This is a genomic window from Sphingomonas sp. (assembly GCF_041661885.1).
In the GTDB taxonomy this organism is placed as follows: domain Bacteria; phylum Pseudomonadota; class Alphaproteobacteria; order Sphingomonadales; family Sphingomonadaceae; genus Sphingomonas.
Genome location: NZ_JBAZTL010000002.1, coordinates 397,228 through 452,409, shown reverse-complemented (window position 1 = coordinate 452,409; position 55,182 = coordinate 397,228). Strand labels below are relative to the sequence as shown.

At 65.2% G+C, this 55,182-nt stretch carries 56 protein-coding genes and 2 tRNA genes (1 of these 58 only partly in view); 24 read left to right on the top strand and 34 right to left on the bottom strand.

The window, feature by feature from the left end; translation table 11 throughout:
- Positions 1–74: 74 nt before the first annotated feature.
- Positions 75–815: a head GIN domain-containing protein gene (locus WC704_RS06215; RefSeq protein ID WP_372889036.1), complete on the top strand. Its 741-nt coding sequence runs from the start codon at positions 75–77 to the stop codon at positions 813–815.
- A 47-nt stretch (positions 816–862) separates the two neighbouring features.
- On the opposite strand, the gene WC704_RS06210 is transcribed toward WC704_RS06215, so the two are convergent.
- Positions 863–1,282, bottom strand: a complete 420-nt coding sequence (locus WC704_RS06210; RefSeq protein ID WP_372889035.1) for a DUF1489 family protein — start codon at positions 1,280–1,282, stop codon at positions 863–865.
- A gap of 24 nt (positions 1,283–1,306) precedes the next feature.
- Positions 1,307–2,707: a magnesium transporter gene (gene mgtE / locus WC704_RS06205; protein WP_372889034.1), complete on the bottom strand. Its 1,401-nt coding sequence runs from the start codon at positions 2,705–2,707 to the stop codon at positions 1,307–1,309.
- 139 nt (positions 2,708–2,846) lie between these two features.
- On the opposite strand from mgtE, the gene WC704_RS06200 reads away from it, so the two are divergent.
- Positions 2,847–3,317 (top strand): peptidylprolyl isomerase, encoded by a 471-nt coding sequence (locus WC704_RS06200; RefSeq protein ID WP_372889033.1) that lies wholly within the window; start codon positions 2,847–2,849, stop codon positions 3,315–3,317.
- A 37-nt stretch (positions 3,318–3,354) separates the two neighbouring features.
- Here the strand turns inward: WC704_RS06200 and WC704_RS06195 are convergent, their stop codons facing one another.
- On the bottom strand, positions 3,355–4,245 hold the full coding sequence (locus tag WC704_RS06195; protein WP_372889032.1) for a LysR substrate-binding domain-containing protein: 891 nt from the start codon (positions 4,243–4,245) through the stop codon (positions 3,355–3,357).
- A 370-nt stretch (positions 4,246–4,615) separates the two neighbouring features.
- On the opposite strand from WC704_RS06195, the gene WC704_RS06190 reads away from it, so the two are divergent.
- Positions 4,616–6,904 carry a CDC48 family AAA ATPase gene (locus WC704_RS06190; protein ID WP_372889031.1) on the top strand — a complete coding sequence of 763 codons (2,289 nt, stop codon included), beginning with the start codon at positions 4,616–4,618 and terminating at the stop codon, positions 6,902–6,904.
- Here the strand turns inward: WC704_RS06190 and WC704_RS06185 are convergent.
- Positions 6,866–8,188 (bottom strand): MFS transporter, encoded by a 1,323-nt coding sequence (locus tag WC704_RS06185; RefSeq protein ID WP_372889030.1) that lies wholly within the window; start codon positions 8,186–8,188, stop codon positions 6,866–6,868. The two genes, WC704_RS06190 and WC704_RS06185, sit on opposite strands and share 39 nt — an antisense overlap.
- Positions 8,185–9,369, bottom strand: coding sequence for a phosphatidylserine/phosphatidylglycerophosphate/cardiolipin synthase family protein (locus tag WC704_RS06180; RefSeq protein WP_372889112.1), 1,185 nt, complete (start codon positions 9,367–9,369; stop codon positions 8,185–8,187). The genes WC704_RS06185 and WC704_RS06180 overlap by 4 nt, the downstream gene beginning before the upstream one ends.
- Before the next feature lie 96 nt (positions 9,370–9,465).
- Here WC704_RS06180 and WC704_RS06175 point away from each other — a divergent pair, with 96 nt between their 5' ends.
- Positions 9,466–9,960, top strand: a complete 495-nt coding sequence (locus WC704_RS06175) for a hypothetical protein (protein ID WP_372889029.1) — start codon at positions 9,466–9,468, stop codon at positions 9,958–9,960.
- A 67-nt stretch (positions 9,961–10,027) separates the two neighbouring features.
- Positions 10,028–10,372: a DNA-directed RNA polymerase subunit omega gene (gene rpoZ, locus WC704_RS06170; RefSeq protein ID WP_372889028.1), complete on the top strand. Its 345-nt coding sequence runs from the start codon at positions 10,028–10,030 to the stop codon at positions 10,370–10,372.
- 117 nt (positions 10,373–10,489) lie between these two features.
- Here the strand turns inward: rpoZ and WC704_RS06165 are convergent, their stop codons facing one another.
- Both WC704_RS06165 and WC704_RS06160 read right to left on the bottom strand, forming a co-directional pair.
- Complete coding sequence (locus WC704_RS06165; protein ID WP_372889027.1) at positions 10,490–11,182, bottom strand: RlmE family RNA methyltransferase; 693 nt, start codon at positions 11,180–11,182, stop codon at positions 10,490–10,492.
- Positions 11,179–12,237 (bottom strand): Ppx/GppA phosphatase family protein, encoded by a 1,059-nt coding sequence (locus WC704_RS06160; RefSeq protein ID WP_372889026.1) that lies wholly within the window; start codon positions 12,235–12,237, stop codon positions 11,179–11,181. Before WC704_RS06160 ends, WC704_RS06165 begins: the two co-directional genes overlap by 4 nt.
- A 173-nt stretch (positions 12,238–12,410) precedes the next feature.
- Here WC704_RS06160 and WC704_RS06155 point away from each other — a divergent pair.
- Positions 12,411–12,484 (top strand) — tRNA-Gln (locus WC704_RS06155).
- Between the two features lie 72 nt (positions 12,485–12,556).
- On the opposite strand, the gene WC704_RS06150 is transcribed toward WC704_RS06155, so the two are convergent.
- Positions 12,557–13,087 carry an N-acetyltransferase family protein gene (locus WC704_RS06150; RefSeq protein WP_372889025.1) on the bottom strand — a complete coding sequence of 177 codons (531 nt, stop codon included), beginning with the start codon at positions 13,085–13,087 and terminating at the stop codon, positions 12,557–12,559.
- Between the two features lie 305 nt (positions 13,088–13,392).
- Between WC704_RS06150 and WC704_RS06145 the strand changes: the two genes are divergently transcribed.
- From WC704_RS06145 to WC704_RS06135, 3 genes are read left to right on the top strand one after another with little or no spacing between them, the layout of a single operon-like run.
- A complete protein-coding gene (locus WC704_RS06145) occupies positions 13,393–16,548 on the top strand; it encodes a YdbH domain-containing protein (RefSeq protein WP_372889024.1) in 3,156 nt (1,051 codons plus the stop codon).
- The gene (locus tag WC704_RS06140) at positions 16,545–16,778 is read left to right on the top strand and encodes a YnbE family lipoprotein (protein ID WP_372889023.1); all 234 of its coding nucleotides are present in this window, start codon (positions 16,545–16,547) and stop codon (positions 16,776–16,778) included. Before WC704_RS06145 ends, WC704_RS06140 begins: the two co-directional genes overlap by 4 nt.
- Positions 16,778–17,155 (top strand): YdbL family protein, encoded by a 378-nt coding sequence (locus WC704_RS06135; protein WP_372889022.1) that lies wholly within the window; start codon positions 16,778–16,780, stop codon positions 17,153–17,155. Before WC704_RS06140 ends, WC704_RS06135 begins: the two co-directional genes overlap by 1 nt.
- Positions 17,156–17,178: 23 nt before the next feature.
- On the opposite strand, the gene WC704_RS06130 is transcribed toward WC704_RS06135, so the two are convergent.
- On the bottom strand, positions 17,179–17,742 hold the full coding sequence (locus tag WC704_RS06130) for a TlpA family protein disulfide reductase (RefSeq protein WP_372889021.1): 564 nt from the start codon (positions 17,740–17,742) through the stop codon (positions 17,179–17,181).
- A gap of 19 nt (positions 17,743–17,761) precedes the next feature.
- Between WC704_RS06130 and argH the strand changes: the two genes are divergently transcribed.
- From argH to WC704_RS06105, 5 genes are read left to right on the top strand one after another with little or no spacing between them, the layout of a single operon-like run.
- Positions 17,762–19,132: an argininosuccinate lyase gene (gene argH, locus WC704_RS06125; protein WP_372889020.1), complete on the top strand. Its 1,371-nt coding sequence runs from the start codon at positions 17,762–17,764 to the stop codon at positions 19,130–19,132.
- Complete coding sequence (locus WC704_RS06120) at positions 19,129–19,383, top strand: hypothetical protein (protein WP_372889019.1); 255 nt, start codon at positions 19,129–19,131, stop codon at positions 19,381–19,383. The genes argH and WC704_RS06120 overlap by 4 nt, the downstream gene beginning before the upstream one ends.
- A 14-nt stretch (positions 19,384–19,397) precedes the next feature.
- A complete protein-coding gene (gene lysA / locus WC704_RS06115) occupies positions 19,398–20,666 on the top strand; it encodes a diaminopimelate decarboxylase (protein ID WP_372889018.1) in 1,269 nt (422 codons plus the stop codon).
- 10 nt (positions 20,667–20,676) lie between these two features.
- Positions 20,677–21,438: a bifunctional precorrin-2 dehydrogenase/sirohydrochlorin ferrochelatase gene (locus tag WC704_RS06110; RefSeq protein WP_372889111.1), complete on the top strand. Its 762-nt coding sequence runs from the start codon at positions 20,677–20,679 to the stop codon at positions 21,436–21,438.
- A complete protein-coding gene (locus WC704_RS06105; RefSeq protein WP_372889017.1) occupies positions 21,435–22,385 on the top strand; it encodes a zinc transporter ZntB in 951 nt (316 codons plus the stop codon). Before WC704_RS06110 ends, WC704_RS06105 begins: the two co-directional genes overlap by 4 nt.
- Here the strand turns inward: WC704_RS06105 and WC704_RS06100 are convergent.
- From WC704_RS06100 to WC704_RS06010, 19 genes are all read right to left on the bottom strand, one after another.
- Entirely contained in the window at positions 22,360–22,959 is a 600-nt protein-coding gene (locus tag WC704_RS06100; RefSeq protein WP_372889016.1) for a response regulator, read from the bottom strand. The two genes, WC704_RS06105 and WC704_RS06100, sit on opposite strands and share 26 nt — an antisense overlap.
- Positions 22,960–23,039: 80 nt before the next feature.
- The gene (locus WC704_RS06095) at positions 23,040–23,444 is read right to left on the bottom strand and encodes a flagellar protein FliS (protein WP_372889015.1); all 405 of its coding nucleotides are present in this window, start codon (positions 23,442–23,444) and stop codon (positions 23,040–23,042) included.
- On the bottom strand, positions 23,441–24,907 hold the full coding sequence (gene fliD, locus WC704_RS06090) for a flagellar filament capping protein FliD (RefSeq protein WP_372889014.1): 1,467 nt from the start codon (positions 24,905–24,907) through the stop codon (positions 23,441–23,443). Before fliD ends, WC704_RS06095 begins: the two co-directional genes overlap by 4 nt.
- 55 nt (positions 24,908–24,962) lie before the next feature.
- Complete coding sequence (gene flhB / locus WC704_RS06085; protein WP_372889013.1) at positions 24,963–26,090, bottom strand: flagellar type III secretion system protein FlhB; 1,128 nt, start codon at positions 26,088–26,090, stop codon at positions 24,963–24,965.
- Positions 26,090–26,869 (bottom strand): flagellar biosynthetic protein FliR, encoded by a 780-nt coding sequence (gene fliR / locus WC704_RS06080; RefSeq protein WP_372889012.1) that lies wholly within the window; start codon positions 26,867–26,869, stop codon positions 26,090–26,092. The genes flhB and fliR overlap by 1 nt, the downstream gene beginning before the upstream one ends.
- A 28-nt stretch (positions 26,870–26,897) precedes the next feature.
- On the bottom strand, positions 26,898–27,167 hold the full coding sequence (gene fliQ, locus WC704_RS06075) for a flagellar biosynthesis protein FliQ (protein ID WP_372889011.1): 270 nt from the start codon (positions 27,165–27,167) through the stop codon (positions 26,898–26,900).
- A 4-nt stretch (positions 27,168–27,171) separates the two neighbouring features.
- Positions 27,172–28,026 (bottom strand): flagellar type III secretion system pore protein FliP, encoded by an 855-nt coding sequence (fliP, locus tag WC704_RS06070; RefSeq protein WP_372889010.1) that lies wholly within the window; start codon positions 28,024–28,026, stop codon positions 27,172–27,174.
- A complete protein-coding gene (locus WC704_RS06065) occupies positions 28,023–28,283 on the bottom strand; it encodes a flagellar biosynthetic protein FliO (protein ID WP_372889009.1) in 261 nt (86 codons plus the stop codon). Before WC704_RS06065 ends, fliP begins: the two co-directional genes overlap by 4 nt.
- Positions 28,284–28,289: 6 nt before the next feature.
- Positions 28,290–28,580, bottom strand: coding sequence for a flagellar motor switch protein FliN (gene fliN / locus WC704_RS06060; protein ID WP_372889008.1), 291 nt, complete (start codon positions 28,578–28,580; stop codon positions 28,290–28,292).
- Positions 28,577–29,545: a flagellar motor switch protein FliM gene (locus tag WC704_RS06055; RefSeq protein WP_372889007.1), complete on the bottom strand. Its 969-nt coding sequence runs from the start codon at positions 29,543–29,545 to the stop codon at positions 28,577–28,579. The genes fliN and WC704_RS06055 overlap by 4 nt, the downstream gene beginning before the upstream one ends.
- A 3-nt stretch (positions 29,546–29,548) precedes the next feature.
- Complete coding sequence (locus tag WC704_RS06050; protein WP_372889006.1) at positions 29,549–30,139, bottom strand: flagellar basal body-associated FliL family protein; 591 nt, start codon at positions 30,137–30,139, stop codon at positions 29,549–29,551.
- 17 nt (positions 30,140–30,156) lie between these two features.
- Positions 30,157–31,785 carry a flagellar hook-length control protein FliK gene (locus WC704_RS06045; protein ID WP_372889005.1) on the bottom strand — a complete coding sequence of 543 codons (1,629 nt, stop codon included), beginning with the start codon at positions 31,783–31,785 and terminating at the stop codon, positions 30,157–30,159.
- A gap of 58 nt (positions 31,786–31,843) precedes the next feature.
- Positions 31,844–32,263: a hypothetical protein gene (locus WC704_RS06040; protein ID WP_372889004.1), complete on the bottom strand. Its 420-nt coding sequence runs from the start codon at positions 32,261–32,263 to the stop codon at positions 31,844–31,846.
- Entirely contained in the window at positions 32,256–33,584 is a 1,329-nt protein-coding gene (locus WC704_RS06035) for a FliI/YscN family ATPase (protein WP_372889003.1), read from the bottom strand. Before WC704_RS06035 ends, WC704_RS06040 begins: the two co-directional genes overlap by 8 nt.
- Positions 33,585–33,702: 118 nt before the next feature.
- The gene (locus tag WC704_RS06030) at positions 33,703–34,458 is read right to left on the bottom strand and encodes a FliH/SctL family protein (protein ID WP_372889002.1); all 756 of its coding nucleotides are present in this window, start codon (positions 34,456–34,458) and stop codon (positions 33,703–33,705) included.
- Positions 34,451–35,458: a flagellar motor switch protein FliG gene (gene fliG / locus WC704_RS06025; protein ID WP_372889001.1), complete on the bottom strand. Its 1,008-nt coding sequence runs from the start codon at positions 35,456–35,458 to the stop codon at positions 34,451–34,453. The genes WC704_RS06030 and fliG overlap by 8 nt, the downstream gene beginning before the upstream one ends.
- Entirely contained in the window at positions 35,455–37,191 is a 1,737-nt protein-coding gene (fliF, locus tag WC704_RS06020) for a flagellar basal-body MS-ring/collar protein FliF (protein WP_372889000.1), read from the bottom strand. Before fliF ends, fliG begins: the two co-directional genes overlap by 4 nt.
- 5 nt (positions 37,192–37,196) lie before the next feature.
- Complete coding sequence (gene fliE, locus WC704_RS06015; RefSeq protein WP_372888999.1) at positions 37,197–37,559, bottom strand: flagellar hook-basal body complex protein FliE; 363 nt, start codon at positions 37,557–37,559, stop codon at positions 37,197–37,199.
- Complete coding sequence (locus tag WC704_RS06010; RefSeq protein WP_372888998.1) at positions 37,556–38,824, bottom strand: sigma-54 interaction domain-containing protein; 1,269 nt, start codon at positions 38,822–38,824, stop codon at positions 37,556–37,558. Before WC704_RS06010 ends, fliE begins: the two co-directional genes overlap by 4 nt.
- Positions 38,825–39,082: 258 nt before the next feature.
- Here WC704_RS06010 and WC704_RS06005 point away from each other — a divergent pair, with 258 nt between their 5' ends.
- On the top strand, positions 39,083–39,892 hold the full coding sequence (locus WC704_RS06005; protein ID WP_372888997.1) for a flagellin: 810 nt from the start codon (positions 39,083–39,085) through the stop codon (positions 39,890–39,892).
- Positions 39,893–40,040: 148 nt separating this feature from the next.
- Here WC704_RS06005 and WC704_RS06000 read toward each other — a convergent pair.
- A tRNA-Thr gene (locus WC704_RS06000) sits at positions 40,041–40,115 on the bottom strand.
- A gap of 82 nt (positions 40,116–40,197) precedes the next feature.
- On the opposite strand from WC704_RS06000, the gene WC704_RS05995 reads away from it, so the two are divergent.
- Positions 40,198–40,332, top strand: a complete 135-nt coding sequence (locus tag WC704_RS05995) for a hypothetical protein (RefSeq protein ID WP_372888996.1) — start codon at positions 40,198–40,200, stop codon at positions 40,330–40,332.
- Here WC704_RS05995 and WC704_RS05990 read toward each other — a convergent pair.
- Complete coding sequence (locus tag WC704_RS05990; RefSeq protein WP_372888995.1) at positions 40,322–42,115, bottom strand: aminopeptidase P family protein; 1,794 nt, start codon at positions 42,113–42,115, stop codon at positions 40,322–40,324. The two genes, WC704_RS05995 and WC704_RS05990, sit on opposite strands and share 11 nt — an antisense overlap.
- A gap of 176 nt (positions 42,116–42,291) precedes the next feature.
- Between WC704_RS05990 and WC704_RS05985 the strand changes: the two genes are divergently transcribed.
- From WC704_RS05985 to WC704_RS05975, 3 genes are all read left to right on the top strand, one after another.
- Positions 42,292–44,133, top strand: coding sequence for a methyl-accepting chemotaxis protein (locus WC704_RS05985; RefSeq protein WP_372888994.1), 1,842 nt, complete (start codon positions 42,292–42,294; stop codon positions 44,131–44,133).
- Positions 44,134–44,178: 45 nt separating this feature from the next.
- A complete protein-coding gene (locus WC704_RS05980) occupies positions 44,179–46,254 on the top strand; it encodes a S9 family peptidase (protein ID WP_372888993.1) in 2,076 nt (691 codons plus the stop codon).
- 147 nt (positions 46,255–46,401) lie between these two features.
- Positions 46,402–46,983, top strand: coding sequence for a YbhB/YbcL family Raf kinase inhibitor-like protein (locus tag WC704_RS05975; RefSeq protein ID WP_372888992.1), 582 nt, complete (start codon positions 46,402–46,404; stop codon positions 46,981–46,983).
- 16 nt (positions 46,984–46,999) lie between these two features.
- On the opposite strand, the gene ppc is transcribed toward WC704_RS05975, so the two are convergent.
- The 4 genes from ppc to WC704_RS05955 all read right to left on the bottom strand — a co-directional run bounded on the left by ppc (position 47,000) and on the right by WC704_RS05955 (position 51,832).
- Positions 47,000–49,699 (bottom strand): phosphoenolpyruvate carboxylase, encoded by a 2,700-nt coding sequence (ppc, locus tag WC704_RS05970; protein WP_372888991.1) that lies wholly within the window; start codon positions 49,697–49,699, stop codon positions 47,000–47,002.
- Between the two features lie 56 nt (positions 49,700–49,755).
- Positions 49,756–50,592 carry a hypothetical protein gene (locus tag WC704_RS05965; protein WP_372888990.1) on the bottom strand — a complete coding sequence of 279 codons (837 nt, stop codon included), beginning with the start codon at positions 50,590–50,592 and terminating at the stop codon, positions 49,756–49,758.
- A gap of 21 nt (positions 50,593–50,613) precedes the next feature.
- Positions 50,614–51,150, bottom strand: a complete 537-nt coding sequence (locus WC704_RS05960; RefSeq protein ID WP_372888989.1) for a hypothetical protein — start codon at positions 51,148–51,150, stop codon at positions 50,614–50,616.
- A 115-nt stretch (positions 51,151–51,265) separates the two neighbouring features.
- The gene (locus tag WC704_RS05955) at positions 51,266–51,832 is read right to left on the bottom strand and encodes an HNH endonuclease (RefSeq protein ID WP_033966190.1); all 567 of its coding nucleotides are present in this window, start codon (positions 51,830–51,832) and stop codon (positions 51,266–51,268) included.
- 135 nt (positions 51,833–51,967) lie between these two features.
- Here WC704_RS05955 and gluQRS point away from each other — a divergent pair, with 135 nt between their 5' ends.
- The 5 genes in view from gluQRS to egtD are tightly spaced (at most 38 nt apart) and all read left to right on the top strand, a layout consistent with a single transcriptional unit that may run on beyond the window.
- Entirely contained in the window at positions 51,968–52,840 is an 873-nt protein-coding gene (gene gluQRS, locus WC704_RS05950) for a tRNA glutamyl-Q(34) synthetase GluQRS (RefSeq protein WP_372888988.1), read from the top strand.
- A gap of 9 nt (positions 52,841–52,849) precedes the next feature.
- A complete protein-coding gene (locus tag WC704_RS05945) occupies positions 52,850–53,092 on the top strand; it encodes a twin transmembrane helix small protein (RefSeq protein ID WP_372888987.1) in 243 nt (80 codons plus the stop codon).
- 38 nt (positions 53,093–53,130) lie between these two features.
- Entirely contained in the window at positions 53,131–53,730 is a 600-nt protein-coding gene (locus WC704_RS05940) for a cob(I)yrinic acid a,c-diamide adenosyltransferase (RefSeq protein WP_372888986.1), read from the top strand.
- Between the two features lie 35 nt (positions 53,731–53,765).
- Positions 53,766–55,025, top strand: coding sequence for an ergothioneine biosynthesis protein EgtB (gene egtB / locus WC704_RS05935; protein ID WP_372888985.1), 1,260 nt, complete (start codon positions 53,766–53,768; stop codon positions 55,023–55,025).
- Between the two features lies 1 nt (position 55,026).
- On the top strand, positions 55,027–55,182 hold the start of the coding sequence (egtD, locus tag WC704_RS05930; protein WP_372888984.1) for an L-histidine N(alpha)-methyltransferase. 822 nt of this gene lie beyond the right edge of the window; 156 of the gene's 978 nt are visible here — the first part of the coding sequence; its start codon is at positions 55,027–55,029; its stop codon lies beyond the right edge, outside the window.

Here is a 55,182-nt window from a genome sequence, read left to right as displayed (position 1 = left end):
GCGACAGCCGCCCTTTTTTTGTTGCGCGGACGACCGGCAGGTGTATTGTCAAAGCAATACACAGGAGGCTCTCGATGCGCGCTATCTTTTTGTTCCCCGCTTTGTTGTTGACCGCCGCTCCGTTGGTGGCCTGTTCGATCCATGACGAGGATGGCGGCCCCGGCGCCCCCGCTGCGGGAACCGGCCCGGCACGGACCTTCGCCATCGCCGATTTTACCGGCGTCGCGCTGCGCGGCTCGGACAATGTCGATGTACGCGTGGGGCCAGCCTTTTCGGTCCGCGCCGAGGGGCCGAGCGCCGAGCTCGACAAGCTCAAGATCGAGCGCGTCGGCGATACGCTCCGCGTCGGGCGCAAGAACCATCTGGGGATCAGTTGGGGCGATCGCGCCTCGGTGAAGGTGTTCGTGACGATGCCACGCATTGCTGCCGCGCAGATCGCCGGATCGGGCAATCTCGCGATCGATCGTGTCGCCGGCGGGGATTTTGCCGGCGACACTGCGGGCTCGGGCAATCTCAGCATTGCGGCGCTGACAGTGCCGCACGCAAAATTATCGGTCGCCGGGTCGGGTGGTATCGTCGCCAAGGGCACGGTGGATCGGCTGACCGTTGACGTCGCCGGATCGGGCGATGTCGCAGCAGGCGGGCTGAAGGCGCGCGGCGCGAATGTGTCGGTTGCGGGCTCCGGCAATGTCCGCGCCGATGTCGATGGCAGCGCGTCGGTGTCGGTGGTCGGATCGGGCGATGTCGATCTTGGCCGCAGTGCCAAATGCGCGACCACCAAGATCGGCTCGGGTGAGGTGCATTGCGGCGGCTGATCGCGCTTGCGTGTGGTGGAACGGTAGCGGGGCAATAACGAGGCGGCTTACAGCAGCCCCAAGGCCGACAATTTTCCGAGCAACGCCGCCGGAATCGCGTCGCTCGCTACCACACCCGCGCCGAGATCGGCGGGTGCATCGGCGGCCTCAAGATAGCGCCAGCCCTGATGCGCGCGCTTGGGGCGGCCTTCGGTCAGCACCAGTTCGGGGTCGATATGGATCGCAACGCGCCCGCCCTCGGCCTCGCCGAAGCGCAGGATCGGGGAGCGCGCCACCAGCGTGTGCTTGATGATCCAGAACAGCGAGCCGCCTTCCCCTGCACCGGGCCCGGCAATTTCCTCATGCCGTTTAGGCAAATAGCGCGTGGTGAGGAACACTGGCCCTTCGGCACCGCGTTGGCGCAGACGTTCGGCGAGATGGTCGAGGCTGGTCGCGCCGAAGGCGACCTTGGTCAGATGCAGTGGCATTTACGCCAAATGGGGCGGGGCGCGCTAACCGCCAAGCCCGAACAGCGTGGCGAGCCCGAGAAACGAGAAAAACCCCATCACATCGGTCATCATCGTCACGAACACTGCCGACGACACCGCAGGATCGATGTCGAACCGGTCGAGCGTCACCGGGATCAGCACACCCGACAGGCCCGCGATCAGATTGTTGATGACCATCGCCATCGCGATCACGATCGCCAGATTGACGTTGCCGAAGATCAGCAAGGTGCCAAGCCCGATCAGCGCGCCCAGCATCACGCCATTGGCGGCGGCGATGCGGAATTCGCGGAAGATCATGCGGCCCGTATTGGAACTGGTAAGCTGGTTGGTGGCGATGGCGCGCACCATCACCGCCAGCGTTTGCGTGCCGGCATTGCCGCCCATGCCCGACACGATCGGCATCAGCACCGCGAGCAAGGCGAAGCGCCCGATCTCGCCCTGGAACAACCCAACCACCGACGCCGCCAGCATCGCCGTGCCAAGATTGACCACCAGCCAGGTGATCCGCGTGCGCACCGTCAAATGGATCGGTTCGTTGATGTCGCCGTCGCCCGCGCCCGACAGGCGCAAAATGTCTTCGCCGGCCTCTTCGGAAATGATGTGGACGACATCATCGACCGTAATCATGCCGACCAGCCGCCCGGCGGTATCGACGACGGCCGCTGAGATCAGCGCATATTTCTGGAAGCGCAAAGCGACTTCTTCCTGGTCCATATCGACCGGAATCAGCGTTTGTTCGCGCTGCATCACATCGCTGATGGCAATGCCGTGCGGGGTGCGCAGGATCCAGGAGAGGGCGACGGTGCCGACCGGCTTGTGGCCGGGATCGACCACGAAGATTTCCCAGAAATCGGTGGTCAGTTCCTCATGTCCGCGCAGATATTCCAGCACGTCGCCGACCGTCCAATGTTCGGGCACGGCGATCAGCTCGCGCTGCATCAAGCGCCCGGCGGATTCCTCGGGGTAGCGCAGGGCTTCCTCGATCGCGGCGCGATCGTCGGGGTCGAGCGCGCGGAGCACCTCGCGCTGGTCGGCGGGCTCCATGTCCTCGATGATCGCGACGGCGTCGTCGGTGTCGAGTTCGGAGGCGATGTCGGCGACTTGCGTGGCCGAGAGCGCGTCGATCAAATCCTCGCGGACATAATCGTTCATCTCGGCGAACACGTCGCCGTCGAGCAGATTTTCGAGCGCGGTGGCGAGCGCCGCGCGCAGTTCGTGCGGGGTCAGTTCAAACAGATCGGCGATGTCGGCGGGGTGGAGCGGCTCGACCAGCGTGCGCGCGCCCTCGGCATCGCCATCCTCAACCGCGTCGAGCACCGAGCGGACGAATTCAGGCTTGAGCCGGTCGTCTTCGTCGAGCTGCGCGGTGTCGATTTCGGTCTCGGGCAGGTCGGTCTCGTTCATGTCAGACCTCCTCAGCCACGCGACGATCGCGGTGTAGCGTCGCCCGGCTGCAAAGCCAAGCAAGCGATAGCCCTCGGGATTTGCCAGCCGTGCACGGCGACGCTAGGGCGAACCATCCCCCCTTTTGAGGAGTGCCATGATGGCCGATCTTCCCGAAACCCTGACGTTGACGCTCGACACCGGAAATGGCGACGGCGGCGATGTTGTTATCAAGCTGCGCGGCGATCTCGCCCCCAACCATGTCGCGCGCATTTCCGAACTCGCCAATGAAGGGTTTTACGACGGCGTCGTGTTCCACCGCGTCATCCCCGGTTTCATGGCGCAGGGCGGTGATCCCACTGGCACCGGTATGCACGGCTCGGACAAGCCCAATCTCGCCGCCGAATTCACGAAGGAGCCGCATGTACGCGGTGTTGCATCGATGGCGCGCGCGCAGAGCCCCAATTCGGCCAACAGCCAGTTCTTCATCTGCTTCGACGACGCGCGCTTCCTCGACGGCCAATATACCGTGTGGGGCGAAGTGACCGCGGGCATGGAACATGTCGACGCGCTCCCCAAGGGTGAGCCGCCGCGCGAGCCCGGCAAAATTGTGAAGGCGCGCGCAGAATAACCCAATCTCCCTCTCCCCACAGGGGGAGAGGGAGACTTCACACCCCCGGTTCGACGATCGTGTCGATCAGCCAGTCGTGGAACAGCTTTACCGGGCGCTGCGTCAGCGCGCGCGGGCGGCACGCGAACCAGTAACTGTAGGGGCTTTCCACCGAAATATCGAACAGCCGTACCAGCCGGTCGTCATGCGCATCCTCGAAATGGCTCGCGTGCATGAAGGCGATGCCGAGCCCCTGTGCCGCCGCCTCCAGCATCAATGCGCCCGAATCGAAATGGTCGATCGCCAGTGGTTCGAGGTCGCTCAGCCCCGCAGCCAGGCGCCATGCGCTGAAGGTGTCGGGCATTTCGCGGTGGACCAGGGCGGTCAGGCCGGCAAGCTGTTCGGGGCGCACCACCGGGTCGGGGCCGTCGCGCAAGCTCTTTGCGCCAATCACATAGACCTGATTGCGATCCAGCCGCCGCGCATACAATGCCGGGTCGATTTCGCGCGCGAGCGCGATGACCGCGTCGAGCCCCTCGCCAAGCCGCGCGAGCCCGTGCTGCGCGGTATCGACGTCGAGATGCAGTTCGGGGTGCTTCGCGCGCAGCTCGGGCAAGCGCGGGAACAGCCGTTGCGAGGCATAGAGCGGCAAGATGCCAAGGCGCAGCCGGAGCACGTCGGTGTTGCTGGTCATCACTTCGACCGCGTCCGACAATTGATCGAGCGCCGGTGCGATTTGCTGCAGCAGCCGCTCACCATCGGCGTTGAGCACAACCGCCTGGTGCCGCCGTTCGAACAACGGGCGGCCGATAAAGCGTTCAAGCGCCTGAATCCGGCGGCTGAGCGCGGGCGGCGACAAAGCGAGTTCCTGCGATGCGGCCTTGATCGAGCCGGTACGGGCAACCTGTACGAACGCCTCGATTGCGGTCAGTGGCGGCAATCTGCGCATGATGATGGGCCTTTTCCCCTGCTGGTGGCGGCATATTGTGCAACGCACCAAAATACCGTTCGATCGAAAGCTATCATTTCTCGGGTGCAAAAGAAAAGCCGCGATTGCAGAAAGCGCAATCGCATTCGGTTCTTTCGCACTTGCAACATGAAACGCGGTGCCGCACATAGGGGGTGCCTTTCAGGCATCCTCTCCTAAAACTTTCGAGGCCGATCCTTCCGAGGGTCGGCCCTTTTTTGTGTTTCCAATGGGTTGGCTGTAGAGTTCGGCTGACCACTCGTATTCGTGGAACCGCGATCCTATCTCGCGCGCTCAACACCCGGTCGCGGCGCCTGGCGCACCGGCGGGGGCGAAACGAGGAAGACAGCACATGGCGGACATCGAGACGCCGATTCGGAAATTGCAGGTCGCCAATGCGCGGCCCGAGGACAGCGGGCGCGGGCTTGCGCATGTGCCGCGCGCACTGCTGGCGGCGCTTGGCCTTGGCGAAGGCGATGTGATCGAGATCGTCGGCAAATCGTCCACGCCGGCGCGCGCCGTCGCGCCTTATGCCGAGGATGAAGGGCTTGAGATCATCCGCATCGACGGACTTCAGCGTGCCAATGCCGGGGTCGGATCGGGTGATTTCGTCGAAATTCGCCGCGTCGAATCGAAGGTGGCGACGCGCGTGGTGTTCGCGCCCGCGCAGCAGAATCTGCGGCTGCAGGGTTCCGCCAACGCGTTGAAACGCACCTTTCTTGGGCGGCCGCTGACGCAGGGCGATGTGGTGGCGACGGCGGGGCAACAGCGCGTCGATAACATGCCGCCGGGCGTGCAGAACATGCTGCGTGCGCCGGCCTATGCGCTCCAGGAAATCCGCCTCGCGGTGATCTCCACCGTGCCCAAGGGCGTGGTGCATGTCGACGAACATACCGAAATCGAACTTCGCCCCGAATATGAGGAGCCGAAGGAAGCGCGCCGCGCCGACGTCACCTATGACGATATCGGCGGCATGGGCCCGACGATCGACCAATTGCGCGAAATGGTCGAATTGCCGCTGCGCTACCCCGAATTGTTCCAGCGTCTTGGCGTCGATCCGCCCAAGGGCGTGTTGCTGCACGGCCCGCCCGGCACCGGCAAGACGCGGCTTGCCCGCGCCGTTGCCAACGAATCCGCCGCCGAATTCTTCCTGATCAACGGGCCCGAGATCATGGGTTCGGCCTATGGCGAATCCGAAGGCAAGTTGCGTCAGGTGTTCGAGGAAGCGGCCAAGGCCGCGCCCTCGATCGTGTTCATCGACGAGATCGATTCGATCGCGCCCAAGCGTGGGCAAGTGTCGGGCGAAGCCGAGAAACGGCTGGTCGCGCAATTGCTGACGCTGATGGACGGGCTGGAAGCGCGCGCCAATGTCGTGGTGATCGCCGCGACCAATCGCCCCGAGGCGATCGACGAGGCGTTGCGGCGTCCGGGGCGGTTCGACCGTGAAATCGTTGTCGGCGTGCCGGATGAGCGCGGCCGTCGCGAGATTCTCGGCATCCATACGCGCGGTATGCCGCTTGGCGACAAGGTCGATCTGGATGAGCTGGCGCGCACCACCTATGGCTTTGTCGGGGCCGATCTTGCCGCACTCGCGCGCGAGGCGGCGATCGAGGCGGTGCGCAAGCTGATGCCGCGGCTGAACCTGTCGGAGGGCACGATCCCGCCGGAGATTCTCGACACGCTGGCCGTGACACGCGAGGATTTCGTCGATGCGTTGAAGCGCGTGCAGCCCTCGGCGATGCGCGAAGTGATGGTCGAGGCACCGCGCGTCCGCTGGGAGGATGTCGGTGGTCTCGATGCCGCGCAGATGCGGCTAAAGGAAGGTGTCGAACTGCCGCTGAAGGACCCGGATGCGTTCCGGCGACTGGGGATTCGTCCGGCCAAGGGCTTCCTGCTCTACGGCCCGCCCGGCACTGGCAAGACCTTGCTGGCCAAGGCGGTCGCGCGCGAGGCGCAGGCCAATTTCATCGCCACGCGCTCGTCCGATCTGCTCAGCAAATGGTATGGCGAAAGCGAACAGCAAATCGCCAAATTGTTCGCGCGCGCGCGGCAGGTGGCACCGTGCGTGATCTTCATCGACGAACTCGATTCGCTCGTGCCCGCACGCGGCGGCGGTCTTGGCGAGCCGCAAGTGACCGAACGGGTCGTCAACACCATCCTCGCTGAGATGGATGGGCTGGAGGAATTGCAGTCGGTCGTCGTGATCGGCGCGACCAACCGGCCCAACCTGATCGATCCGGCGTTGTTGCGGCCGGGTCGGTTCGACGAACTGATCTATGTCGGCGTGCCGAGCCTTGACGGGCGCGCGCGCATCCTGGCGATCCAGACCGCCAAGATGCCGATCGCCGAGGACGTCAATCTCGACGAACTCGCGCGACGTACCGATCGCTTCACTGGCGCCGATCTCGAGGATCTCGTGCGGCGCGCTGGGCTTACCGCATTGCGCGAATCGCTGGCCGTCACGCAGGTGACGATGGCGCATTTCGAGATTGCGCTGGGCGAATCGCGCGCCTCGGTCACGCCCGAGCTGGAACGCGAATATGAATCGATGAGCACGCGGCTGAAGCAGGATGCGGCGTCTCTGCAGCCGATCGGCTTCGTCTCACCGGGGCAATTGCGCCCCCGCGAGGGAGATCGCTGACGGTTCGCGCAAGGTGAGGCGGGCATAGAGGAACAGCAGCAGCATCGCGGCACCTGCTGTCACATAGGGCAGCGGGTGCCATGCTTCGTACAGCCCGACCCCGATCGATGGCCCCAGCACGAACGCCGCGCCGTTGACCGAGGTGACCTTCCCCGCAACCGCCCCTTGTGCGTTATGCCCGACCGCGAGCGACGCGCCTGCCGTAAACGCCGGGCGCGTAAAGCCGAAGCCGACGCTGGCGAGCGCATAGGCGCAGGCGATGCTGTAGAGCGACGTCGCCAGCCCGGTCAGCACGCAGCCGAGCGTCGCGATCAGCAGCCCCGTCAGCATCATCGCGCGCGGTCGCAGATCGAGATTGGGGATGATCCCCCATTGCACCAGCAGTGCCGCGCCCGCGCCCATCATCAGCACGATACCGGTCGGTTGCAGCGCGAGCGCCGGGGCGAGATGCAAGCGGTCGATGACGAGGAAACCGATCGCCTGCCCCGTCATCGCCTGGCCGTGGCCCATGATTAGCCCGGCGATCATCCAGCCGCGAATACGCGGGTCGGCATAGCCCACATGCTCGCTATGCGGTTCGGTTGCCGCCATGATGCTCGCGCCCGAACTTTGCCCGCCGATCGAGGGATAGGCAGTGGCCGCGCCATGCGTTCCGGCTTGCGGGACCAGATCATTGGGCAGCATCTGCCGCACCGCAATCCACACGCCGAGCCCGAATAGCGCGAACAGGAAAGCCGGGCCCGCCAGCCCGATCTCGACTCCGCCGATCGATCCGAGGATCAGATAGGGGGCAATCGCTGGCCCCAAAATCGTGCCCAACCCAAAGGCCGATCCCAACAGCGTCAGCGCCTTGGTGCGTTGCGCGCGCGAGGTGTTGCCCGCGACCAACGCCTGGACGGCGGGCGGTGCCGCTGCGCCGAAGGTGCCGTAGATCAAGCGTCCGACGATGAAGCACAGGAACGCCGCCGTTCCGCCGATCCAGCCATTGATTCCGGCGGTGAGAAATACGCCGCACACGCTCAGCGACACGGCAAAGCCCCCCACACCGAGCAGGATCATCGCGCGCCGCCCGTGCTGATCCGATCGCTTTGCCCAGAACGGTGCCGCCAGTACCCACAGCAAGGCCGACACCGAAAACGCCGCCGCGACCGCGCTGTCGGGCACGTGCAGCGACCGGCCAAGCGCAGGCAGCACCGATTGCAACGCGGTGTTGCCCGCCGCAATCGTCAGCATGACGGTGAACAGCAACGCGAAATCGCGGTCGATCCGCGCTTGCCGCTTCACCGTTCACGCCCGAAATTGAGCCGCTTGGTCACGTTATAGTCGAGCACGGTCATCACGAAAAAGGCGGCGGCTTGCTTGGTGCGCGTCCACCAGCCGGTGGTGGCGCGATAGTGTTCGGCGGTGATCTGCTCGGACTCGTTCACCTCGCCATCGACATAGGCGCGGACGTGGGTGGCAAAGGCCGCGTCGTCGATCCGCAGCATCATTTCCAGGTTCAGGAACAGGCTGCGAATGTCGTAATTGGCCGAGCCGATATAGACGACGTCGTCGATCAGGAAGAGCTTGGTGTGCAGCTTGGTCGGCTGATATTCGTGGATCTGCACGCGTTTGCGTAGCAGCCCGGCATAGGTAAAGCGCGACGCCCAGATCGCGGCACCGTGGTCGTTCTTCGACGCCAGCACGATCCGCACGCGCCCGCGCAGCCCCGCCGCGTCGAGCCGCCGCAACATTCCCGGGCTCGGCGCGAAATAGGCCGAGATCAGATCGACGCGCTTCGCCTGTTCGAGATCGTGCTTCACCGCGCGCGCCCACGGCGACAGGCGCCGCGTCGGGCCGCCGAACAGCCAGCGCACGCTGCCATCAGGCTCGCTCCACGTCTTCAGCGCGCGGCGCAGCGCGCGCAGCGGCGGCTTGGGTTGCTTGGCCCAGCGCGCCAGCGCATCGAAATAGCCGGTGATGCGCTGCGCGGCGGGCCCTTCGACCAACAAACCGAGGTCGCGCCATGCCTGCTCGGCGGGCGTCCCGAAATAACTGTCCTCGACGTTGAACCCGCCGATGATCGCGCGCGCTTGATCGGATTCGCCATCGGCCAGCGCCAGCTTTTGGTGGTTGCGCAACAGATAGCGCCGCCCCCAGCGCGGCACGAAGCGACAGACCTCGACGCCGGCTTCGCGCAGCGGCTCGAAAAAGTGATGGCTCTCGGCCACTTCGCTGCCCAGCCCGTCAACCACCAGCGACACCTTTACCCCGCGTGCCGCCGCCCGGATCATCGCGCCGCGCACTTTCGCTCCGGCGGCATCATCGACATAGATGTAATAAAGGATGCGCAGCGTGGCCCGCGCCCCGTCGATCAGCGCGATCAGCGTGTCGAGTCGTCGCGGGCCCGTATCGAGCATGGTCAAGCGATTGCCGGCGACCGTGAAGCTGGGTTGCGGGGCGGGATCGGGCGCGCGGTCGAGCATGGGCACCTTGGTGATGGCAATGCGGTGCTTGCGCAAGCCGTTGACGCGGTGCCGATAGGGGCCATAGGGTTTGGATCGCTCCGAAAAAGGACCGCCATGCTGCTCGCCCTCGCCTTGCAAGTCGCCAGCACGCCACCGGCTCCGCGTGACGGCTTTGCCGAGAGCGCCTTTGCGCACTTCTCCCGGGTGCAGACGCTCACGCACAGCAGTGAAACCGTCGATGTTGCGATTGTCTATGCGCCCTATTCCACCGCGCCTCCGGCTTATATGATGCGCTTGACGCGGCGACGCTTCCAGCAGCCCGATGCAATTTTCTGGGCCGACAGCCGATCGTGCCCGGCCATGCGACCGGTGCTCGATGCGATGCGCGCATTGGCGTCGCCGCAGCCACAGGTGCCGGGGATCGATCCCTATGGCGACATCATCCTCGATGGCACGGGGTATCGCCTGACGACGAGGGCACGCTTTGCCAACAGGCAGGATGGCGACCTTGTCTACAGCTCGAATATCGGCACACCGCTCGCTGCGTGGGTCGATGGCAGCCTCGGGGCGCTCGCGCGGTGTTGGTCGGCGACGGCGCCGGTTTCTTGACTCGATCGGCCATAGCGCCTAGAGAACCGCCTTTCCGACTACCGTCGTACAAGCAAGGAAGCCGTTCATGGCGCGCGTCACTGTCGAAGATTGCGTCGACAAGATTCCCAACCGCTTCGATCTCGTCCTGTTCGCCGCGCAGCGCGCGCGGCAGATTTCGGGTGGCGCTGAATTGCTGCTCGATCGCGATCGCGACAAGAACCCGGTCGTCGCGCTGCGCGAGATCGCCGAGGAGCTGGTTCAGCCCGCGCATCTGCAGGAATCGGTCGTTTCGGGCCTGCAGCGCGTCCAAGTCGATGACGATGATGTCGCTGATGCGGTCGGTTCGCTGGCGGCTTCGGCTGAAGCGCTACGGCTTACGGCGGCAGCTCCCCCGCGCAACCAGAATTTGGGCGCGGATTACGAAGGTTGAGGCCCGAGGCTAACGCATGAGCGTTAGTCGAGTGCTGGACGGCGGTCGCGCGGGGCTTGTTCTCGCGCTTGCCGTCCAACGGTGTGGCTTAGCCACACCGCATTTATGCCTCCAAGCTTACGCCTCGTCCGGTTCCACTGCGGCCTTGGCGCGACCCTTGAAACCCTGCGCCACCACATACCATTCGCTCGATGCCTTGCGGCTGGCAGCAGGCTTGGCGTGTTTTACGCTCGCGAAATTGCGCTTCATTTCCGCGACGAGAGCGGTATCGGCGCCGCCCGCAAACACCTTGCCGACAAAGGCGCCGCCGGGCTCCAGCACGTCGATGGCGAACGCCAATGCTGCCTCGACCAGCCCCATCGTGCGCAACGCATCGGTCTGCGGGTGGCCAACGGTATTGGCGGCCATGTCCGACAGCACCAGATCGGGCGCGCCGTCGAGCGCCGCCATCAGCCGCGCGGGCGCGACATCGGCCATGAAATCGAGCTGGAAGATCGTGACGCCCTCGATTGGATCGACGGGCAGCAAATCGATCCCGACGATCGCCGCCTTGGGCACCAGCCGTCGCACCACTTGCGACCAGCCCCCCGGCGCGATGCCGAGATCGACGACGCGGCGCTTGCCCTTCAGGAAGGCGAAGCGTTCGTCGAGTTCGCTCAATTTATAGGCCGCGCGGCTGCGAAAGCCGTCGGCCTTGGCGCGTTTCACATAGGGGTCGTTCAATTGCCGCTCGAGCCAGCGCGTCGATTGCGCGGTGCGCTTGCGTGCCGTTTTCACGCGGACCCTGAGGCCGCCACCATCCCGGCTCATGCGCCATTTCCCATCAAACGTCGAAGAATGCCCTCGCGAATCCCGCGATCGGCGATGCCGAGCCGTTCGGCCGGCCACAAATCCATGATCGTCTCCAGGATCGCGCAACCCGCGACTACCAGATCGGCGCGTTCGGTGCCGATGCAGGGAAGCTGTGCGCGCTGCCGCAAATCCATCGCCGCGAGATCGGCGCTGATGCGGCGCATTGCGCTGGCGGGGACGATCACCCCGTCCACTTGCGCCCGGTCGTAATGCGACAGGCCAAGATGCACGCTGGCGAGCGTGGTTACCGTGCCCGAGGTGCCGAGCAAGCGCGGCACCGCGATGCCGCGTGGCAGGCGCGTAGCGAAGGCGGCCATGCTGTCGGCGACCACCGCGCGCATCTGCGCATACGCCGCGGCGCGGCCTGCAGCACCGTCGCCATAACCGGCGCTTTCGGTCAACGACACCACGCCCCACGGCGCGCTGTGCCAATCGAGCACTTTGGGAGCGGGGCCGCGTGTATCGACCAGCACCAATTCGGTCGATCCGCCGCCAATGTCGAACACAAGGGCGGGGTCCTCGCCCGGTTCGATCAGTGCGTGGCACCCGAGCACGGCGAGGCGCGCCTCCTCTTCGGCGGTGATGACGTCGAGCAGGATACCGGTCTCGGCATAAGCGCGGGCGATAAATTCGGCACCGTTGCTGGCGCGACGGCACGCCTCGGTTGCCACCGCGCGCGATAAGGTGACGTTGCGGCGTTTCAATTTTTCGGCGCAGATCTTCAGCGCGGCGATGGTGCGGTCGATCGCGGCATCGCTTAATCGCCCGGAACTCGCCAAACCTTCGCCCAGCCGCACGATTCGCGAAAAGGCGTCGACCACGGCAAAGCCATTGCCCTGCGGTCGTGCAATGAGCAGGCGGCAATTATTGGTGCCGAGGTCCAGCGCGGCGAAATGACGCGGATCGCGCCCGCGCGCGGCGATTGCGGTGCCGCTTCTTGGTTTGCCGTTGGTCGGCGCCGAACGGGCAGGCTTCCCCTGCCGGTACGGCATATCGGGCGATCGATCCCCCATGCCGTGTGACTCGCTTGTTCTGTTCTGCCGTCGCGGCGTGCGGATCGCGCGCCGTTCGGTGCTTGAAAGTGATCCTAGCGGATGGTCGGGCGAGCGGCAAGCGACCGTGCGCGGCAAACATATCGCCTCGGTTGACACAGGTGCCGCCCGCCCGTACAGCGCGACGCCTGCGTTGCCCCGTCGTCTAATGGTAAGACTGCGGTTTCTGATACCGCCTATTGAGGTTCGAATCCTCACGGGGCATCCAGCCATTGTCGCGGGCCGACCAATTGCTCGTGAGTCAGCAGACATTGTGCGTGTATGCACGCGGCGGATGTGGTCAGCGTGGGTTTCCCGCTTGTTCGATGATTTCGGCCGCTGCGGTGGCGGTCGGGTGCCATTGCATCGCATCATGGGTTGCGCCGTGTTCCACGATTTCGAAACCGCGGCGGAGGTAGAGCGCGCGGGCACGCCTATTGTCGCGCACCACGCTCAAGGCAAGCGTCGCACCGGTTTCGCGGCTGCGCTGCTCCAATGCCGCCAGGATGCGGTTGCCAATGCCTTGACCCTGCCGTTGCGGGAGCAGCGCGATGTCGATCAGGTCCAGCGTCGCGCCCGACAGATCGACATAGAGACGACCGATCGGCTCGCGCCCTTCGGCCACGATCAGGAACCAGGCCAGCGGATAACGCCGGGTATAATCGAGATGTTGCGCGGTGAATTGCGCGCGGCAAAAGGCGCGCTTGTCGTCTTCGGACCATCCGGACCCAGCCAATTCCCGCTCGCGCGTGCGACGGTAGAGGCGTTGCAGGAACGCCAGATCAGATGTTTTTGCCGGTCGCAAAAACACGCCGGGGATAACCGGTATCACTCCGCGCGCGGCAGAAGAACTCGGCACGGGAAAAGACAGTCGTTCGGCCATTCGGCTCAACATTGCTGGATGGGAAGGACCATATCCTAGGCGATGCCCGGGCGGATCGCCAGCCACGGGTGCGAAAGGCCCGATGGATCGACATCCACCGCAGGGACAGTATGGCTCGACCGCGCGCGCCGTCGTGGCGCGGGGCGACTGCGGCGGAGGGCATCCTTTGCGCCGGTCCCGTTCGATTTCGCGCAACGATCTTGCGCGAGCCGGGTTGATCGGGTGGAACGTTGTGGCGGATTACAGGAGGTTGGGTGAACGAAGGCGCGACGGCACGCAGCGAGGACCGGCCTTCGCGTCGCGCGCGCTGGCCGTACTTGCTGGTGGCGCTTGGCCTGATGATCGTGGTGGGGGTGCTGGCGGCGTGGTTGGCGCGCAAGCCGTTGGCCGAGCACTATATCGACGACGCCCTGCGCGCGCGCGGCGTCCCCGCGCGGTATCAGATCCAGAAGTTCGGCCTGCGCACGCAGCGGCTGACCCATATCGTGATCGGCGATCCCGCAAATCCCGATCTGCGGGCCGACTGGGTCGAGATCGATACCAGCCTGTGGTTTTCAGGGGCCAGCGTTACCGCGATTCGCGTCGGCCATGTCACGATCCGCGCGCGGTTGAAGGATGGAAAGGTTTCGTTCGGCGCGATCGATCGTTTGTTGCCCGCGCCCTCCGGCGCACCGTTCGCGCTGCCCGCGATCCGCGCCGATATCGGCGATGCGCGAATCGCGCTGGATACCCCGTATGGCGCGGTCGCGCTGGCGGTGCGCGGCGCGGGGCGGCTGGATGATGGATTTACGGGCAGGCTTGGGGTGCGTGCGACGCGGATCACATTCGGCACGTGCCGAATGGACGATATGGCGGGTGACGTGGCGCTCGAGGTGGTGGCGGCTCGACCGAGCCTGTCGGGGCCGCTGCGGATCGCGCAAGCGCGGTGTGGCGGCACCCGTGTCGCGAATGCGACCGCCGATCTTGCCATCGCGATCACCACGCATCTCGATCGCTGGAGAGGCACGGCACGATTGGGCATCGCCGCGCTCGATTTGCCGGGGGTACGGATGCGCGCGATCTCCGGGCCGGTCGCTTTTGTCGGATCGACAGCGGATGTGTCGGGGACGGTCGATCTTCACTCGGGCGCGGTCGCGGCATCCGGCGTGTCGGCCGTGCGTACCGCTCTCGCGGGACGCTTTCGCTATGCGGATGGTGGCTTCGCGGTTGATGGTGTCGCGCGCGGGCTTGGCACGGCGATGCCGCCCGCGCTGCTGGCGCGGCTCGATTCGTGGCGGACGGCAGGGGCGGGGACCCCGCTCGCGCCGATTGCCGCGCAATTGGTGGCAGCGACGCAAGCGGCGGGGCGATCAGCGACGGTGGAAGCGGCCTTCGCGGCGGTGGTCAACGGCGCGCGTGGCCGCGTACGCCTATCGCGATTGGTGTGGGCAGCGCCTTCGGGCGCGCGCATCATCGCATCTGGCGGCACCGGCATTACTTATGGATGGCCGGGCGGCGCTTTCCGGGTCGATGGCGACGCACAGATTTCAGGGGGCGGATTGCCGCGCGCGCGCCTGCACCTGAGCCAAAGCGCGCCCGGCGCGCCGCTGGTGGGACGGGCGGTGGTGGAGCCCTATGGCGCTGGGGCCGCTCGGCTCGTGCTGGCTCCGGTGCTGTTCACCGTCCGCAGCGATGGCGCGACACGGCTGACGACGCGTGTCGCGCTCTCGGGTCCGTTGGGCGACGGGCAAGTCGATGCGCTGCGTATGCCGATCCTGGCGGCGTGGGATGGTGCCGCGCGGCTGACCGTCAATCCCGCCTGTGCGCCGCTGGAGGTGGAGCGGTTGCACGTAGCGGGCGTCGATCTGCGGCGCTCGGCGATTACGCTGTGCCCGCGCGACGGGGCGTTGGTGCGGCTCGATCGCGACGGGATGCGCGGTGGTGGCGCCATCGGGGCGATCCGGCTGGCCGGAACATTGGGTCAGGCACCGTTCGAGCTCGTGACGCGCGAGGCGTCTTTCACCTTCGCCGACGGGCGGCTTTCGGGCGCCGGGTTCGGCATCCGCGTTGGTACGGGGGATCATGTCACGCGCCTGGATGTCGCGACGCTTGCCGGTCAAGTTCGCAGCGAAAGCGCGCGAGGCACTTTTTCGGGGGCAAGCGGGCAAATCGGTGCGGTGCCGCTGCGTCTCTCCGGCGCCGATGGTCGCTGGCGTTTCGCGCAGCGCGCGGTGGTGATCGAGGGCGGGGTGATGGTTGCCGATGCCGCGCCCACGCCCCGCTTTCATCCCCTCGCGGGGCGCGATGTGGCGGTGCGGTTGGCCGATAACCGGATCGTCGCTACCGGCGCGTTGGTCGAACCGAAGCAGGGCGTAAAAGTCGCCGATGTCACGATCGCGCATGATCTTGGTGCGGGAACGGGCCATGCCGACCTCATCGTTCCGGGGATTGCCTTTGGTGAGCGTTTCCAGCCCGATCAGCTCACCCCTTTGACCTTCGGCGTCATCGCCAATGTCGTCGGCGTGGCCAGTGGGGAGGGGCATATCCGCTGGACGTCGCAAGCCGTGACGAGCAACGGTGTGTTCCGCACAAACGGGATCGATCTCGCCGCCGCCTTTGGCCCCGCGAGCGGCATTGCCACGGAAATTCGCTTCACCGATTTGCTCAATCTGGAAAGCGCGCCGGGGCAGATTGCGACGATCAAGAGCCTTAATCCGGGCGTCGCGGTTAATGACGGAATGGTTCGTTATCAATTGCTGCCGCGCGCGCGGGTGCGGATCGAACAAGGCCTGTGGCCGTTTGCCGGCGGAAAGCTCGCGCTGGAGCCAACCTTGCTCGATTTCGACCAAGCGGAAGAACGGCATTTGACGTTCCGCGTGAGCGGGGTGCAGGCCGATCAATTCCTCCAGCAATTCGATTTCAAGAACCTCAACGCGACCGGAATCTTCGATGGCGCGCTGCCGATGGTGTTCGATGCGCGTGGCGGGCGGATCGAAAACGGAACGTTGGTGGTGCGTCCCGGCGGTGGCACGATCGCCTATGTTGGCGAAGTGACGCAGAAGGACCTTGGTTTCTGGGGCAATTTCGCGTTCCAGTCGCTGAAATCGCTGCGCTATCGCAATCTTGATATCGTGATGAACGGCCCGTTGGCGGGGGAGGTCATCACCCAGGTCCGCTTTGCCGGGATTGCGCAGGGCGCGGGGGCGAAGCGCAATTTCCTGTTCAACCGGCTGCAGAAACTGCCGATCCTTTTCAACCTCAGGATTTCAGCGCCCTTCCGCCAGCTCGCCGATTCGGTGCAGAATTTCTACGATCCAAAGCGGCTGATCGAACGCAACCTGCCGACCTTGCTCGAAGAACAGAATAAGCGCGTCCCCCCGCCCGCGCCGCCCGCCCCCATTCAGCCCTCCGACAGCAGGACCGTGCCATGACCGAAACAGCATTGACGAAGCGGAAGGATCGACCGACCAACGGCATGATGAAGATACTGACGATCATCGGCCTGTTCGCGGCCTGTCTTGCCCAGACGGCGTGCGTCAATGTGACGGCACCCGACAAGCCGATCGTCATCAACCTCAACATCAGCGTCACGCAGGAGGTGGTCTATCGTCTCGATGGTCAGGCCAAGAGTTTGATCCAGTCGCAACCGGGGATTTTCTGATGAACACGAGCTTCAAGCTATCGATCGCGACGCTGCTCCTGGTTGCCGGGGCGTCGGCGGCGTTGGCGCAGCGCGACCCCGCGTATCAGGCAGCGCGATCCTCGGGCCAGGTTGGCGAACTGCCCGACGGCTATCTCGGCGTGGTCGGCAATGCCAGCCCGGAAGTGCGCGCGCTGGTCAGCAACATCAACATTCAGCGCAAGGCGGCCTATACCCAGCAAAGCGCGGCGTCGGGCGCGACGGTCGAGCAGTTCGCCTTCACCAGCGGCTGCAATTTGATTCTGAAGACCGTGCCGGGCGAGAAGTACAAGAGCCCGGACGGCGTGTGGAAAACCCGCACCACCGCCCCGCCCGAGCGCGATTCACGCTGTATCTAGGCGGCGTATCTGGGCGGTGCGCTTTATTTGGCCTCGGCCAGCGCCGCTTTGGCGGCGGCGCTGGTCCAGTCCATGCCGCCAGCGCTGCGCCATACTTCATGACCGGTCGAATCGAACAAAATGCTCATCGGCAGGCTGGGATTATAGGCGATGCTGAGACCGATATCCTTGTCGAGATAAGCCTTTAGCCGCGCGAATTTCTGCTTGGCGAAGAAGGCGGTGACGGTCGGACGATCCTTGTCCTGGCTGATCGTGGCGATGGTGAAGGTTGCCGCGGCGGCGTCGAGCGTCGGCATTTCCTTGACGCACGGCCCGCACCATGTCGCCCAGAGATTGACCAGCACCGGCTTGCCCTTGAAGGCGGCGAGCGTCATCGGTTGGCCGTCGGGCCCTTCGAAGCGGACAGTGGGAGCGGCCTCTCCCTTATGCGTGCGATCGATTGCGTGCGCGGCGAGGGGTTCCGCCGCAATGTCTGCGGAATTGGCAGGCGGCGTGAGCGCGTCTTGCCCGTTGGACGAGACTTGCTTATCGCACCCGGCAAGCACACCGAGCAGCAGGACCGGGACAATCACCGAGCGGAAAGACATAACGGGCGCATCCAATGCGATGTGGGGTGGTCGCTTCGCCGAGGGGCCGACCGCAGTGATGCGAGCGATAAATGCCTCGATCCCGTTCGACAAGCGCCTGTGGCGGCAGGACATCGCCGGATCAAAGGCGCATGTCGCCATGCTGGGGGCAACCGGAATCGTTTCAACCGAGGATGCGGCGACCATTTCGGCGGGCCTTGACACCGTTGCCGCGCAATATGCCGAACATGGTGTGACCGAGGACATGGTGCTCGAAGACATCCACATGCAGAGCGAATCGCGGCTGGCCGAGGCGATCGGCCCGGTTGCCGGGCGGTTGCACACCGCGCGCTCGCGCAACGATCAGGTCGCGACCGATTTCAAATTGTGGGTGCGCGATGCGATCGACGAGGTCGATGCTGCTTTGGGGGCCTTTCAGGACGCCTTGCTCGTTCGCGCCGAACACCATGCCGACAGCGTGATGCCCGGTTTCACCCATCTCCAAAGCGCGCAGCCGGTGACGCTCGGCCATCATCTGATGGCCTATTATGAGATGATCGCGCGCGACCGCAGCCGCTTTGCCGATGCGCGGGCGCGGATGAACCTGTCGCCGCTCGGCTCGGCGGCGCTGGCGGGCACCGGTTTCCCGATCGATCGCGATATGACGGCGGCGGCGCTCGGCTTCGATGGTCCGACGCGCAATTCGCTCGATGGCGTGTCCGACCGCGATTTCGCGATCGATTATCTGACTTCGGCGACGCAATGTTCGCTGCATCTGTCGCGGCTGGCGGAAGAATTCGTGCTGTGGGCGTCGCAACCCTTCGGCTTCGTCGCGCTGTCGGATCAATGGTCGACCGGCAGCTCGATCATGCCGCAAAAGCGCAATCCCGATGCCGCCGAGCTGGTACGCGGCCATGCCGGGCGTATCCTCGGCTGCATGACCGCGCTGATGGTGACGATGAAGGGCCTGCCGCTGGCGTATTCCAAGGACATGCAGGACGATAAGCCGCCGGTGTTCGAGGCGCATGATCTGCTGGGGCTTTCGATCGCGGCGATGACGGGCATGGTCGAGAGCGCGACCTTCCGTGCCGACCGGATGCGCGGGCTCGCCGAAGCGGGCTTTGCGACCGCGACCGATCTGGCCGACTGGCTGGTGCGCGAAGCGGGTGTCCCGTTCCGTGAGGCGCATCACATCACCGGCCAGGCGGTCGCGCGCGCGGAAGCGTTGGGGGTGAAGCTCGACGCCGTGCCGCTTGCCGATTTGCAAGCCATCGATGCGCGGATCGACGATCGCGTCTATGGCGTGCTGTCGGTCGATGCGTCGGTTGCCAGCCGCACGAGCTTTGGCGGCACTGCCCCGGTCCGGGTGCGGGCGGCGATTGCGGCGGCGCGCGAAGGGAAGCGGTCATGAAGATCACGCGGGTGCCGGGCTTTATGGGAATGGGGGCGATGGTGCTGCTCGCGGGCTGCGGTTCCGCGACCAATTTGAAACCGCCTAAGGGCGAGCCGCTACCCGTCGCGCCGTTTGGGGCGACCGCCACGCCGACGCCCGCCGATTTGATAAAACCGAGCAACCAGGCCCGCCCCGAGCGCAGCGACGAAGTGCTCAAGAACTCGCAGCAGCGGCGCGGCGACGATTTCGACTTGCCGCCCCCCAATTGATTTAGGCTGAATTTATGGATCATTTTTCGCTCGTCGATGGCGCGATGCACTGCGAAGGCGTGCCGCTGTCGGTGATCGCCGAGGCGGTCGGCACCCCGGTTTATGTCTATTCGACCGCGACGTTGAAGCGGCACGCACGCGTTTTCCGCGAAGGGCTGGCCGGGGCGGGGGATGTCCACCTGGCTTATGCGATCAAGGCCAATCCCAATCTCGCGGTGCTGCGCGTGATGGCGGATGCGGGATACGGTGCCGATGTCGTGTCGGGCGGGGAATTGGCGCGCGCGCTGGCGGCGGGGATTCCGGCGCACGATGTGGTGTTTTCAGGCGTCGGCAAGACCGTTGCCGAATTGACCGCCGCGCTGGAGGCGGGGCTTGGCCAGTTCAATCTCGAACTGGAAGAGGAGGGCGTCGTGCTGGCCGGGCTTGCCGCCGCGCGCGGACTGATCGCCAATGCCACGCTGCGCGTAAACCCCGATGTCGATGCCGGCACCCACGCCAAGATTTCGACCGGAAAGCGCGAGAACAAGTTCGGCGTGCCGATCGATCAGGCTCCGGCGATTTTCAAGCGGCTGGCGGGGCTTCCCGGTCTCGCGCTGCGCGGCGTCGCGATCCATATTGGCAGCCAGTTGAGCGATCTCGCGCCGCTGGAGGCGGCCTATCGCCGCGTGGGCGAGCTGGTGGCCGAGTTGCGCGGGCTTGGCTTTCCGATCGAACGCGTTGATCTCGGCGGTGGGCTGGGCGTGCCGTATCGCGAAGGCGATGTCTTGCCGAGCCCCGCCGAATACGGTGCGATGGTCGCCCGCGCGACCAAGGATTGGGGCGTGCGGCTGATGTTCGAACCCGGTCGCGTGATCGCGGGCAATGCCGGGGTGCTGCTGACCAAGGTGATCTGGGTCAAGCCCGGCGCGATCAATCCCTATGTCATCGTCGATGCCGCGATGAACGATCTCGCGCGCCCGGCGATGTACGACGCCTGGCATGATTTCAGGGCGGTCCATCCGATCGGCGAACGCATGATCGCGAACATTGCCGGGCCGGTGTGCGAAAGCGGCGACACCTTCGCAATGGGCCGTGACATCGATGCCGTGAAGAGCGGCGACCTCGCCATTTTCCGCACGGCGGGGGCTTATGGCGCGACGATGGCGTCGACTTATAACAGCCGCGCGCTGGTGCCCGAAGTGCTGGTCGATGGCGACCGGTTCGCGGTGGTGGCCGACCGCATCCTGCCCGAAACGATCCTCGCCGCCGAACGCATTCCGGAATGGCTCACGCCGGGTGACTGACGACGCTCGCCTGCACAGTCTGCCGCTGTTCGTGCGGTTGGCCGGGCGGCGGGTGATTCTTGTGGGAACGGGCGAAGCCGCTGACGCCAAGCGTCGCTTGCTGGAGCGCGCCGGGGCCGAGATTGTCGGCGAGGAGGCCAGCGCGTCGCTTGCCATCGTCGCGCTGGCGGATTCGGGCGAGGCGCAGGCGGTGATCGCGCGGTTGAAGGCACGCGGCGTGCTGGTCAATGCCGTCGACCGACCTGACGATTGCGATTTTACGCTGCCCGCGATCATCGATCGCGCGCCCGTTATCATTGCGATTGGCACCGGCGGGGCGTCGGCGGGGCTGGCGGCGGCTGTGCGGCAACGGCTCGAGACGCTGCTCCCGCAAACGCTCGGGCCGCTGGCAACCGCCTTGTATCGCTGGCGGGCGGCGATCCGCCTTGCTTTCCCATCGCTGGAGGCGCGGCGGCGCGCGCTGGGTGCGGCGTTTGCGCAAGGCGGAGCGCTTGATCCGCTGGTGGCGGGGCCGGAGGCGGTCGAGCCGTGGCTGCGGACACCGGCGGCGCAGGGCGATCGGCTGGTTAGTATCACCCTGGTGTCGGACGATCCCGACGATCTCACGCTCGCCCAGGCGCGGGCACTGGCCCTGGCCGATCGTATCTATCTCTCCGCAACCGTCCCGCCCGCAATCCTCGACCGTGCGCGCGCCGATGCGGTGCGGATCGTTTGCGCGGCTCCGCCGGATACGCGCGAACCCGGGCTTTCGGTATGGATGGAGCGCGCATGAGCGGATTTGCGTATCGGGTTGCGGATGGCAAAGCGGAGCGGATCGACATTGGCCGCGCGCTCGATGGCCCGGGGGATTTGGTGTGGGTGCATCTGACCACCAATAATGAACACGCCCAGGCATGGCTGACCGATACCGCCAAGGCCCCCGATTATATTGTCGATGCCCTGACCACGTCCGAATCGCGCCCGCGCTGCGATGCGGTGGGTGATGGCGCGTTTCTGAACCTGCGCGGTCGCTCCAAGGAAGAGATGACCACGTCCGATCCGCTGGCGTCGCTGCGCATCTGGGCGGTCGCCGGGCGGGTGATTTCCGTGACGCGCCGCGCGCTGACCGCGATCGATGACGTGGTGAAGCTGATCGAGGGCGGGCATATTCGCGATCCCGGCGATTTGATCGCCGAATTTGCCGTCGCGATCACCGAGGAACTCGATCCCGAAGTCGCGGATCTCGGCGACCGGCTCGATGATTGCGAGGCTGATCTTGATGCCGACAAAGTGTTCGAGCTGCGGCGCAGCGTCACCAGGGTGCGCGTTGCCGCAATTGGCTATCGACGCTTTTTGCAGCCGCAGCGCGCCGCGCTTGAAAAGCTCGCGGCGTTGCCGTGCGACTGGCTGCACGCCGATGACCGGCTGCATCTCAATTCCGCCGCGGACCGCGCTGCGCGCATGGCCGAAGAATTGGAGGCGATCCGCGAACGTTCGGCGCTGATGCACGAAGCGCTCACCGACTTGCGCGCCGAACAGATCGATTCGCGCTCGCTGCTGATTTCGATCGTTGCGCTGATTTTCCTGCCTTTGACCTTTTTGACCGGGCTGTACGGCATGAATGTCGAGGGGTTGCCTTATGCCAAGGAACCGTGGGCGTTTGATGTGATCGGCGGGATTTGCATCGCGACCACGGTCGGTATCATCGGTTATTTCAGCGCGAAACGCTGGTTCGGTTGAGCTGCGCGAGCTGATCGTTGAGCGTTTGGATCGACGCGATCAGGCGTTGACGATCGGCGGAGGTCGCGGCGAGCGCGGCCTTGGTTTCGCCGATTTCGATGGCGCGCGTTGCGATCCGCGCATCGAGGACCGCGTTGGCGCGCTTGAGGTCGGCGATCCGCTTTGCCTGTGCCAGCACCCGCGCGATTCGCGCGGCCAGGACGTCGAAATCGAACGGCTTGGCGACATGGTCGTCCGCCCCTGCCGCGAGCGCATCGACCGCCGCTGCGGTGTCGCTGCGCCCGGTCAGCATGATGACGGGCAAATCCGCCGTGTCGGCGCTGTTGCGGATCTCGCGCAACACCTGCAGCCCGCACATGCCGGGCATGATCATATCGAGCAAAACCAGATCGAAGCCGCGCGCGGCGATCAGGTCGAGCCCTTCGGGCCCGTTATCGCTCAGCGCCGTGAGATACCCGCGCTGCGCAAGACGCCGCCCGAGCACGCCAAGATTGGTGCGACTGTCGTCGATCGCCAGGATCGTGGTCGACGCACGAGACGGCAAGGCGGGGGCGAAGGCCGGAAACTCGATCATTGCAGGTAGGGTCTCGCTGGGGATCGGGACGATGCTGGCGCCGACGGCGTCACCATTTGGAGGAAGGGACGGAAACCATCTCAGGCGGCACGTACCGTGCGCCAGGCTTGGCCGATTTCGTCGAGGGTCGCGGCGACTTCGCGGAACGGCTCGGGATTGCTGCCGATACTGGCCTGGACCACGGTTTGACGGGCGCCGGCATAAAGTTTGGCGAGTGCGGGGGCGACGGTGCCGCCTGCGGTGAAATCCAGCCCGGCTTCGAGTGCGAACAGGATCGCGGTTGCGCGCGTTACTTTCTCGCTCTTCATCGCGTAATTGCCGTTTTCGGCTGCCCAGGCGGCACCGCGCAAAGCGCGGATCGCTTCATCATAAAGCAATTGGACAAGCGCCGGACCATCGGCCTCTGCAGTTTGCCCGGCGAGCTCGATCTGGCGATAGGTCGCCTCCGGGTTGCGCCCGAACGCCCGTGCATAGGCGGCGGTCATGCGTTATTGTTCGTTTGCGCGAACTGGGCGGTTAGCGCGGCTTGCGCTGCTTTATATTTGGCGACGATGGCATCGGACGCGGCATATTGCTTGGTCAGGCGCTCCTGATAGGCCGTGGTATCGGTCGCGACCTTGGCTTCCGCGTCGGTAACTTTGGTCCTGGCGGCGGTATAGAGCGCAGTGCTGCCGACCAGGCCGATATGTTCGATATTGCCGTTGATCGTGACCGTCTGATCGACCGCAGCGGTCGAAATGGCGTCGAGGGCGGCGGCGATGCCCCCCCCGGTCGCGCCGGTGCCACTGGCAAACAAGGCTTCGACCGCGTCGGGCGTGTTGGAGAGCGCGGCGGTGAGCTTGGATGAATCGACGCTCAGCGTGCCATCGCGATTGGTCGATACGCCGATCGAGGCCAGGTTGGTCGGCGCACCCGCTGCCGCACCGGTTGCCAATGTCGTCAGCGGCAGGGCGCGCAACGCCCGCACCAGGTTCGTGGCGTTCTTGTCGTTGCGCAAGGCTCCGTCAGTGGCATTGGTTTCCGCTTTCAACACCGCCTGAAGCTGATTGTAGGTATCGACGAAATCGGTCACCGCCTGCGTCAGCGCGGCGGTCGGCCTGGTAATGCCAAGCGTTACGGGTTTGCCCACGGCGGCGCTGGTCAGGTTGAGCTTTACGCCTTCGATCAGGTCGGAGACGGTGTTGCTGGAGCGTTCGACCGCTACTCCGTCGAGCTTTAGCTGTGCATTGCCCGCCGCGCTGCCAATCGTGGTGGAGCTTTCGCCGACGCCGACGTTGAGCGCGGACAGGGCGGGTGTATCGCCGCTCAGGGTGAAGGCTTGCGCTGCACCCGTCGCGCCTTTCAGGGTCAGGCGGGCGGTTCCGTCCGCGTCGGTGACGATGCTGGCGGTGACACCGGCTGCGGCGGCGTTGATTGCGGAGGCGATGCCGGACAGCGTCTGATGGGCGCTGTCGATCGCGATCGTGACTGGAGTGGCGGTGCCGGCGGTAAAGCCGCTCAAGGCACCGTTGCTGACGGTGGCAGTGCCGAGCGTGAGCGTCAGATTACCCGTCCCGATCGTCGTATCGCGAGCGGCGAACGATGTCGCGCTGGTCGCAATTTGCGCGGTGGCAAGACGCGTTACCTCGACCGAGGCGGCCAGACCCGCCAGTTTCGCTCCGGGTAGCGCGCTTGCGGTCAGGACGCTGGAATCAGAGCTGGTTGGCTGTGTCGCCAGCGTTCCGTTGCTCGTCAGCGTCTTGAGACCGGTCGCAAAGCTCGTGATCCCGCTTTGTACCTTGGCGACCGAGGATATCTGCGCGGTGAGCGTATTTTCCTGCTTGGTCAGCGCCGCATTCTTGGAGGCGAACTGCGCCTGGACGAGCGAAGTGACCAGCGCCGCCGTATCGACGCCCGAACCGGCGCCGAGCGAGGTGAGAATGGACGATGTCGCGCTGGTCGTCACCATTGTCTGGGTCCCGGTTCGATGTGCATCTCTAAGAACGGCTGGCGCGGGGGCATGTTTAGGATTCCTTCACGCCATTTTCGTCGAAGCGCGCACTTGGCGGCACCTGCACGGGCGGGGGTGTCCCACCTGCTGCGGTGTTGAGGCCGAAGACGAAGGCAAGGATCGCTGCCAAGGCGACGTACAGATCGTCACGGACCTCCTGCCCCTCGCGGCTGGTGTAATAAACCGCACGCGCAAGCGAGGGATATTCGAGCACGGGAACCCGCGCCTCCGCCCCCAATTCGCGGATCGCCAGCGCGACCTCTCCGCGCCCTTTGGCGACGACAACCGGAACCTGGTCCGATTCGCGATTGTAGCGCAGCGCCACTGCGAAATGCGTCGGATTGGTGAGAATAACGTGCGCTTCGCTCACCGATTTACGCATGTTGCGCTTGGCCACGTCCCGCTGGCGTTGACGGATTATGCCCTTTGCTTCGGGCGACCCTTCGGTTTCCTTATGTTCGTCGCGGACCTCCTGCTTCGACATGCGCAATTTGCGCAGCAACTGGACCATTTGCAGCGGCACATCGATCCCCGAAATGATGACGAGCCCGCCCGCCATCGCGAACAATATCCCCATGAAAGTGTCGCCGAGCGCGCCGACCGCGCTGCCGAGGTTGCTGGAGGCAAGCCCGATCGTGGTGTGCGACGCCTGTTCCAGCATGTACCAGCCAATGCTGCCCAGCAACGCCACCTTCAGCAGCGATTTGCCCAGTTCGATCCACCCCTGCGCACCGAAGATGCGCTTTAGGCCCGATGCCGGATTGATGCGCGTTGCCTTGGGCGCGAGCAATTTGCCGTTGAATCCGAGATGGCCGAGCCCTGCCTGGCTCAAAATCGCGGCGACCAGCGTCACCGCCAGCAACGATACGATCGCGGGCGCAAGCTTCCACCCGCTTTGCTGCAACGGGCGGAACGGCGAAAAATCCTCGATATCACGATGATCGAAGGCGAAGCTCGACGCCATGATTTCCTTGCACGCCCCGACAAGCGACGGCCCCATCATCGCCAGCCAGCCGCACCCGGCCAGAATCACCAGCGCGGTTGCAAATTCGCGGGATTTGAGGACGTCGCCCTGTTCAACCGCGTCGCGTTTGCGCTTGGCGGTTGGGGATTCTGTCTTTTCACCAGAATCCTCCGCCATCAGCCGAGCACCAGCTTTTGCGTGGCGGCAAGGCCTTCGTTGATGATGACGAGGAAATAGTCCCCCATCGCGGGAAAGCTGACGGCCAGCGCGACGACGCCGACCGCAAGGCTGGCGGGCAAGCCGACCGCGTACAGGTTGAGCGACGGGGCGGAGCGCGAAATCATCCCGACGACGAGGTTGAGGCACAGCAGCAGAAAGCCGACCGGCAGCGCCAGTAGAAATCCGGCAAGAAAGGTATAGCCGCCGAAGATCGCGATGTTTTCAAGCTGCGCGGGTTTGAGCCAGGCCGCGCCCGGCGGCAGCGCGTCATAGCTCTTCACGATCATTTCGACGAGGATCAGGTGGCCGTTAACGCTGAGGAACAGCAGCGTCAGCATCATCGTAAAGAACTGGCCGAGCGCGGGGGTCGAGTGGCCATTTTGCGGGTCGATCGCAGACGCAAAGCCAATCCCCATCGAGGTGCCGATCACCTCGCTTGCAAGCATCGGCGCGGCGAACGCGATTTGCAGGATGAAGCCCAACGCAAAGCCGACCAACGCTTCGGCCGCGACCGCGAGGAAGGTGGCGAGCGCGAAGACATGCGCTGGCGGCGTGACCGGATGCACCGCCAGAACCAGCACACCGATCGCCCCCGATAACGCCACGCGCACCGTGACCGGGATGGAAACCGCGCTGAACACCGGGGCGACAATGAACGCCGCACCAACGCGCACCATCACGAAAATCAGCGCCCAGAGTTGTGGCTCGATCGACAGGCCGAAACCAAGCGGGCTCATTTTCGCACGTACCCGGCACGGGAGGATATCATCGTACCAATTCCGGAATGCGCTCGAAAATCCCGACCGTGAAATCGGTGAGCAGTCCCAGGATCAAGCTACCGAACACCAGGATCGATACAGCGACGACGATCAGCTTGGGCACGAACGACAGCGTTTGCTCGTTGATCGAGGTTGCCGCCTGGATCATGCCGGTAATCAGCCCGGCGAGCAGCGCCGGGATCAGGATCGGGGCGGAGGCGAGCGCCAACACCCACATCGTCTGATTGGCGACGGTCAGGAAATATTCCGCGTCCATCGCGCTAATTCACGAACGAATTGGCAAGGCTGCCCATCGTCAGCGCCCAGCCATCGACCAGCACGAACAATAGCAGCTTGAAGGGCAAGGATATGATGGTCGGCGACAGCATCATCATGCCGAGCGACATCAGCACCGTCGCCACCACCAGATCGATCACGATGAAAGGCAGAAACACCAGAAACCCGATCTGGAACGCGGTCTTGAGCTCACTGGTGACGAAGGCGGGCAGCAATACCGAAAAGGGAATGTCCTTTGCGTTCTGGTACGGCCCGCTCTTGGCGATGCCGGCGAACATGGTGATGTCCTTCTTGCGCGTCTGCTTGGTCATGAAGGAGTGCAGCGGGATTGCCGCGGCCTTTATCATGTCGGTCGCGCCGATTTTGCTTTCGGCATAAGGCTGGATGGCGGTGGCGTTGATCTGGTTGATCGTCGGGGCCATCACGAAGAAGGACAGGAACAGCGAAAGGCCGATCAGCACCTGGTTGGGCGGGGTCTGTTGCAGGCCCATTGCCTGCCGCACGATCGCCAGCACGATGATGATGCGCGTAAAGCTGGTCATCATCAGCAGGATGCCGGGCAGGATCGTCAGCAGACCCATGACGATGAGGATCTGCAGGCTCAGCGCCATTGGTGCGTTGCCGCCGCCAAGATCCTTCAACGCCCGATCGGCGGCATCGCCCGCGCCCGGCGTCGGCACCGCGATCGGCGCGGCCTGGGCGAAGGCAGGGTGCGCGACGAGGACGGCGAAGAGGATGCCGAGCAGCATCAGCGCGAGCTTGCCCCACGGCATCACCCACGCCACCGATGGTTTGATCAGCACCGGGCCCGAGCCTTTGCGAACAACCTTGACGCTCATCGTGCGTCTCCACCCCGATCGACCAGCGTAACGCCGGTGCGGCTGACCGAGACGAGCAGTTTGCGTCCTTCGAAATCGATCACCGCCAGCCGGACGCTGGGCGAGATCATCATCGTCTCGGTGACCTTGAGCATCCGGTTGGCGGGCTGTCCGGGTAGCCGCGATTCGAGCCTGCGCCACGCGTAAAGGCACCCGATCATCAAGCCACAGACCAGCGGCAGCAGCACGACGAGCTTGAGGATATAGGACCACATCATCGCGGATCAGGCCCGCTTCTCGGGGCTGACCAGCTCGGTCATGCGTACCCCGAAACTGTCGCCGACCATCACCACTTCGCCACGCCCGATCAGCGTACCGTTGACCAGCACGTCGAGCAGTTCATTGGCTTGCCGGTCGAGCTCGATCACGCTGCTCTCGCCGAGCGCCAGCAATTCGCGCAGGGTGAGCGACGTCGAACCGATTTCGACCGTCAGCTTGACATCGACATCCTGCAGCAAGCGGAAATTGGCCGCGAGACTGGTGTCGACGGGGAATCCGCCACTCATGTCGGTCATTGCAATTCACCCCTGAAATCACGGTCTAGATCGTAGGAAATATGGGTCAGCTTGACCGCGGCCTTGCCGTTCGACGTGCCGACGGTGCCCGTGCCAAGCCGATCCCGGCCAACCATCACCGGCACGTCGCCGCCGACTGAAATGGGGATGACGTCGCCGGCTTTGAGCTCCATCAGCAAGCTGAGCGGAACCATTGTCTCCGCGAGCACCGAGCGGATCGGGAAGCGGACGTCCATCACTGCACGGGTGAGGCCGTTGCGCCATGCCGGGTCGGGCTCGGCGGTCTTGCCGTGTACCTTGCCGGTCAGCGACGGGCCGTGCGGCTTCAACGCGGTAACCGGATAGAGCAAGTCGAGGAACACCGGCTTGGCGGCTCCCGCGACGATGCCGAAGCGGGTGATGACGATGGCGTCGTCGGTATCGAGATCGGTAATCAGCGCGGGGTTTGCCTCGACGCGGCCCGGCGTAAACTCGATCCGCGCGAGCGGTTCCCAGGCCGCGCGCATCGGCTCGGCCAGCATCCGGCCGAGCTGCACGATCATCGCCTCGGCGGCGGGCGTAAATTCGGCGGGCAGCGTGGCCGGCGCGGTGCCGGTGCCACCAAAGAACAGATCGAGCATTTCCATCACGAAACGCCCGTCGAGCACCGCCAAAGCCTGCCCCGCGCTCGGTGTGCCCGCCGCAGACATTGTCAGTGGCAGCCACGCGGTCAGCCCGTCGGGGCGCTCGACCCGGTAATCGGCCAGACGCTGCACCACCAGCGGCTCGGCCCAGGTGCGGCATTCGCGGCGCAGCAACGGCTCGAACACGGCGCGCACGCCACGCGCGAGCCGCGCGGACAGATGCTGCACCGTATGCAAGTCGCCGAACGGGTTGAGGTTGGTCGTCCCCAGCGCGGCATGGTTAGCCGTCCGCCGGGGCCGTTCCCGCCTGTCGCTCGCGCTCCGAAGGCCTTCGTTAACCATGCCTCACTGAACAACGAAATTGGTAAAGTAAACGTTACCGACGCCTCCAAAGCCTTCTTTTTCCTTGAGCGTATCGTTGATGGCCTTGGCGATGCGGCGTTGCAGCATCTTCTTGCCGTCGCTGGTGAAAACCTGTTCCTCGGTGGTGTCGCCCAGCGCCATCAGGATTGCCGATCGCACCGCAATCTCGTTGGTTTTGATGTTCTCGATGACGGTGTCGTCATAGGGGGTGGAGACCGCGACGCCGACCTGCACGAAATGGACGCTGTCCTGCAGGTTGGAGGTAAACTCCTTTTCCATCGCATAATAATTGGAGGCATATTTGTCGCCGCCGACGCCGATTGGGGGCTTGTGGCCGCCCGTGGCACCCTCTGCCCCCTCGCCCGCACCGACGCGTTTTTGTTCGGCTTTGGGGACAAGTCGCGGCCCCGCGGGTTCAGCGGGCCCTTTTGCGCCGCCGATAAGCCCAGCATTCATCGCGAACAGCGCGCCACCAACGCCTCCGCCGACGAGCACCAGCACGCCGATGATGAGCAGCAAAATCTTCATTACGCCGCCCTTCTTCTTGGGCGTGTCCTTGGGGGTATCACTCATGATGTACTTCCTTCATTTCAGGCGAGGCGGTGGTCGGTCGGAGCGTCGGCTTCGGTCGTGACGGGCGTCGGTGTCCGGGCGATTTGCGGGTTGGGGGGCGGTTGTCGCGTGCTGGCGTTGCCGCCACCCGATGGATCGGCCGTCACGCTGGTGTCGCCGATACGCACGCCACGCGCGGCGGCCAGTTCGGCCAGGCGCGGTTGCGCCTCGGCGATCAGCGCGCGCGTGGCTTCGTGTTCGGCGGTGAAGCGGACATGGACGCGGTCACCCTCCTGGCGCACCGCGACATCGACACTGCCCAGCGCATCGGGGGTAAGCTTGATCCGCGTATCGTGGGCGTCGGCGTTGTCGCGCAAGGTTTCGATGTGATCGATCACGCGTTGCAAACCTTGATCCTGGCCGAGATCAAGCGGGGCACCATTGGCCTTGCCGGTCGCCTGCACCGCAACCGCGCCTTGCAAATCAAGCGTGGGGGCCAGCGTAATCCCGGCTTCAGGGTTCCGCACGTCGCCGTCCTCGCGCAGCCCGACCCGGTCGCGCCAGGCGGTCGCTGCAGCGATGGCGGCGGCAAAGACCTGACCTGCGGGTTGTGGCGTCGTGCTGACCGCGATGGTCGAAACGGCGGCATCGTGCTGGACGACGGGTGGAGCAACCGGCTCGCGCGCGGTCGGCCCTGCGGTATCGGACGTGCCCTTTGCGGTGACGGGCGCTGGAGTGGCATCGCGCGGTGTCGTGGTCGCCACCGCGACCGTCGCGCGCACGTCCGCCGCTCGGGCATTGGGGGCAGCCTCGCCACCCCCCGGAGGGGTCGGAGCCGAGACCGAGCGCGAAGGTGTTGCGGGTTGACCAACATAAGCAACCGCCGCGCGCGATGGGGCGGCGCTTCGGGGTGGCGGCACTGATCCCGCCAGCACAGGGGCCACCACCACCACCGATGGATTGATTGCAGCGGCGGTTTGCGCGGCTGGTATTGGTTGGTTGGGCGACGCGACGGCGTCTGTAGCAAGCGTAAACCCGGCCAGATCCACCGCATCGGCCAGCGTCTTTGCCACCTGCACGCGGGATACGGCGATGCCATCCGATATAAGGGCGGGGTTTTGCGAGGCAGCGTCGGGGCGGGAAATGGCCGCGCCCGCTTTGTCGAGGGGCGGCGGTACGGTGTTCGGCGGTGTCGGGTTGGCGACATCGGAACCGATCGAGGGCGACTCGGTGGGAACGGATTGCGCGCGGGTGGCATAGGGCGTGGAAGCGGCGCCGGGTTGCGCGGCAATGGCCGGGGCCGACGTCTGGGCGGCAGGTTCGAGGGCTGCCGTTTGTGCGGCGTCGCCGCCGGGGGCGGGCGGCTCGATGACGGGCGGCTCGATGACGGGCGCGAGGGCGGTCGGCGGCAGCGCCCAGGGAAGCAGGATCGCGGGGTCCTGATCGTCGGTTTCGGTGCCGGAGGTTGGTGTCGAGGGCAAAGCGTTGCCGTCATCGGCAAGCGGTTGCCGGGTGAGGGCGGGTGTGCCTGCCGCCGTCGCCGCGGCATCGCGCGCATCGAGGAACGCACCGAGAGTTTGTTCGAAAGCGCCCGTTGCCGCCCCATTCCCACCGGGGGCGGGAAGGATCGTGGGGGGGGCTGTGGTAATGGGCAACAGGTCGATCATGCGTGCTCCAGCGGGGGCGATCATGGCACCCGACCGACGTCATCGGGTCACTGGCTTCTCAGCAAGGATCGTGCCGAATTTTCCGTGTTGGCGGCGCAGCTTCCATCGCGCGGATCGCTTTGACCACAGCTTCGGCCTCGGCGCGCACGATCAGCTTTTCGATCGCGCTTTGGTCGCGGCGGGCTTCGCGCGTGGCTTCGCTTGCGCGCGCCGCGGTCGCCTGCGCTGCGCGCAAGCGGCCTTCGGCGGCTTCGGCCGAGCGGTGGAGACGTTCGCGCAGATGCGCGGCCGCAACCAGCGACACAGCGGTGTCAGGTGCGGGGGCGGGTGCGACATTTTCGGCCAGTTGCGCGATGCGGGCCTTGAGCATTTGCTCGCTGGCGGCGCGATCATGCGCGCGCGCTTCCTCGGCCTGGACCAGCCCGAGCTGCAGCGTGCGCACCCTGAGGATGCGGTCGAGCTTTGAGGGTTTAGCCATCGCCGAACACGCCGATCAGCTCGGCGGCGGCATCGGGCAGCGAGACCATTTCGTCGGGGTCCTGCTTGATATATTCGAGCACGGCGGGATGGCAGGCGAGCGCTGCGTCGATCGCCGGGTCAGCACCCGAGCGATAGGCCCCCATCAGCACCAGATCGCGATTTTCCTCATAGGTGGCGAGGTGACGGCGCAGCACGCGCGCGGCCATCTGGTGTGGTTTGTCGACAATGTCGTTCATCACCCGGCTGACCGAGGGGCCGATGTCGATCGCGGGATAGACACCACGTTCGGCGAGCGCGCGGTTGAGCACGATATGCCCGTCAAGGATCGAGCGCGCGCTGTCGACGACGGGGTCGTTGCCGTCATCACCATCGGCGAGCACGGTGTAGATGGCGGTGATCGATCCGCCCGAGGCAACGTCGGTGCCGGCGCGTTCGATCAGATTGGGCAACATCGCGATTGCCGAGGGGGGATAGCCGCGCGCGCTGGCCGGTTCGCCCAGCGCGAGGCCGATTTCACGTCCGGCGTGCGCCACGCGAGTGAGCGAATCCATGATGAGCAGCACCTTCTTGCCCTCGGCACGAAAGGCTTCGGCAATGGCATGGGTGCGGAGTGCGCCACGGATGCGCAGCACCGGCGAATGGTTGGCGGGCACGGCGATGACGACGGCGCGCTTGCGCGCTTCGCCCGCCACCTTGGTTTCGAGAAAGTCGGCCACTTCGCGGCTGCGCTCGCCGATCAGGCCGATAACGATGACATCGGCCTGCGCCGCGCGCACAATCATGCCGAGCAGCACCGATTTGCCGACGCCCGACCCGGCCATGATGCCGATGCGCTGCCCCTGCCCGACCGTCAGCAACCCGTTGATCGCGCGCACGCCGACATCGAGCGGGTGCAGCACGCGGCCACGGTCGAGCGGCGACTGCAATTTGCCCGCAAGCGGCCAGCGTTCCGCACCGCGGATTGGCCCCAGCCCGTCGATCGGCTTGCCTGCGCCGTCAACCACGCGACCGAGCAACGCCGCCCCGACCTCGGCCTCACCCGGAGGCCCGAGCGGGCGCACCGGCGCTTGCGGGAGCAATGCCGCAGGGCCACCGAGGTTCATAAGCAAGGTGCGGCCATTGCGGAAGCCGATCACTTCGGCTTCGACGCCCGCGTGACGATCGCCGACCTGACACACCGTGCCGACCGGTAGCGTCAGGCCGACCGCCTCCATCAGCAGCCCGTCAAACGATGCCAGCCGCCCGGAAACCTTGGGTCGCGGCGTGAAATCGGGCAGGCCGAGCGCATCGAGATAATCGCCGGTGAAGCGGTTCAGCATGGCATGCTCTTGGTGTTCCGTTCGTGCTGAGCCTGTCGAAGCACCTCTCCTCCCACAAGCGGCGGTGCGACAAACGACGGCCCTTCGACAGGCTCAGGGCGAACGGTGTGCGGGGCGGTCATGCCCCTGGCACTGCGACGCGCTCGATCGCCTGCCCCAATTGTTCGAGCCACAAGTCCGGCCCGTCCTCGACGATGGTCGATGCGCTTTCGAGCACGAACGACCCGCGCGCCACGCTCGCATCGCCCACCGCGAAGATCTGCCGGGGCAGCTTGCCCTCAAGCAAAGCGACATCGTCGGGGTGGACGCGCAGCATCGCCGATTCGGCAGCATCGGTCAGCAGGTCGGCAGCCACCTCGATCCGCTGCGCGAGCCGGTCGGACGCAATGCCGATTTCGCCGACCAGCCGTGTGACCAGGAACAGCACGGTTTCGCGCAGGCGACGCGCAACCGCCTCGCGGTCGATCCGGTCGTTCGATTGCAATGCCTGGGTAAGCGATTCCAGCAACGCTCGATCGCGGTCCGCCAATGCCGTCATTTCCGCGCGCGCGGCATCGCCGCCTTCGACATAGCCGATCGCATAACCCGCTTCATGCGCGACTGCGACGGGGTCGACAAAGGGCTGTGCCGACGGCGTGGGGTTGGCGTCGAACGGGTCCCACCCGGCGGTCGGATTCGTGGCCGGATCAGCCGGGGAGAAATGTCGTGGGTGTTCCTCCTCGCGCCCCTGGGGCGAAAAGGAGACCGGACCGCGCTCGGCGTGCTCGCGCAAATCGGCGGCGGCAAAACCGGCAACACGCGGCGCGAACGCTGCCTTCAGCGCTTCGGCCACGCCGTGGCCGCGTGCGGAAAATCCAGCGGTAAACTCAGACATAATCGTCCTCGCCTGCGCCCATCTGGATCGTGCCGTCCTTGGCGAGGTTGCGCGCAATCTGGATGATGACCTTTTGCGCGTCGAGCACTTCGCTGAGCTTCATCGGTCCGCGCGCCTCCATCTCGTCGCGAATGCCATCGGCGGCGCGGCTCGACATGCAGCCGAGGAAGCGCGCGCGGATGCTTTCGTCCACGCCCTTCAGCGCCCGCGTAAGAATGTCGCTGTCGATATTGCGGATGAGCGTGCCCAAATTCTTGTCGTCGAGTTCGAGCAGATTTTCGAACACGAACATCGCTTCCTCGATCGCCTTGGCGACGTCGCGGTCGATCTTGAACAATTTCGGCATGACACGCAGCTCGGTCGCCTTGCGCCCGCTCGACAGGATCTTGGCGGCGTCGCGCGTGCCGCCGAGCGTGACCCCGGCTGATGCCTGTGCGGCCCCCGCGCGGTTGGCGAGCATCGTGCGCAGCGTTTCGACCGCTTCGGGCGTGATCGGTCCCAGCCGCGCGAGCCGGTGCAAGATGTCGGGCTGGGCGGCATCGGGCATCAGTTCGAGCACTTGCGCGCCGACGCTGGGTTCGAGATTGGCGATCAGCACGGCGGCGATTTGCGGATGTTCCTTCTCGATCATCGCGGCGATTTCGCCCGCGTCGAGCCAGTCGAGCAAATCGAGCTGACACGCATCTTCAGCGGGGACGATCCGCGCGAGCACGCTGTCGGCCTTTTCCTGCCCCAACGCGCGCGTCATCACCGCCTCGATCCGCGGGCGCGGGTCGAAACCGATTGCGGTGCGCTCACGCGCCTTGCCGACGAAATCGTCGAGCGCATATTCGACCTCGATCTCGCTGACATCGGCCACCGCGAACATTGCCTTGCCAAGCTGCCGCACTTCCTCGGGGTCGAGCTTCTGCAGGATTGCGGCGGCCTCTTCCTCGCCGACCAGCATCATCAGCACGGCGGCGCGTTCTACGCCGGTATAGGTGCGCATGGGGGCGTTCATGACTTTATCATGTCCCGCACGGCGAGCGCGGCGCGCGCCGGATTGTCGCGGGTGAAGCCGCGCACCATGCCGATGCGATCGTCATAGTTGCGCGCGCTCTCCAACGCCTGGATGCTGACGGGCTGGTCGGCTGGCGGCGGCGCGGCCAACCCGCCGCCCTGCGCTTCGCTCAGCAAATCGCGGCCGAGCGCCGGACGAGCTTGCGCCACGGGTTCTTCGTGTTTCTTGAGCAGACCCTTGGCAAGCGGACGAACGCCAAGAAACAAAACCAGCAACGCGATGACCAACGCGGTGGCGTTGCGCGCCACGACGGGCAACCATCCAGCCTCATACCAGGGTTGTTTGTCGTCCAGCGTGTTGCCGCCGGCAAACGTGCGGCTGATAACGGTGACGTGGTCACCCCGGTTGGCATTGTAGCCGACCGCCGTCTGGACAAGCTGCGTCACTTGCTGAATTTCAAGCGGGCTGCGCGGTTTGCCGGTTGCGGGATCGCGCAACAGCACCGCGACCGAGAGGCGCGTGATCGCACCAGGCGCGGAACGGCTGACCGACACTTCCCTGCCGAGATCGTAAGCGCGTGAATATTGTTCACTCGCCTTCATCGCATCGCTGACTGCGCCGGCGGCGGCTGCCACGACCGGGGCGGCGACGCCCGGCGTGGAGACACCCGAGCCAGCGGGCGGCGCGGGGGTTGGCGTCGCCGCAGGTTGCGGGGCGGACAGCGTCGAAGCGGGCGGCGGCGTGTTGGACAACGCACCGGGGATGCCGCCGGGCGCTTGCGCGTCCTTGCCATTGCCGGTCCATTGGCCCTGCTCGACGCGGAGGGCGCCTTGCTTGTCATAGCTTTCGCGGGTCGCCTGGGTTTCGTTCAGATCGACATCGGCCTGGATTTCGGTGGTGAAATTGCCCGCGCCAATCAGCGGGGTGAGCAACTGCATCACCTGCGCGCGATATTTTTCCTCGATCCGACGCTGAAAAGCGATGCGTTCGTCGCTGGCGATGCCGAGTTGGCTTTGATTGGTCCCCTTGGTCAGCAACCCGCCCATCTGGTCGACGATGGTAACGCTTTCCGGCTTCATGCCGGGAACCGAGGAGGCGACGAGGTTGACGATCGAGGATACCTGCGCATCGCCGAGCGAACGGCCCGGCTGGAGCTTGACGATTACCGAGGCAGAGGGCGCCGCATTGTCGCGCACGAACACCGATTGTTCGGGCGTGGCGAGGTGGACGCGCGCTTCGGCCACCGCATCGATTTCCTGGATCGATCGCGCCAGTTCGGTCTCGCGGGCCTGGCGCAGGCGTTCGCCTTCAACGGCGCGTGATACGCCCATCGGAAGATTGTCGAGGATCTGGTATCCGCCGGGGGCGGCCTTGGGCAGGCCCTGCCCGGCGAGCAGGATGCGCGCGCGCGAATAGTCGTCCTCCGCAACCGTCAACGCGCCGGTGCCGGGGTCGATCCGCGAGGTGATGTTGGCTTGTTGCAACGCGGCCGTCACCGATGCCTTGTCGCTATCGGCCAGCCCCGAGAACAGCGTCTTCTGGGTTGGCGTGGCGAGCACCATCCAGGCCAGCGCGGCGCTGGCGATCAAGCCGACGAGCAAGGCCATCGGCAAGCTGCGGCGGACGGCGGGTTGCGCAAGCAAACCCTGAATTTGCTGCAAGGGGTTGGCAAAACGTTCGGGCACCAGGGCGGCGACACCGGACTGCGGGGCGGGGGTGAGGGCGTTGCTCATCTATTTTAGACCGGCATACTCATAATGTCCTTGTATGCGGACAGCAGTTTGTTGCGGACTTGCAGTGTCGCTTCGAACCCGACCGCGGCTTCTTGGCGTGCCAGCATCACCTTGGCGATGTCGATCGTTTCACCACGTTCATAGGCTTCGGACAGTTTGCCTGCCTCGACCTGACCCTGGTTCACGCTCTTCAGCGTGTTCTCAAAGGTTGCGGCAAAGCTGGCGGGTTTGTCGGCTGCCGCAGGCGCAGCCCCCGATGCGGCACCCGCCCGGGCGAGCGCCTGGTTGCGTTCCAGGATCTGCGCGCGCAGCGCCATCACCCGGTCGACGCCCATCGCGCCGCCACCGTCTATGCCATCGATGCTCATGCCCACGCCGTCCGGTTGCTGGCGGGAACGATGTCATCGCCTTGCTCGCGTGCCTTGGCGAGGCGATACCGCAGCGTGCGTTCCGAAATGCCAAGCCGCTTGGCGGTTTCGGTACGGCTGCCGTTGCACGCGGCGAGCGTTTCGCGGATCGCCTGAAATTCGTGCATCTGGACGATGTTGCCAAGCGTCGCGGGGTGCCCCGGCTGATCGTTGGCGGCGCGGTTGCTCGGCCGGTCGAATACGATATGTTCGGCTGAAATCGTGTCACCGCCGGCAAACAGCAACGCGCGCTGCACGACGTTTTCCAGCTCGCGGACATTGCCCGGCCAATCGTGGCGCATCAGCAGATCGATCGCGGACCGGTCCGGCCAGGGGATCGTCATGCGGTTGCCGGCATGGCGCAGGATCAGCGTCGCCGCCAGCGCGGGAATATCCTGTGTACGGGCGGCCAGCGGCTTGGTGGTCAACGGAAAAACCGACAGGCGGTAATAAAGGTCGGCGCGGAACCGGCCCGCCGCGACTTCGTCCTGAAGATCGCGATTGGCGCACGCGATGACGCGCACGTCGATCGCCTGTGGCTGGGTGGCCCCGATCGGCACGATTTCACGCTCCTGCAAGGCGCGCAGCAGCTTGGCCTGGAGCTGCAACGGCAATTCGGCGATTTCGTCGAGCAGCAGCGTGCCGCCATGTGCCGCGCGGAAAAACCCCTCTCCGCCCGAGGACGCACCCGTAAACGCGCCCTTTTGATGGCCGAACAGCAGCGCCTCGAGCATCGTTTCCGGCAGGGCCGCGCAGTTGATGGCGACGAAGGGCGCAGCCGCGCGCGCCGATTTCAAATGGATCGAGCGCGCCAGCACCTCCTTGCCGGTGCCGGTTGGGCCGTTGATGAGGACCGTGATGTCGGCGGCGGCGACGCGATCGGCAAGGGCATGGAGCGCCAGGCTTTCGGGGTCGGCGGCGGTCGGCATTTCAGGCTCGGCGAGCAAGGCACGGACGAAGCCCGCGCCCACCGCGGCGTCTGCATCGGTATAAGCGATACGCGCCGGGTTGCCATCGTGCGAGGGCGCCACATAACGGCCGTCGGTGCCGATCACGACAGTGCGCGCGGCGGCGGGAGGCGTTTCGCCCTCCGCGACGAGGTACAGATCCCCGCTGCGCAGCTTGCCGTCTTCAAAGCTGGCGATGGCGAAGCCTTGCGCGCGCAGGATGGAAACCAGCGCATAATGCTGGCGGAGTATCGCGGCGGATGGGACGATGGATCGCATGAAATTCCCCCTGGTCAATTCCGGGAATGCCCTACCCGTGGTAAACGAGCCGTTAAGGACGTTCTGAGGCGGCAATTTTTTTCCGGCGGCAATCCGCCGCCACCGTGAGCCACCCCGGAATCGGGGGGGCGATGGCGAAAAATAGTATGTGGTTTGCAAAAGTACTTAATCGCCAGCGCGACCGGTCGTTACCTGTGATGGCGGCTCGGCTCTCCGATAGGGGGCGGCGGGATTGCCGAACCACGATGGAGACACATCATGACTGTTATTGGAACCAACGTTGCCGCACTGCGCGCGACCAATGCGTCGAATGCGGCCAGCACTGCGCTGCAGACCAGCATCGAACGTCTGGCGACCGGCAAGCGCATCAACTCGGCCAAGGATGACGCGGCCGGCCTTGCCATTGCATCCTCGCTGACCTCGCAGATTCGCGGCCAGAACCAGGCGATTCGTAACGCGAACGACGGTATTGCGCTGTCGCAGACCGCCGACGGCGCGCTTGGCGAAGTTACCAACATTTTGCAGCGTGTTCGTGAACTTGCCGTTCAGTCGGCATCGGGGACCTATGCTGATACCGACCGTACCAACCTGCAGGCCGAAGTCACGCAATTGACCGGTCAGTTGACCGACATTCAGAACAAGACCAATTTCAACGGCGTTTCGTTGCTTGGTAGCACGGCTGGCACCGTCAACATTCAAACGGGTTCGGCGGGGACCGACACGGTCTCGCTTGCGGTTGGCGGGTTGGATCTGTCTGCCGTCACTGGTTCGGACATTTCCACCGCAGGGGGCGCAACCACGGCGCTTGATGCACTCGACACCGCGCTCGCGTCGGTCAACACCACGCGAGCATCGCTGGGTGCGGGCCAGAGCCGTTTGAACTCGGTCGTCAACAATCTGACCAACAGCGTTTCCAACCTGACCGACGCACGCAGCCGTATTGAGGATGTCGACTTCTCGACCGAAACGACCAGCCTCGCCAAGGCGCAGATTCTCAGCCAGGCCTCGACCGCGCTGCTCGCCCAGGCGAACCAGTCGCAGCAGGGCGTGTTGAGTCTGCTCCGCTAAGACGGACCGGCCCTGGCACCCGACCCCCTATACCGGTGTCGGGGCCGACCGGGATCTCTCGCTTATGCGGGGCGGTCCACCGAAAACCCCGACGGTCCATCAGGACCGTCGGGGTTTTTCATATCGGGGTATCGGGGAAACCCAAAAATGGTGCTGCCGGTGAGGATTGAACTCACGACCTCAGCCTTACCAAGGATGCGCTCTACCACTGAGCTACGGCAGCATGTCCACGAAGCGTCTTACGGCGCGAGCGGAAGCGGCCTAAGAGCCGCTGGAGCAGACATTGTCAAGGAGCGTGTGGCGACGTGGCGACGAAAGACGAGGAAAAAGCCGAACGGCTGGCGGCGGCGCTGCGCGAGAATCTGAAGCGGCGCAAGGGTCGCGCCCGCGCTCTGGACGCCGTCGCGACCGCTCCCGCCTCCGACGCGCCTAAGCAATAGGCGCGCATTTCGCCGCCAGCCAGGCCCGCTCCTCCGTATCCAGATAAGGCCCGATCACCGCGACGACTCGCGCATGATACGCGTCGAGCCAGGCCCGCTCGCCCGCGCTGAGCATATCGGCGACGATCAGCGAGCGTTCGATCGGGCAGAAGGTCAGCGTTTCGAAGCCGAGCATCGTCACGCCGTGCGCGAAGGGACGTTCCTCGACCAGCAGCAGATTCTCGATGCGGATGCCATATTCCCCGGCTTTGTAATAACCCGGCTCGTTCGAGAGGATCATGCCAGCGCGCAGCGGCTCGGCCGCACCCCCGCCGGGATAGCTGGGTGGGGCGATTCGCTGCGGGCCTTCATGCACCGACAGATAGGCCCCGACGCCGTGGCCGGTGCCATGCGCATAATCGAGCCCGATTTGCCACAAGGGCGCGCGCGCGAACGAATCGAGCTGGCCGCCCGTGGTGCCCGCCGGGAAGACCGCAGTGGCGAGCGCGATATGCCCCTGCAGCACGCGGGTGAAACGGTCGCGCATTTCGTCGGTCGGCGTGCCAATCGGCAGGACGCGGGTCAGGTCGGTCGTGCCATCGGCATATTGTCCACCCGAATCGACCAGATAGAGCTGGCCGAGCGCCAGCGGCGCGTTCGATTCGGGGGTCGAATGGTAATGCGGGCTGGCCCCATGCGCGCCAGTCGCCGAGATCGTGTCGAACGAGGTGTCGAGCAACACGCCGGTTTCTTCGCGAAAGTCTTGCAGCTTGGCGACGCAGGAAAGTTCGGTCAGGCCGCCCTTGGGCGCCTCCGCCTCGACCCAGCGCAGAAAGCGCGCGACAGCGGCGCCGTCGCGCACGGATGCCGCACGGTGGCCGCCAATCTCGACCGGATTTTTGATCGCCTTGGCCAGCACCACCGGATCGCGCAGCGCCAACACGGTTGCACCCCCTGCCGCGAGCCGGTCGAAGATTGCCGAAACGGCGCGTTCGGGGTCGGCGGCGATGCGCTTGCCGGAATATCCCTCCAGTGCCCCCGCAAAGGCCTCGCGCGGATGCAGGCGGATCGCATTGCCAAGATGTTGGCGCACCGTATCGGTCAGCTTTTCGGGCGCGACGAACAGGTCGGCAGTGCCATCGGCATCGACAATGGCATAAGCGAGGGCAACAGGGGTGTGCGCCACGTCGCTGCCGCGCAGATTGAGTGCCCAGGCGATCGAATCGAGCGCGGTCAGTACGACGGCATCGGCCCTGGTCTCGGCAAGCCAATCGGCGATCTGCGCGCGCTTGGCCGCCGAGCCGAGCCCGCTCTGCGCGTCATCCTGAACCGAGAGCAAGGCAGGTGACGGGGCCGGACGATCGCTCCACACCGCGTCGATCGGGTTGTGCGTCACCGCAACCAGCTCTGCCCCGCGCGCGGCCAGCGCCGCGCGCGCGTCGGCGACCCAGGCGCTGGTGTGCAGCCACGGGTCATAGCCGATCCGCCCGCCCGTCGGCGCATGCTCGCCCAGCCAGCGCGCAACGTTGCTCGCCGGCACCGCGATATAGTCCCACTCGTCCGCCGACACCTGCTCGCGCACTTGCAGCGTGTAGCGGCCATCGGTGAAGATCGCCGCGCGATCGGCCAGCACCACCGCGCTGCCGGCCGAGCCCTTGAACCCGGTCAGCCAGGCAAGCCGCTGGGCATAAGCCCCGACATATTCGGACATATGTTCATCGGTCAGCGGTATGACAAAGCCATCGAGTCCGTCGTGCGCAAGCTGGGCGCGGACGGCGGCAAGACGGGCGGAATAGGAGGACATGGGCGGCTTTCGCGAGTGGAAGGTTGGGCCAAGGTTAGGGCAAATGCGCTGCATTTGTCAGGGTAAAAGTCAGCAGCCGCAGATTTTGGACCGGGCGTGGACGGACGTCCCGCAGTTTGGGCGAGTGCCGTCTATAATGAAGCGGCATCGCTTTTTTGCAGGAAAGTCGTTCCCTCATGTCCATCGCCAGGCGCCTTCGCATCGGCTCGGCTTTGATTACAGTCACCATGTTGCTGGCGATCGTGATCGCAGCTTATGGTATCAATCTGGTGCGGATCGGAGGCCCGATCGGCGACCAGATCCAGGCCGAATCGGATTATGTCGCCGACATTTTGCCGCCGCCCGAATATGTGCTCGAGCCGTTTCTGGAGGCGACCTTGCTCGCCAACCATCCCGAGCAAGTGGAAATGCGCGCGACACGCCTGGCGGCCTTGCGCAAGGCTTATGACGAGCGGCACGATTATTGGAAGGCCTCCACGCTCGATCCCGAGCTGGTGAGCGCGTTGACGCGCGATGCCGATGCCCCGGCGCGGCGGTTGTGGAGTGAGGTCGATCGGCTGGTCGCCGCCGCACGGGTACGGGATGCGGCGACGATTGCGAGCAGTTACGCACGCCTTGCCGATGCCTATGCCGCGCACCGCGCGCAAATCGATAGAGCGGTTACCCTGGCCAACACGCATCAGGCCGCGCTCAAGGCACGGGCCGAGTACACTTTGACCGCAGTCGCGGTTGCTTTGCTTGGGCTTGCTGTGACGATCCTGGTTCTGGCGATTGGATCGCGCCTGTATCTCACGCACCGCGTGATGGCGCCGCTGGGGCAATTGGTCGAGGCGACCGATGCGCTGGCCGAAGGGGCCGAGCGAAGCGTACCGTACCTCGACCGTGTCGACGAACTCGGCCAGATGGCGCGCGCGGTCGATATGTTCCGCCAAGCGGCCGCCGCGCGCGCCGCGCAGGAGGCGCAGGCCAGCGCCGAGCAGAAAGAGGTGGCGGACGCGCTTGGCCAGGTGTTGCGGACGATGGCGGCGGGGGATCTGCGCGGCGGGGACGCGCTGCGCTTCCCGCCAAGCTATGCCGCGGTCAATCGCGATCTCAACGATGCGGTCGATACACTGCGCTCGATGGTGCAGGCGGTGGTGGAAACGACCGCCGAGATTGACGAGTCCTCAGGTTCGATCGCGCGTGCGACCGGGGATCTGGCGGAACGCACCGCGAGCAGCGCGGTGGTGATCGAGCAGACCTCGGCAGCCGTTGGACGGATGGAGGCGCGGTTGCGCAGCACGGTGCAGGCGGCGCACAAATCCTCCGACGGATCGCAAGCGACGCTGGCGGCGGCAGGCGAAGTGCGCGTGCGCGCCGACGGTGCGATGGAGGTGATGAACCGCGTTTCCAGCAGTGCCGCCGGCATCGACGACGTTATCGAAGGCCTCGACAAGATCGCCTTCCAGACGCGCGTTCTGGCGATGAACGCGGCGGTCGAAGCGGGGCGTGCGGGGGATGCGGGGCGCGGGTTTGCGGTTGTCGCCGACCTTGTTTCGACGCTGGCGATGCGGGCGGAGGAAGAAGCCAAGCGCGCGCGCGCCCAACTCAGCGCGACGCAGCAGGAAGTGGCGGTCGCGGTCGATGCGGTCGGGCTGGTTCATGGCGCGCTGGAAACCATCATGACGAGTTGCACCGAAGCGGTCGCATTGACTCAGGCGATTGCCAGCGACAATGCCGCGCAAGCCGAAGCGATTGGCGAGATTACCAGCGCGGTCGCGCAGCTCGACCGGATCGCACAACAAAATGCCGGAATGGTGACCGAAACCTCCGCCACGGCTGCCACGCTGGCGCACGACATCGCCACACTGGCGGCGCGCGCGGCGGCGTTCCGGTATGACAGCCGTGACGGCGATGCCCCACCCCTGACCGAGCAGCCCGCGAGCGAGCAACGCCCGGTGACGGAACCGGCCCAGCGTCGCGCGCCGTCCGGGCGCGTGGTCCGGCTGGCACCCTCGCGGACATTGCGGCGCGCCTGATCGCCCCATCTCGACTTGGCCTGCGGCAAGCGGGTAGGAGAGGGGATGACCGAAACGCTTCCGCCCCCCGTCGCCGACACCCGCCCGCATAGCTTCACCGCGCATGGGTACACCATCGAAGATCCTTATGCCTGGCTGAAGGACCCCAACTATCCCGAGGTGACCGACACGGACGTGCTCGCTTATCTCGCGGCGGAAAACGCCTATTTCGAAAGCGTGATGGCGCCGCACCGCCCGCTGATCGACCGGCTCTATGAAGAGATGAAGGGCCGCATCAAGGAAGACGATTCCTCGGTGCCGCAAAAGGATGGCGACTGGCTGTACTGGACCGCGTTCGAAACCGGCGGGCAGTATCGCAAATGGTGGCGGCGTCCCGTGTCGGCGGGTGAGGATAAGAGCCAGGACGTGCTCATCCTCGACGAACCCGCTCTGGCCGAGGGCAAGGAATATTTCCGGCTGGGGGCCTTTTCGGTCAGCAATGACGGGCGGCTGCTCGCTTATGCGATCGACGACAATGGTTCGGAACGCTTCGAGGTGCGCGTCAAGGATTTGATGACCGGGGAGCATCTGTCCGACGTCATTCCGGGGATGCTCTCCGAAATCGTGTGGACCGCCGATGACAAGGGCTTTCTCTACGGCCTCGCCAACGATCAGTGGCGCACCGACAATGCGCGGCTGCACTGGCTGGGCACGCCGATCACGCAAGATATCGAACTGTTCAAGGAAGCTGACGAGGGTTTCCGCGTGGGGGTGAGCGAGACCAGCGACCGCAAGTGGATCGTGCTGTCGACCGGCGACCATGTGACGAGCGAAATCTACCTGCTGCCTGCGACCGACCCGCTCGCCACGCCGCTGTGCGTGTCGCTGCGCCAGGTCGGGCGCGAATATGATGTCGACATGCACGGCGACACTTTGTTCATCCACACAAACGACACCGACCCCAATTTCCGCCTGTGCACCGCGCATATTTCGACGCCCGGCGAATGGGTCGAGAAGATCGCGCCGTCGCGCCATTTCTACATGACCGGGGTCGATTGTTTCCGCGACTTCTTCATCGTCGACGGGCGCGAAGACGGGCTCGATCAAATCGAGATCCACCGTTACGAGGAGGGCATCGCCCCGCAGCGCATCCGCTTCCCCGAGGCGAGCTATGATGCGGGTCTGGGCAACAATCCCGAATATGCGATGCAGGTGCTGCGCGTCGGGTATGAATCGATGGTCACGCCGGGCACCGAATATGATTATGATGTGGCGACGGGTGAGTTGACCACGCTGAAGGTGCAGGAAATCCCGAGTGGGTATCAGGCGGCGAAATACCGCACCGAACGCCTCAAAATTACCGCGCGCGACGGAACGCACGTGCCGGTGTCGATCGTCTATCCGGCGGACTTTCCACGCGACGGGTCGCGTCCGCTGTTTCTCTATGCTTACGGTGCCTATGGCTATGCCATTCCGCCGGGCTTTTCGACCGGGCGGCTGTCGCTGCTCGATCGCGGCTTTGCCTATGCCATCGCGCACATCCGCGGCGGCGACGATCTGGGCCAGCAATGGTATCTCGACGGCAAGCTGGAAAAACGCACCAACACCTTCAACGATTTCGTCGATGTGGCGAAGGGGTTGATCGCGGATGGCTGGACGGCGGCGGGCAAGATCGCAATTGCCGGGCGGTCGGCTGGCGGCGAATTGATGGGCGCGGTGGTCAATTCCGATCCAGACCTGTGGGGCGCGGTGATCGCCGACGTACCGTTCGTCGATGTGCTCAACACCATGCTGGATGCGGATTTGCCGCTGACGCCGGGCGAATGGCCCGAATGGGGCAATCCGATCGAGGACAAAGCCGCGTTCGAGTTGATCCGCAGCTATTCGCCGTATGACCAGGTGACGGCGCAGGCCTATCCGCCGCTGTTCATTTCGGGCGGCCTCAACGATCCGCGCGTGACCTATTGGGAGCCGGCCAAATGGGCGGCCAAGCTGCGCGCCACCAAGACCGATGACAATGTCCTGCTGCTCAAGACCAATATGGGCGCGGGGCATGGCGGCAAATCGGGCCGGTTCGAAAGCTTGCGCGAGGGCGCGGAGGAACATGCCTTCGTGCTGTGGCAGCTCGGCATCGAGGGATAATCGGCCACCGGTGTCGGCGCCCCCCAAGCGCGGACGCATCAGGGGAACTACGCATTTCGGCGGGGCGCGGCTTTTTGTCAGGGTTGCCGGGAACCTGTTGCCCGCTTCGGGGCTTCAAGGCGCAAACCCCAGGAAAAGGCCGCAACGATGCTCGAACATCTCCCCGAATGGCTTGGTGCTTCGCTGAGCGGCGTGCGCGCGGGGGCGGAGCATCTCACGATCGTCAACCCAGCGCTGGGCAAGAGTTTTGCACCAATCGTGCTTAGCAGCCCGGCCTTTGGCGACTGGACCGAAATGCCGCGGCGCTTCACCGCCGATGGTGCGGGCGTGTCGCCGCCGCTGGCTTGGGACGCGGTGCCGGCAGGCACGCAGAGCCTTGCGTTGATTGTCGAGGATGCCGATTCGCCGACGCCTGCGCCGCTGGTTCACGCGATTCTGTGGGGCTTGCCAGCGGGAATGCGCGCGCTGGCCGAAGGCGCGATCGTCGCCGATACCGCGACCGGCGATACCGGCAGAAATTCCCTTCTTTCACAAAACTGGCTCTCGCCCGATCCGCCCAAGGGGCATGGCGAGCATCGCTATGTTTTTCAACTGTTCGCGCTCGATTGCCCAGCCGCCAATTTGGGCGATGCGCCGGGGCGTAGCGCAGTGCTCAACGCGATGGCGGGCCATGTGATCGGCGCAGGGATGCTGACCGGGCTTTATGCGCGGGGGCAGGTTGTGGGCTAACCCCTTCCGCCTGAACTCAACCGCTATTCCGGAGCGCCGTCGCGATTGCGTTGATCGACAGCAGGATGCCCTCGCCGATTCGTTCATCCTCGTCGCCCGCGCGGCGGCGCTTGATGAGTTCGATCTGGAGCAGGTTGAGCGGCTCGATATAGGGCAGGCGCAGGCGGATCGAGGCGTCGAGCGCGGGGTGCGCCTCCAGCAGGCGCGATTGGCCGGTGACTTGCAGCAACCCGTCATGCGCTTGCTGCCAGCCGCTTTCGATGCGCGGGAAGATCGCATCGGCGAGCGCGCGGTCCTCGACCAGCCCGGCATAGCGCGCGGCAATGCCTATGTCGGACTTGGCGATCACCTGTTCCATATTGGCGAGGCTGGCGGCGAAGAACGGCCAGCCTTGCGCCATTTCAGCGAGCAAACCCTTGTCCGGAAACGCCGCCAGCGCATGGCCGACACCGTACCAGCCCGGCAGCATCACGCGCGCCTGCGCCCAACTGAACACCCAGGGAATCGCGCGCAGATCCTCGATCCGGTCGGATTTGGTGCGGCTCGCCGGGCGGCTGCCGATCTTGAGGCCGGAAATTTCGGCGAGCGGGGTCATCTGGCGGAAGAAGGTGCGGAACCCGCGATCGTCACCGTTGCTGCCGTACACCAGATCGCGATAGGCCGCGAAGGCGGAGGCGGAGAGCGTGTCCATCGCCGCCGAGAAGCGGGCGGTGTCCGCCGCTGACAGTGCGTCTGGCTCCAGGCTGGCGAGCAAGGTGGCCGACGCCATCGCCTCCAAATTGGTCATCGCGCTGTCGCGCGTGCCATATTTGCCCGCGATCACTTCGCCCTGTTCGGTGATGCGGATGCGGCCCTGCACCGTGCCGGGCGGCTGCGCGCGGATTGCGGCGAAGGACGACCCACCGCCGCGCCCGACCGCGCCGCCGCGACCGTGGAACAATTGCATCCCAACACCCGCATCGGCAAACACGCTTTTCAGCGCGGTCGAGGCCTTGGACAGGCTCCAGGTCGAGGTGAGATACCCCCCGTCCTTGTTGCTGTCCGAATAACCGATCATCACTTCCTGGAAGCTGCGCGCCGCAGTAATGCCGCGCACTTCGGGCAGCGCGAACCATTCGGTCATGATGGCGGGGGCGGCCTCGAGATCGCCGATCGTCTCGAACAGCGGCACCGCCATGATCGCCGCGCTCGACGGCTCGCCCGAGGCACCGCCGGGGCGATACAGGCCGACCTCCTTCAACAGGATGTTGAGTTCGAGCAGATCCGATACCGATTGCGCCATCGACACGATATGCTGCGCGATGCACGCCGGGCCATAAGTGGCGTGCGCCTTTGCCGCCGCGCGCAGGATGGCCAGTTCGGACCGCGTCTCGTCTGAATAAGCGGCGAACGGGCTGGCGAGCGGGCGCGCATTGGACAGTTCGTGACGCAGCAGCGAGACGCGCTGCGATTCGCCCAGCGCCAGATAGTCGCCCTCGACGCCGGCGACCTTGAGCAGTTCGGCGACGACGCGTTCGTGGACCGCGCTGTTCTGGCGCAGATCGAGCGTCGCCAGATGGAAGCCGAAGGTCTCGACCGCGCGCACCAGCCGCCCGAGCGCACCGCCCGAGGACAGCGCACCGCCGCCCTGATGCTCCTCTTGCCGCAGCGCGCGCGCGATGATGACAAGATCGGCGCGGAACGCCTGCGGATCGGGGTAGCGTTCGCCCTTCAATGCGCCGGGGCGGGGCGCTGGCTTGCCGGTGAGCGCGAGGTGCGTCGCGGCGAGGCGCGCGTAAATGCCCGACAAGGCGCGGCGATAGGGTTCGTCGCTGCGGCTTTCGGCGGTATCGCCGCTTGCCTCGGCCAGCGCCTGTACGCCTGCATCGGCGGGGGCGAGATCGGTCGAGATCGACAGTTCGGCACCCAGCGCATGAACCGCGTCGAGATAATAGACCAGCACCGCTTCGCTCGCCTTGGCGAGCGCGGTGGTCAGGCTGTCGGCAGTGACGAAGGGGTTGCCATCACGGTCGCCGCCGATCCAGCTTCCCGGCCGCACGAAGCTCGGCACGCGTTCGCCAAGCGCCCGGTCCCACCGCTGATAGAGCGCGGGCAAAGCGGGCAGGAACACGTCGCGCAAATAACTGAGCGCGGTTTCGACTTCGTCGGTAACGTACAGCCGCTCGCGCCGCAGCACGCGCGTCTGCCACAACAAGGCGATTTGGCGCAGGATCGCCTCTTCGATATTGTCGCCATCGGGGGTTTCGGTGGCGCCGCCATCGCGCAGCAGCATCAAGGCGGCGATGCGGTTGCGGTGGTCGATCATCGATTTGCGGCGCACCTCGGTCGGGTGCGCGGTAAGCACGGGGGCGATCAGTGCGTGGTCGAGCAGGCGCATCACCTGCGCCTTGTCGATGCCTTCGTCCGCCAGCCGTTCGAGCGCGGCGGCAAGGTCAGCCCCGCGTTCGGCGGCGACGCCCTGGCGATCCTCGGCAAGATTGGCGAGCATTGAGAACAGCATGAAACCGCGCACGAAATCGAGCGTTTCGTCGAGGTTCAGCCGGTCGAGCCCGAGATCGACGTCGGTCCCGCCGCGATGCCGGTCGACCGATGCGGCGCGGATATGTTCGGTACGCTGATACAGCGTATCGCCACCATAAGCGCGAATGACATCGCCGAGCAATTTGCCCAGAAAACGGATGTCGGGATTGTTTGCGATACCGGGGAGGGATGCCATTAGCCTATGCTGCATTGCGGCAGCGCGGGGGTCAACGGTGGATGTGGATCATCCGATCACTCGGGACGGGCCACTCGTGCTTTGGCTTCGAAAAAATCGGTGTCCTTTTCCAGCCGCTTGGCGGAGATGCCCTGATCCTTGAAGCCCGCAGCGAGCGTCTCGTTTTGCGCGACCGCGCTGCTCATATCGGCGGCAAGCGCGGAGGCGGCGTGCGAATCGTCGGCACCTGTGGCCAGCATGTCGGTGTATAGCCCCTTGGCCAACGCGCTGCTCGCATCGTGCTCGACCGTCATCGCGAGGGCGGGTGCGTTGCGGAGACCGCTGCGCAACAAGGCCGTTTTCGCTTCGGGGTCGATCGCGAACAGGCCGTTCGAATATTGCACAAGATTCGCGTTGCGATCGAAGCGAGCCTTGATCGTGCGCGGCAATCGATCGGCGAAGCACTGGTCATCCGGTGGAATTTTAAGCATCGCCGAGGCCCGCAACATCATGCGAAGGGCGTCGGTGATATTGTCGGTATACGCCTCCACCTGTCTTACGAGCAGATCGGCACAGGACGGAGGGCGGTCGGTCGCGACGGTAAATTCCACGCGGTTCAGGCCCTTTCGCACATTGAGAATCAACGCGAAGGTATCGTTGTCGAGGTTCAACAAGATAGTGCGTTGTTCGACCAGGCGCGTGGGAACGGCAAGCGTTCCGGTGAAGGTGGTCGAGCCGGCATCATGCGCCAGCTCCGAAACGCCGCCGTCATCGGTTAGCGACACGCGGTGCGGTTGCGGCGCGCTCCAATGAATGATGAGCGGAATCGTTTTGGAGGTTTGCGCACTGGCGGTGAGCGGTGCGAGCGCAGCGATACAGGCGGGGATCCAGCGAAGGAGTGTCAACGCGCGCATCTCAGTCTCCGCAGCTTGATGTCATGAGGTTGGTGCCGGGGTGGGCGGCGCGGGCTGCGGCGGTTCGCCAGCGTCGGGCATTCCAAGCTGCGTCGAAACCGTACCGGTCAACCACAGACCCAGCGGAACGAACACGCGCGGCAGGCCATCAAAATAAGCCTTGCTGGTTATCAGCGTGTCGATCGTGCTGTGATCGAAAATGGCATGGGCCACGTCCCGATCGCGCAGCAGCACCGAAAGCACGATGCACAGCACGATGCCGACAAGACCGATGGCCACCACCGCATAGTATAAGGCGTCGCGTCCACGGGAGCGGGCGACGACGCCGGCACCAAGCGCCAGCAGAAACAGCAGGCCCTTGCTCAGCAATTCGGTCGGCCGATAATCCATCAGCAGCAGCAAGCCGCGCGCGGGCCAAGTATAGCCGTCCAAGGTGCCAAGCGCGAAGCCGACGGTCAGCCAGGCAAGCAACCCGGTGGTGGCGGTCACGACACTGACAGTGAACACCGCCATGATGCGTGCCGATCGTGGATCGAGCGTAGGAAAAACCCCAGCCATCGCAGCCCCCTGCCAATACAGAGAAGCTACCACAAAACCAAAGGTGGCGAAAGGCTGCAGGTAAAATCGGGATCCGACCGAGCCGGTTCGGGGATTGTCGTCGAAAAATGTAGGCTTAAGCTTCCAGTTCGACGTCCCAATACAGCCAGTCATGCCAGGTATCATGCAGGAAATTAGGCGGATAGCGGCGGCCATGTTCCTGCAATTGCCAGCTCGTCGGGCGGATCGCGTCGATGTGCAGCGGCATCCCGGCTTGCTTTGGCGTGCGTCCGCCCTTTTTGAGGTTGCACGGCGAACAGGCGGTGGCGACGTTTTCCCAGGTGGTGCGCCCGCCTTGTGCGCGCGGCACGATATGATCGAAGGTCAGGTCGTGACCGGCCCCGCAATATTGGCACATGAACTTGTCGCGCAGGAACAGGTTGAAGCGCGTGAAAGCCGGGAAAGCCGAAGGGCGCACATAGGATTTGAGGGCGATGACCGAGGGCAGTTTAATGCGCTGCGTCGGGCTGCGCACTTCGCGTTCATATTCGGCGACGATGTCGACCCGGTCGAGGAACACCGCCTTGATCGCGGTCTGCCACGGCCACAGCGAAAGCGGATAATAGCTGAGCGGCGTATAGTCCGCATTGAGCACGAGTGCGGGACAGCCATCCGGATGGCGGATCAGATCGGGATGGTACATCTGGACCCCCTTTTACCACTGAGTGGCGCTTCCTGCCGGGCTTCAAGCCCATTAGGATGACGCTGTGATGACACCGCACCCTGTCGTTAACGATTTCAGCACAGCGCGCGACTCGCGGTCAAGAGCGGTGTTGGGATGACCGTGCGCGACGTGGTTACGCGCTTTGCGCCAAGTCCGACAGGGCGGTTGCATCTGGGGCACGCCTATTCGGCGGTACTGGCGCACGATCTGGCGCGATCGGCGGGCGGGCGCTTCCTGCTGCGGATCGAGGATATCGATGGCACGCGCAGCCGCGCAGAGCATGTCGATGCGATCCTGGCTGATCTCACATGGCTGGGGCTGGATTGGGACGGGGCGGTGCTGTTCCAGTCGACTCGTGAAGCGGCCTACGCCGCGGCACTCGGGCGCTTGCAGGACATGGGGCTGCTTTATCCGTGCTTCTGCACGCGCGCCGAAATCGCGGCGAGCCAGTCGGCCCCGCACGGCCCGGAAAGCGTCTATCCGGGACTTTGCCGGGGGTTGAGCGCGACAGAACGCGCGGCGCGGATCGCGGGCGGAGTGTCGCATGCCTGGCGGCTGGATATGGCGCGCGCGGTGGCGCTGACGGAAGGGGAGGGCCTGTGGTGGAGCGATGCGCTCGCCGGGCGGGTACGCGCCGATCCGCTGACGCAGGGCGATGTCGTGCTGGCGCGCAAGGATGCGCTGGCCAGTTACCATCTCGCGGTGACGGTCGATGATGCCGCGCAAGGGGTGACGCATATCGTGCGCGGGGTCGATTTGTTCGCGGCGACCGATGTGCATCGCGTGCTGCAAGCGCTGCTGGGGTTACCGACGCCACTGTATCGTCATCATGCCTTGTTGACCGGCCCCAACGGGCGGCGGCTGGCGAAGCGCAACGACGCGCCGACGCTCGAAAGCGTGCGATTGCAGGGCGGTGACGGGCGCGCCCTGGCAAGCCGGTTGCGCGCCGGGCCGCCGGGCATTGGCATTGGTCGGCAAAACGCCTAGATTAGGCAAATGAGCACTTTCCTGACAATCCTGTTGGTCGCCGCGATGATCGCGGTGGTCGTCGTGCTGGTCCGTGGACTGGTCATCTTTCTGCTCGGCGCGAGCCAGAATTTGCGCGACGGGGCAACGCCGGGCGAGGCGCGGATCGCGTCTTCGGTGCGATCCAACCAGATGATGCAATATCGCGTGATGTTGCAGGCGGTCGCCATTTTCCTGGTGGTGGTGTTGATGTGGTTCGCCGGCAAGAGCTGAGCCCGGCTTGGGGCGTAGCCCGGCGGTTGGAATAACACATGGTCAAGCTCAACCGCATCTACACGCGCACCGGCGATGACGGCACGACCGGGCTGGTCGATGGATCGCGCATTGCCAAGGATGCGGCACGGCTGGCGGCGATGGGCGATGTTGACGAAGCCAATAGCGCGATCGGTGCGGCGATCGTGGCGATTGCGCAGGATGGCCTGGCCAGCACCGACCTGACGACATGGCTGGCGCGGATCCAGAATGATTTGTTCGATCTCGGTGCGGATCTCGCCACGCCGAAAACCGGGAGCGAGGGCGACGATTTCGCGCCATCCGCGATGACGCTGCGGGTGGTGGCGGCGCAAGTCGATCGGCTCGAGGCGGAAATCGACCGGATGAATGCGGATTTGGCACCCCTGACCAGTTTCATCCTGCCGGGCGGATCAGCCGGGGCCGCTGCCCTCCATATCGCGCGTGCGACGGTACGTCGTGCCGAGCGTACCGCGGTGGCAGCGACACGGACCGAGGCTTTCAATCCGCTCGCGCTCGCCTATCTCAACCGTCTGTCGGATTATCTGTTCGTTGCCGCGCGCGCGGTGAACCAAAGCGCGGATGGCGACGTTCTGTGGCGACCGGGAGCGACGCGCTAGTTCGGCTGGCGCTTCTGAAAGAAGGGGACATGACGATGGCACTGCAACCGGTCCCCAAGCGCCCGGCGCGCGCGCTGGTGGAGCATTTTCAGGCGGTGCGCGCGTTGTCGGTCGCCTTGGTCGGGCCCTTGTCGGATGCCGATGCGACGGTGCAGTCGATGGAGGATGCGTCGCCCGCCAAATGGCATCTGGCGCATACGAGCTGGTTTTTCGAAACCTTCGTGTTGCGTGATTTCGTGTCCGGCTACAGGCTGTACGACGCGCGTTTCCCCTTCCTGTTCAACAGCTATTACGAGGCCGAGGGCAAGCGCCACGCGCGTCCGCGACGCGGGATGGTGACGCGGCCATCGCTCGACGAGATCCTTGCCTATCGCGCGCATGTCGATGCCGTGCTGGCGGCGGCGCTGCCCGATCTTCCCCAGGCGGCGCAGGAATTGGTGATGCTGGGGTGCCAGCATGAGCAGCAGCACCAGGAATTGCTCGTCACCGACATCGTGCATTTGATGGCGCAAAATCCGGTCGAACCCGCTTTATGGGCGCCCCCGCGCAAGGTGCCGGTGGCAATGCCCGGCCCGCTCGGCTGGATCGACGGCACGAGCGGTGTTGTCGAGATCGGCCATGACGGCGATGCTTTTGCGTTCGATGCCGAGGGGCCGCGCCACCCGGTGTTGCTCACCCCCCACGCCTTGGCCGATCGTACCGTGACCAATGGCGAATGGGCCGCGTTCATCGCCGATGGCGGCTATGCCGAGCCGCGCCATTGGCTGTCCGATGGCTGGGCATGGGTGCAGCGCGAACGGATTGCCGCGCCGCTTTATTGGGAGCGGACGGGTGACGGGTGGACGCGCTTCGGGCTCGACGGACGGCGCGCGCTCGATCCCGCTGCACCGGTGACGCATGTCAGTTTCTACGAAGCCGATGCCTATGCCAGTTGGGCAGGCGCACGCTTGCCGACCGAGGCGGAATGGGAGGCGGCGGCATCGAACCATGATCCGGCTGGCGGCAACCAGATGGACGCGGCGGGGCCGGTCGAACCGCGCCCGGCGAGCGATGGTCCCGCCTTTTTCGGGGATGTGTGGGAATGGACCGGCAGCGCGTTCCGGCCCTATCCCGGCTTCCGCGCGGTCGAAGGCGCGGTTGGCGAATATAATGGCAAGTTCATGAGCGGGCAGTGCGTGCTGCGCGGGGGATCGTGCGCGACGCCGCGCGGCCATATGCGGGCAAGCTACCGCAATTTCTTTTATCCGCACCAGCGCTGGCAATTCACCGGTGTTCGGCTGGCGAAGGACCTTTGAGATGTTGAAGCCCGAAATCGAGGACGGCCAGGTCACGCTGGCCGATCCGGCCTTTCGCCACGACGTGTTGCGCGGTTTCGCCAGCCGCCCGCGCGCGATTCCGGCGCGGTGGTTCTATGACCGGCGTGGCTCCGAATTGTTCGAGGCGATCACCGAT

Coding starts and splice junctions, on each gene's coding strand:
- WC704_RS05945 (WP_372888987.1), top strand. CDS start 52,850: ATGAGCACTTTCCTGACAATCCTGTTGGTCGCCGCGATGATCGCGGTG.
- fliD (WP_372889014.1), bottom strand. CDS start 24,907: ATGGTGACGACCAGCGCGACATCGTCCATTCTCACCTCGCTCGGCGCC.
- ppc (WP_372888991.1), bottom strand. CDS start 49,699: ATGGCATCCCTCCCCGGTATCGCAAACAATCCCGACATCCGTTTTCTG.
- WC704_RS05965 (WP_372888990.1), bottom strand. CDS start 50,592: ATGCGCGCGTTGACACTCCTTCGCTGGATCCCCGCCTGTATCGCTGCG.
- WC704_RS05955 (WP_033966190.1), bottom strand. CDS start 51,832: ATGTACCATCCCGATCTGATCCGCCATCCGGATGGCTGTCCCGCACTC.
- WC704_RS06050 (WP_372889006.1), bottom strand. CDS start 30,139: ATGAGTGATACCCCCAAGGACACGCCCAAGAAGAAGGGCGGCGTAATG.
- WC704_RS05975 (WP_372888992.1), top strand. CDS start 46,402: ATGCTCGAACATCTCCCCGAATGGCTTGGTGCTTCGCTGAGCGGCGTG.
- fliQ (WP_372889011.1), bottom strand. CDS start 27,167: ATGGACGCGGAATATTTCCTGACCGTCGCCAATCAGACGATGTGGGTG.
- mgtE (WP_372889034.1), bottom strand. CDS start 2,707: ATGAACGAGACCGACCTGCCCGAGACCGAAATCGACACCGCGCAGCTC.
- fliF (WP_372889000.1), bottom strand. CDS start 37,191: ATGAGCAACGCCCTCACCCCCGCCCCGCAGTCCGGTGTCGCCGCCCTG.
- WC704_RS06140 (WP_372889023.1), top strand. CDS start 16,545: ATGACCGAAACAGCATTGACGAAGCGGAAGGATCGACCGACCAACGGC.
- WC704_RS06040 (WP_372889004.1), bottom strand. CDS start 32,263: ATGGCTAAACCCTCAAAGCTCGACCGCATCCTCAGGGTGCGCACGCTG.
- WC704_RS06035 (WP_372889003.1), bottom strand. CDS start 33,584: ATGCTGAACCGCTTCACCGGCGATTATCTCGATGCGCTCGGCCTGCCC.
- WC704_RS06130 (WP_372889021.1), bottom strand. CDS start 17,742: ATGTCTTTCCGCTCGGTGATTGTCCCGGTCCTGCTGCTCGGTGTGCTT.
- egtB (WP_372888985.1), top strand. CDS start 53,766: ATGGCACTGCAACCGGTCCCCAAGCGCCCGGCGCGCGCGCTGGTGGAG.
- WC704_RS06210 (WP_372889035.1), bottom strand. CDS start 1,282: ATGCCACTGCATCTGACCAAGGTCGCCTTCGGCGCGACCAGCCTCGAC.
- WC704_RS05990 (WP_372888995.1), bottom strand. CDS start 42,115: ATGTCCTCCTATTCCGCCCGTCTTGCCGCCGTCCGCGCCCAGCTTGCG.
- WC704_RS06200 (WP_372889033.1), top strand. CDS start 2,847: ATGGCCGATCTTCCCGAAACCCTGACGTTGACGCTCGACACCGGAAAT.
- WC704_RS06105 (WP_372889017.1), top strand. CDS start 21,435: ATGAGCGGATTTGCGTATCGGGTTGCGGATGGCAAAGCGGAGCGGATC.
- WC704_RS06190 (WP_372889031.1), top strand. CDS start 4,616: ATGGCGGACATCGAGACGCCGATTCGGAAATTGCAGGTCGCCAATGCG.
- gluQRS (WP_372888988.1), top strand. CDS start 51,968: ATGACCGTGCGCGACGTGGTTACGCGCTTTGCGCCAAGTCCGACAGGG.
- WC704_RS05985 (WP_372888994.1), top strand. CDS start 42,292: ATGTCCATCGCCAGGCGCCTTCGCATCGGCTCGGCTTTGATTACAGTC.
- fliN (WP_372889008.1), bottom strand. CDS start 28,580: ATGACCGACATGAGTGGCGGATTCCCCGTCGACACCAGTCTCGCGGCC.
- WC704_RS06175 (WP_372889029.1), top strand. CDS start 9,466: ATGCTGCTCGCCCTCGCCTTGCAAGTCGCCAGCACGCCACCGGCTCCG.
- WC704_RS05940 (WP_372888986.1), top strand. CDS start 53,131: ATGGTCAAGCTCAACCGCATCTACACGCGCACCGGCGATGACGGCACG.
- WC704_RS06005 (WP_372888997.1), top strand. CDS start 39,083: ATGACTGTTATTGGAACCAACGTTGCCGCACTGCGCGCGACCAATGCG.
- WC704_RS06180 (WP_372889112.1), bottom strand. CDS start 9,369: ATGCTCGACCGCGCGCCCGATCCCGCCCCGCAACCCAGCTTCACGGTC.
- fliR (WP_372889012.1), bottom strand. CDS start 26,869: ATGAGCCCGCTTGGTTTCGGCCTGTCGATCGAGCCACAACTCTGGGCG.
- WC704_RS05960 (WP_372888989.1), bottom strand. CDS start 51,150: ATGGCTGGGGTTTTTCCTACGCTCGATCCACGATCGGCACGCATCATG.
- WC704_RS06135 (WP_372889022.1), top strand. CDS start 16,778: ATGAACACGAGCTTCAAGCTATCGATCGCGACGCTGCTCCTGGTTGCC.
- WC704_RS06215 (WP_372889036.1), top strand. CDS start 75: ATGCGCGCTATCTTTTTGTTCCCCGCTTTGTTGTTGACCGCCGCTCCG.
- argH (WP_372889020.1), top strand. CDS start 17,762: ATGTGGGGTGGTCGCTTCGCCGAGGGGCCGACCGCAGTGATGCGAGCG.
- WC704_RS06045 (WP_372889005.1), bottom strand. CDS start 31,785: ATGATCGACCTGTTGCCCATTACCACAGCCCCCCCCACGATCCTTCCC.
- rpoZ (WP_372889028.1), top strand. CDS start 10,028: ATGGCGCGCGTCACTGTCGAAGATTGCGTCGACAAGATTCCCAACCGC.
- fliG (WP_372889001.1), bottom strand. CDS start 35,458: ATGAACGCCCCCATGCGCACCTATACCGGCGTAGAACGCGCCGCCGTG.
- fliP (WP_372889010.1), bottom strand. CDS start 28,026: ATGAGCGTCAAGGTTGTTCGCAAAGGCTCGGGCCCGGTGCTGATCAAA.
- WC704_RS06160 (WP_372889026.1), bottom strand. CDS start 12,237: ATGGGGGATCGATCGCCCGATATGCCGTACCGGCAGGGGAAGCCTGCC.
- WC704_RS05980 (WP_372888993.1), top strand. CDS start 44,179: ATGACCGAAACGCTTCCGCCCCCCGTCGCCGACACCCGCCCGCATAGC.
- WC704_RS06195 (WP_372889032.1), bottom strand. CDS start 4,245: ATGCGCAGATTGCCGCCACTGACCGCAATCGAGGCGTTCGTACAGGTT.
- lysA (WP_372889018.1), top strand. CDS start 19,398: ATGGATCATTTTTCGCTCGTCGATGGCGCGATGCACTGCGAAGGCGTG.
- flhB (WP_372889013.1), bottom strand. CDS start 26,090: ATGGCGGAGGATTCTGGTGAAAAGACAGAATCCCCAACCGCCAAGCGC.
- fliE (WP_372888999.1), bottom strand. CDS start 37,559: ATGAGCATCGATGGCATAGACGGTGGCGGCGCGATGGGCGTCGACCGG.
- WC704_RS06065 (WP_372889009.1), bottom strand. CDS start 28,283: ATGATGTGGTCCTATATCCTCAAGCTCGTCGTGCTGCTGCCGCTGGTC.
- WC704_RS06010 (WP_372888998.1), bottom strand. CDS start 38,824: ATGCGATCCATCGTCCCATCCGCCGCGATACTCCGCCAGCATTATGCG.
- WC704_RS06120 (WP_372889019.1), top strand. CDS start 19,129: ATGAAGATCACGCGGGTGCCGGGCTTTATGGGAATGGGGGCGATGGTG.
- WC704_RS06030 (WP_372889002.1), bottom strand. CDS start 34,458: ATGTCTGAGTTTACCGCTGGATTTTCCGCACGCGGCCACGGCGTGGCC.
- WC704_RS06055 (WP_372889007.1), bottom strand. CDS start 29,545: ATGGTTAACGAAGGCCTTCGGAGCGCGAGCGACAGGCGGGAACGGCCC.
- WC704_RS06100 (WP_372889016.1), bottom strand. CDS start 22,959: ATGATCGAGTTTCCGGCCTTCGCCCCCGCCTTGCCGTCTCGTGCGTCG.
- WC704_RS06095 (WP_372889015.1), bottom strand. CDS start 23,444: ATGACCGCCGCCTATGCACGGGCGTTCGGGCGCAACCCGGAGGCGACC.
- WC704_RS06165 (WP_372889027.1), bottom strand. CDS start 11,182: ATGAGCCGGGATGGTGGCGGCCTCAGGGTCCGCGTGAAAACGGCACGC.